The following is a 55,890-nucleotide window of genomic DNA, read 5'->3' as shown; positions in this document are numbered from 1 at the left end:
CGCAGGCGCATGCGGCCGGCACGCTGACCAAGGCGGAGCAGATCGCGGCGGGCAAGCAGCTGTTCACCGGCACCTGCTCGGTATGCCACCAGGCGAACGGCGGAGGCCTGGCGAACGTGTTCCCGCCGCTGGCCAAGTCGGACTACCTGGCGGCCGACCCGAAGCGGGCGATGACCATCGTGACGCACGGCCTGACCGGCAAGGTCACGGTGAACGGCCACGAGTACGACTCGGTGATGCCGCCGATGAGCCAGCTCAATGACGACGAGGTGGCGAACATCCTGACCTACGTGCTGAACAGCTGGGGCAACCCGGGCGGGCAGATCAGCAAGGAAGAAGTCGCCAAGGCCCGCGCCGAAGCGCCGGCAGCCGCGGCGCCCGCGCACTGATCGGGCTCGTCGCAATAGGCATCGTATGGAGGTAAAGACGTCCAAACGAGAAACTGCAAGAAGCAACGCCGGTCCTTGTGGCCGGCGTTGTCGTTTGCTTGCGGCGCACAGCCGCGGCGCGTTGTCACAGCGGCAGCCGGCATCGGTGGCGATTGACCGGAGTCAACTTGGGCGCGAGTGCACGCCCCGAGACTGCCGCCGACCACAAGGGAGCGATACCATGCACCATGCACGCAATCATCTTTCGGCCGCCTGCCTGCTCACGATCCTGGCCGCGCCGGCCTGGGCGGCCGGCGGGACCGGCAACGCCAGTGGGCCGGCCGCATCGGCCGAACCATCATGGCAACTGGAGTGGGATGCCCGCCTGCGCCACGAGCAGGTCGACGACGACGCGTTCGCGCGCGATGCCCGGGCCGACACCTTGCGCCTGCGCCTCGGCCTGCATGGCGAGTTCGGGCACGGCTGGAGCGGACTGGTCGAGGGCGCCGGTGTGGCCAGTGCCGGCGACCACTACAACAGCGGTGCCAATGGCCGTACTTCGTATCCGGCGGTGACCGATCCGCGCGGCGGCGAGTTCAACCAGTACTGGTTGCGCTGGCAGGGCGACCGGTTCGGTGCCACCGCCGGTCGTCAACGGCTGCTGCTGGACAACGAGCGCTGGGTCGGCAACGTGGGCTGGCGCCAGCACGAACAGACCTTCGATGCGGTCGAGTTGCGCTGGCAGCCGCTGGCGGCGTTGACGGTGCGCTACGACTGGCTTGACCGCGTGCACCGGGTAGCCGGCCGCGATGCGCTGAACCCGCTTGCGCGCGAGCGCAAGTTGAACACCCATCTGCTCAATCTGGCGTGGGCTCGGGACGCACAGCAGTGGACGGGTTATGCCTACCTGCACGAGGACCGCGACGTGGCCAGCGCCTCCAGTGCCACCTACGGCGTCCGCTGGAGAGGCAAGGCGTTGCGCCAAGGCAACGGCCTCGGCTGGACGCTGGAGGGGGCGCGTCAATATGACTACGCCAACAACCCGCAGCGCTTCGCGCACAGCTATTGGCTGCTGGAACCGAGCTGGACCCAGTCCGGGATCACCGCGAAGCTGGGCTGGGAACATCTGGGCGGCAACGGCCGGCATGCGCTGCAGACGCCGCTGGCCACGCTGCACGCGTTCAACGGCTGGGACGACCAGTTCGGCGTGACTCCGGCCGGCGGTCTGGAGGATCGCTACGTCGGCGTCGGCGGCAACTTCGGTCGTCATGGCACGGCCAGCAAGCTGGGCTGGGCGGTGGCATACCACGACTACCGCGCCGACCGCGGCGGTCGCTACGGCAGCGAGTGGAATGCCTCGCTGGCGTTTCCGCTGGCGCGGGGCCTCAGCGGCCTGCTGAAGGTAGCGGACTATCGCGCCGACGGGTTCGGCCGCGACAGCGCCAAGCTTTGGCTGCAACTGGAGTGGCGCGGCCAGCAGACACTGGCCGGCGCACGTTGAACGAAGTCGCACTGCGCATGGGCGTGTTGATCCAGGTCAGCGCGCCCGCAACGTCACTGGATTGAGATGATGCCATGCAAGCGAAGCCTTCCCTACCACGCCGCGCCGACGACGCGGTGCTGCCCGAACTCGACCTGCGCTGGCTGCCCTCGCCGGAGCCGATGCTGCGTGCGCTGGCCGCCGCCGATGCCTTGCTGCCGGGCCAGGCAGTGCAGGTGCTTACCCCGCTGCTGCCGACGCCGTTGCTCGACGCACTGGAATCGCGCGGCCTGCGGGCGACGGCGTTTGCCTTGCCGACCGGCGGAGCGCGCGTGCTGATCCGTTGCCCGGACGGTGATGACGCAGCTTCGGCTTGAACAGGCGCCGGCGCCTTCACTGCCGCGGCGCTTCCTGCTCGGCGCGCCATGCTGGGGCATGCTGGCCGGCGTGCTGCTGATCGTCGATGGCGACGCGGCGTTGCGCATGCGCTGGAGTCCGGCCACGCTGGCGCTGGTGCATGTGTTCACGCTCGGCGTGCTCGGCAACGCGATGCTCGGCAGCGTGCTGCAGTTCCTGCCCGCCGCCGCCGGCGTACGGGTGCGCGGCAGCGCGACGCTGGGGCCGTGGCTGCATGGGCTGTTCAATTTCGGTGTGCTGCTGCTGGTGGCGGGCCTGCACCAGGGCTGGCACGTCGCCTTGATCGTCGCGGCGGTGCTGCTGCCGCTGGCCTTCGTGCTGCTGGCGGCGATGACCGTGCCCGGCCTGCTGGCGGCAGCCGGGCAGCGCCTGCTGCGCGCGGGCTTCGGCGTGGCGATCGGTTTTGCCGTGCTCACCGCACTGCTCGGCGGCCTGCTGGCGCTGGGGCTGGCCGGCGACCTGGACTTGCCGCTGGCGGCGCTCGCCGATGTGCATGCGGGCTGGGGCGTGCTGGGCTGGGTGGTCGTGCTGATGGCCACCGTGGCGCGGGTGGTGATGCCGATGTTCCAGGGTACCGGCACGCTGCGCGAACCGGTGCAGGCGGCGTGGCTGGGCAGCGCGGTGCTTGCGCTGTTCGGCGCTGCCGGCTGGCGTCTGGCCGGTGGCGCTGGTGCCTGGCTGCTCGGCACGGTGCTGCTGCTGGGGCTGCTGTTCGCCGTTGCCGGCCTGTGGCTGCAATGGCGGGCGCCGCGGCCGCGCCGCGGGCCGCTGCTGTGGAGCTGGCGCGCGGGACTGGCGATGCTGGCGCTGGCCGCGTTGGCGCTGCCCGCGGACGTGCGCGGTGGTATGCTGGCCGGCGCGCTGGGGCTGGGCGTCGCGCTGCCGCTGCTGGTCAGCGGCATGATGCTGGAGATCGTGCCCTTCATCGGCTGGATCGAGCTGCATCGGCGCATCGGCCGCGGCGTGCAGCTGCCTGGCGTGCAGCGGCTGCTGCCGGTGCACGAGAAGAACCGCGTGCTGCTGGCGCAGCTGCCGCTGCTGTTGTTGCCGATGGCTGCGTGCTGGCCGTCGACGTGGCTGGCGCGTGTCGCCGGGTTGGCGCTGGTGCTGGCGTGGGGCTGCGCGTGGTGGACGCTGCGCGGCGTGCGCCGGCGCGCGAATCATTTCCTGTCGACCGTGGAGCCTCGCCCATGAGTGCCAAGTTGCCACTCGTCTATTCCTGTTCCGGTTGCTCCAGCGCGGCGCAGATGGCCAATCACCTGGCGCTGCGACTCGATCGCGCCGGCATTGCCGAGATGTCCTGCATCGCTGGCGTCGGCGGCGGCGTCACCGGGCTGGTGCGCACGGCGCGGAGCGGGCGGTGCATCCTGGCGCTGGACGGCTGCGTGCTGAAGTGCGTTTCGGCCTGCCTCGCCAACGCGGGCGTGGTGGCCGACACCCACGTGGTGCTCTCCGAGCATGGCGTGAAGAAACGCCAGCACGCCGATTTCGATCCGCACGAGGCGCAGCGGCTGTACGCCGCCGAGGTGCTGCCGGCGGCGCAGGCGCTCGCCGTCGTCGGGCAGAGTGGTTGACATGGGTCAAGGCGTGCGCCTGCCCACGCCGGCCATGATGCCGCCCAGCATGCGTGGCCCAACTTCCAACATGATGCTTCCGCCGCACCGCATGCGGTCGGCGGTGTAACCTCTGCGGCAGCGCGTCGTACCCGCCTGCCACGTCGCCACCGCCTGAGCCGTTCGTTTTCATCCTTCGAAAAGCAATCAGCATGAGTGCCTCCGCAACCCTGCCCGTGCCAGTCTGGCGCGACGAGCTCGAACACGAATACGCCGCGCTGGCCGAGCGCCTAGAACCGCTGGTGCCGTGCCTGGAGATTCCGCTGCACCTGCCGTGGATCGACGCGATCAACAAGCTGAAGAAGCAACGCGGCGCGGTGATCATGGCGCACAGCTACCAGTCGCCGGAGATCTTCCACGGCGTGGCCGACGTGACCGGCGACTCGCTGGGCCTGGCGCAGGCGGCAGCCAAGTGCGAGGCCGATCTGATCGTGCTGTGCGGCGTGCACTTCATGGCCGAGACGGCGAAGATCCTGGCGCCGCACAAGACCGTGCTGATTCCCGATCTCGAAGCCGGCTGCTCGCTGGCTTCTTCGATCACCGCCGCCGACGTGCGTGCGCTGCGCGCGCAGCACCCCGGCACGCCGGTGGTCAGTTACGCCAACACCTCGGCCGCGGTGAAGGCGGAATCCGATGCGATCTGCACCTCGGCCAACGCGGTGCAGGTGGTGGAGGCGATGGGCACGCCGAAGGTGATCTTCCTGCCCGACGAGTTCCTCGGCAAACACGTGGCGAAACAGACCCAGGTGGAGATCATCCTGTGGCACGGCCGCTGCGAGGTGCACGAGCGCTTCACCGCGCAGGAAGTGCGGCATGTGCGCGAGCAGTTCGGCACCAGGGTGGTGGCGCATCCCGAATGCTCGCCCGAAGTGCTGGCCGAGGCCGATTTCGTCGGCTCCACCACCGCCATGGGCAAGTGGCTGGCGCGCGAGAAGCCGGCCCGGGTGGCGATGATCACCGAGTGCTCGATGGCCGACAACCTCAAGTCGCAGTTCCCGCAGACCGAGTTCATCAAGCCGTGCAACCTGTGTCCGCATATGCAGCGGATCACCCTGCAGAACATCTACGCCTGCCTGCGCGACCTGCGGCATGCGATCGAGATCCCCGCCGAGGTCAGCGTGCGAGCGCGCGCAGCGCTGGAACGCATGCTGGCGATCGGACGGCGCGAAAGCGTATGAGGCACGCACAGCTGCCGATCGTGGTGGTGGGTGGCGGTGCGGCCGGGTTGGCCACGGCGCTGGCCATGGCGCCGGCGCCGGTGCGGCTGCTGTGCCGCGCCCACGATGGCCGCGGCAGCGCCAGCGCGCTGGCCCAGGGCGGCATCGCTGCGGCGCTCGATCCGCGCGACAGCGCGGCCGCGCATGCCGCCGACACGCTGGTCGCCGGTGCGCAGCACAACGATGTGGCGATGGTGCAGTGGCTGGCGGCCGGGGCGCCGGCGGCGATCGCGTGGCTGCAGGCGCAGGGCGTGGTGTTCGATCGCGATGCACAGGGCTGCCTGCAGTTGGGTCGCGAAGGGGGCCATAGCACGGCGCGCATCGTGCACGCCGGCGGCGATGCCAGCGGCGCCGCGTTGGTCTACGCCTTGCGCGCCAGGGTGCAGGAGGCCGCGCACGTGCAGTGGCGCGGCGGCGTCGATGTCGATGGCCTGCTGCTGCGTGAGGGGCGCGTGGCGGGCGTGCGCACCCGCGACGAGCGCGGTCGCCGTGAGCGGATCGAGGCGTCGGTCGTGGTGCTGGCTACCGGCGGCATCGGCGCCTTGTATGCGCGCACCAGCAATCCACCGGGTGCCGATGGCGCCGGCCTCGCGCTGGGCCTGGCGGCGGGGGCCGCGGCCCGCGACCTGGAGTTCGTGCAATTCCATCCCACCGCGCTCGACGTGCCGGGCCATTGCCTGCCGCTGATCACCGAGGCGCTGCGCGGTGCCGGTGCCCGCCTGCATGATGGCGGCGGTCACGCGCTGATGGCGGGGGTGCATCCGCTCGGCGACCTGGCGCCGCGCGATGTGGTGTCGCGGCGCGTGGCCGCGGAGCAGGCCGCGGGTGGGCGGGTCTGGCTCGACGCCACCGGTGTGGACGGCGACTGGGCGCGGCGTTTTCCCACCGTATTGGCGGCATGCCTTGCGCACGGCTTCGACCCCCGCCGCGATGCGCTGCCGGTGACGCCGGCGGCGCATTTCCACATGGGCGGGCTGGCCACCGATGCGGACGGCCGCACCAGCGTGCCGGGGCTGTACGCGGTGGGCGAGGTGGCCTGCAACGGCGTGCACGGCGCCAACCGCCTGGCCAGCAATTCGCTGCTCGAAGGCGTGCTGGGCGGCCGCCGGCTGGGTGAGCTGCTGGCGAATGCCCCGGTGCCGGAGCCAGGCCGCGGCCGGCTGCGCGTGGTCGAGCGCGGCGAAAGCCTGCCGCCCGCCCAGCTCACGGCGTTGCACGCGCTGCTGTGGCAGGCGGCCGGTCCGGTGCGCGAGGCCCGCGCCCTGCGCGATGCATGGCGGGCCTGCGCGGCGCTGGCCGAGGCCGGCTGGCAGGCCCGGCTGGCCAAGGCGCTGCTGCGTGCGATGCGCCTGCGTCGGCATTCGCTGGGCGCGCATTGGCGGGAGGATCGCGGCTGTCCGCGCTGAGCTCGTTTCAATGCGTGCGCGTACGGCGCAGGCAGGGTTGACCCGCGTCAAGACAGGAGCGCGCCCAGCTGTCACACTGGGCGTTCCTCACCCCGCGAGTTATTCATGACACGTCCTTCCTCCTTCGACTACGAACAGCTGCGTGCCTGTGGTCGCGGCGAGCTGTTCGGCGACGACAATGCCCGTCTGCCTTCGCCGCCGATGCTGATGTTCGATCGCATCACGCAGATTTCCGAGGAAGGTGGTGCCTACGGCAAGGGTTTGATCCACGCCGAGATGGACATCCATCCGAAGCTATGGTTTTTCGACTGCCACTTCATCGGCGATCCGGTGATGCCCGGTTGCCTGGGCCTGGATGCGATGTGGCAGCTCAGCGGTTTCTTCCTGCCGTGGCTGGGCGAACCCGGTCGCGGCCGCGCGCTCGGCGTGGGCAACGTGAAGTTCTCCGGCCAGGTGATGCCGACGGCGAAGCTGGTGCGCTACGAGATCGATATCCGCCGCGTGATGCGCGGCAAGCTGCGGCTGGTGATTGCCGACGGCAAGACCTTCGTCGACGATCGCCTGATCTATGAAGCCAGCGACATGCGCGTCGGCCTGTTCCAGACCACCGAGGGTTTTTGAGATGCGTCGTGTCGTAGTGACGGGCATGGGCATCGTGTCGTGCCTGGGCAATCTTCCGGCCACGGTGGTGCGCGCGCTGCGCGACGGCCGCAGCGGCATCCAGGCGATTCCGGAGTACATCGAGCGCGGCCTGCGCAGCCATGTGGCCGGTGTGCCGCAGATCGACCTGGACGCCGCGATCGATCGCAAGCTGAAGCGTTTCATGGGTGATGCCGCCGCCTACGCCTACGTGGCGATGCGTTCGGCGATCGCCGATGCGGGACTGGCTATCGAGCACATCCGCCATCCGCGCAGCGGCGTGATCGCCGGCTCCGGCGGTGGTTCGGCGCGGTGGCAGATCGAGACCGGCGACATTCTGCGCGAGAAGGGCGTGCGCAAGATCGGCCCGTACATGGTGCCGCGCACGATGTGCTCCACCGTGTCCGCTACGCTGGCCACCGCGTTCGGCATCCTCGGCCTGAGCTATTCGATCTCCGCCGCCTGCGCCACCTCGGCGCACTGCATTGGTGCGGCCGCGGACCTGATCCGCCACGGCGCGCAGGACGTGATGTTCGCCGGCGGCGGCGAGGAAGTGCATTGGGGCATGACCGCGCAGTTCGACGCCATGGGCGCGCTGTCCAGCCACTACAACGCCGCCCCGGCGACCGCGTCGCGCCCGTACGACACCGGCCGCGACGGCTTCGTCATCGCCGGTGGCGGCGGCATGCTGGTGCTGGAGGAATACGAGCACGCGAAGGCGCGCGGCGCGCACATCCATGCCGAGCTGGTCGGCTACGGCGTCACCTCCGACGGCGCCGACATGGTGGCGCCCTCGGGCGAAGGCGCGGTGCGCTGCATGCGCATGGCGATGGCCAGCGTCAACGCCCCGGTCGACTATCTCAACACCCACGGCACCTCCACGCCGCTGGGCGACATCGTCGAACTGCAGGCGTTGCGCGAGACGTTCGGCGAGGCGGTACCGCCGCTGTCGTCGACCAAGGCGCTGACTGGCCATTCGCTCGGCGCGGCCAGCGTGCACGAGGCGATCTACAGCCTGCTGATGCTCAACGAGGGCTTCATGGCTGGCTCGGCCAACATCGACGAACTCGACCCGCGCGCCGAAGGCTTCCCGATCCTGCGTGAAAGCCGCCCGGCGCAACTGACCACGGTGATGTCCAACAGCTTCGGCTTCGGCGGCACCAACGCCAGCCTGGTGTTCGCCAAGGTGTGACGGCACGCATCCCGGCCATCCGCATGTCACCGACCCGCAGTGGTGCCATCGCCCGGACGCAGAGCTGGCGCGAGGAGCTGGCCAACAGCCTCAGCCACGGGCTGGGCCTGCTGCTGGCCATCGCCGGCCTGCCGGTGCTGGTGCTGCGCGCCGACCACCTCGACAGCGGCTACGCGATGGCCGGTGCGCTCAGTTTCGGCGGCAGCGCGGTGCTGCTGTACCTGGCCTCGACGCTGTACCACGCGATGGCGCATCCGAAGGCCAAGGCGATCCTGCGCGCGCTCGACCACGCGGCGATCTACCTGCTGATCGCCGGAACCTATACGCCGATCACGCTGGGCGTGCTGCGCGGGGGCTGGGGCTGGGGGCTGTTTGGCCTGGTCTGGGGCCTGGCCCTGGCCGGCATGCTGTTCAAGGCGCTGGGCGGGATGCGCTTCCCGCGCGTGTCCACCGCGTTGTACCTGGCCATGGGCTGGGTGGGCGTGATCGCGATCCACCCGCTGTGGGTGCGCATGGAAACCGGCGGGCTGGCCTGGCTGGCCGCCGGCGGGCTGGCCTACAGCCTGGGCGTGGTGTTCTTCGTGCTGGACGAGAAGCTGCGCTACAGCCATTTCATCTGGCACCTGTTCGTGCTGGCCGGCACCACCTGCCACTTCTTCGCCGTACTGCTCTACGCGTTCTGATCGACTTGCCGCAGGTCAAGGAAGCTTCCGCCTGCGTGGCCTAGGCTGCATGGCCGAAGATCCGTGGAGTAGTAGCCCCGTGCCCGACGACGCCCGCAGCCCGCGCGCCCTGGCGACGCGCCTGTTGTCCCTGCTTGACCTGACCAGCCTGGGCGAGAACGACACGCCGGCGCGGATCGAGGCACTGTGCGCGGCCGCGCTGGCCGCGCCGGTGTTGCCGGCGGCGCTGTGCGTCTACCCGGAGCACGTGGCCGGCGCACGGCGCCAGCTGCAGGGCAGCGCGATCAAGCTGGCGACGGTGGTGAATTTCCCCGACGGCGGCGGCGACCCGGCCCGGGTCGAGCGCGAAACGCAGCGGGCGCTGGCGGCCGGTGCCGATGAGATCGACCTGGTCCTGCCCTACCGCGCGCTGCTGGCTGGCGATGCGGCTACCGCTGGCGCCGTGGTGCGTGCCGGTCGTGCGGTCTGCAGCGACGGCGTCGTGCTCAAACTGATCATCGAGAGCGGCGAGCTGGGCAGCGCCGAACGCATTCGCCAGGCGTGTGCGATCGGGCTCGATGCCGGCGTGGATTTCCTCAAGACCTCCACCGGCAAGGTGCCGCTCAACGCGACTCCGGCAGCCGCGGCGGTGATGCTCGACGCGATCGCCGAAGCGGGCGGGCGCTGCGGCTTCAAGGCGGCCGGCGGCATCCGCACGCTGGCCGATGCGGCCGCCTATCTGGCGCTGGCCGAGGCGCGGCTCGGGCCGGGCTGGGCCGACCCGGCGCATTTCCGCATCGGCGCCAGCGCGCTGTTCGGCGAGCTGGTGGCGGCAACGTCGTGAACGCACAGCGTGCCGCCGGCCTGATCCGCTGCAAGCGCGACGGCGGCGAACTCGACGCCGGCCAACTGCGCGCGGTGGCGCAGGGCATCGGCAGCGGCGCCTGGAGCGAGGCTCAGGTTGCGGCGTTCGCGATGGCGGTGGCGTGGCGCGGCATGAGCATTCCGGAGTGTCGTCAGTTCACCCTGGCGCTGCGCGATTCCGGCCAGTGTCTGCACTGGGACGATCTGCCCGGGCCGACGCTGGACAAGCACTCCACCGGCGGTGTCGGCGACGGCGTGAGCCTGCTGCTGGCGCCGCTGCTGGCGGCCTGCGGCGGCTACGTGCCGATGATCTCCGGCCGCGGTCTGGGCCATACCGGAGGCACCCTCGACAAGCTGGAGAGCCTGGCCGGCTACGAGGTGCATCCGTCCAGCGCGCGCCTGCGCCAGGTGGTGGAGGAGGTCGGCTGCGCCATCGTCGGCCAGGGCGAGGGGCTGGTGCCGGCCGATGGCCGGCTGTACGCCGTGCGCGACGTCACCGCCACGGTGGACGTGGCCGACCTGATGGTTGCCTCCATCCTCTCCAAGAAGCTCGCCGGCGGCGCGCAGGCGCTGGTGCTGGACATCAAGACCGGCAATGGCGCCCAGCTGCCTGCGCTGGCCGATGCGCGCGCGCTGGCCGGGCGCATGTTGGCCGTCGCCGAAGGCAGCGGCCTCGAGCTGCGGGTGGTCTACAGCGACATGGGCCAGATGCTGGGCCGCGAGGCCGGCAACGCGCTGGAACTGCGTGCCGTGCTGGACCTGCTGTGCGGCCGCGGCGACAACCCGCGCCTGCTTGCGCTCACGCTCGAACTGGCGGCGGCGCTGCTTTGCATGGGTGGTCTTGCCGCTGACCACGGCGACGCGACGCGACAGCTGCGCCGCGCGCTCGATACCGGCGAGGCGGCCGAACGCTTCGCCCGCATGGTGGCGGCGCTGGGCGGCCCGGCGGATCTACTGCAACGGCCGGATGTCCATCTGGCCCGGGCGCCGATACAGCACGAGGTTCGCTCGCCCGGCACCGGCTACGTGGCGGCGGTGGACGTGCGCGCGCTGGGTCAGGCGGTGGTCGAGCTGGGCGGCGGCCGCAGCCGACCGGGCCAGGCGCTGGACCATGCGGTGGGCCTGGTCGAGGTACTCGGTTGTGGCAGCGCCGTCGAGGTCGGCCAGCCGCTGGCGATCATCCACGCCCGCCGCGCCGACGCCGCCGAGGCGGTGCAGCGCAAGGTGGCCCGCGCTTTCCGCATTACCACCGAGCCGCCGCCGAGCCGGCCGCTGTGGCAGTGGCACCTGCCGGCAGAACAATGCGCATGACCCGCGTGATCTGGCTGGTGTGCGATTCGCTGGGGCTCGGCGCCGCGCCGGATGCCGCCGCCTATGGCGACCTCGGCGCCGACACCTTCGGCCACATTGCCGCCGCGTGTGCCGCGGCGGCCCGCGGCCCGCTGCGCCTGCCGCAGTTCAGCCGGCTCGGCCTGCCGCAGGCGCATGCCGCGATCCACGGCCAGGCGGCGCCCGGCTTCGCCGGGCTGGCGGCGCCCGAAGGCCTGTGGGGGCATGCGGTGGAACGCGCCCGCGGCAAGGACACGCCGTCGGGCCACTGGGAAAGCGCCGGCGTGGTGCTGACGCAGCCGTTCGGGCTGTTCGAGCAGGCCGAGCAGTCGTTTCCGCCGGCCCTGCTGCAGGCCCTGGTGGAGCAGGGTGGGCTGCCCGGCGTGCTCGGCAACTGCCATGCCTCCGGCACCGAGATCGTCCAGCGCCTTGGCGCCGAGCACGTGCGCAGCGGCCGTCCGATCGTCTACACCTCGGCCGATTCGGTATTCCAGATCGCCGCCCACGAGCAGGCGTTCGGCCTGGACCGGCTGTACCGCCTGTGCGAGCTGGCGCGCACGCTGCTCGATGACTACCACATCGGGCGGGTGATCGCGCGGCCGTTCACCGGCGACGCCGCCACCGGCTTCAGCCGCACCGTGCATCGGCGCGACTATGCCCTGCCGCCGCCCGCGCCGACGCTGTTCGACGCGCTGCAGGCGGCCGGCGGCGAGGTGATCGCGATCGGCAAGATCGACGACATCTTCGCCCACCGCGGCGTGTCGCGGGTGGTGCATGCGTACGGTCACGATGCCTTGTTCGACGCCACGCTGGCGGCGCTGGCGCAGGCCGGCCCGCACAGCCTGATCGCGACCAACTTCGTGGACTTCGACATGCTGTACGGCCATCGGCGCGACGTGTTCGGCTATGCCGCGGCACTGGAAGCACTGGACGCGCGGCTGGCGGAGTTGCTGCCGGCGCTGCAGCCGGGCGACCTGCTGGTGATCAGCGCCGACCACGGCTGCGATCCGGTCTGGCCGGGCAGCGACCATACCCGCGAATGCATCCCGGTGCTGGCGTTCGGGCCGGGGCTGGCGCCGCGCGCGTTGGGCCGGCGCGACAGCTTTGCCGACATCGGCCAGAGCATGGCCAGCCACCTCGGCCTGCCGCCGCTGGCGACCGGGCGCAGCTTTTCTCCCGCATGACGAGCCTCGCATGAGCACGCCCCACCTCGACGCCAGGCCCGGCGATATCGCCGACACCGTATTGCTGCCGGGCGACCCATTGCGCGCAAGACACATCGCGCACGAGTTCCTCGACCAGGTGGTCGAAGTCAACACGCGCCGCAACATGCTCGGCTACACCGGCCACTACCGCGGCCTGCGCGTGTCGGTGCTGGGCAGCGGCATGGGCATCCCGTCCTGCGCGATCTACGCCACCGAACTGGCGCGGGTGTTCGGCGTACGCCGGATCGTGCGCGTGGGCACCTGCGGCGGGGTGGGCGACGTCGCGCTCGGCGACCTGCTGCTGGCGCAGGCGGCATCGACCGACTCGAACTTCAACCGGTTGCAATTCGGCGGCCACGACCTGGCCGCGTGCGCCGATTTCGGCCTGATGCGCGCGGCCGTCGACACCGCCGCCGCGCAGCGCGTCGCCCTGCGCGTCGCCGGCGTGTTCAGCACCGACTGCTTCTACGGCGGCGACCCGCAGCTGCTCGCGCGGCTGCTGGCGCACCGCATCCGCGGGGTCGAGATGGAATCGGCCGGGCTCTACGGCGTGGCCATGCGCGAAGGCTTCCAGGCACTGTCCATGCTGACCGTCAGCGACCACCTGGAACATGACGCGCACATGCCGCCGACGCAGCGCGAACAGGGTCTGGCGCGGATGGCCGCGCTGGTGCTGGACAGCCTGCTGCCGGCGGCGGGTTGAGTTTCAGCCGGCGCGCCGGCCCGCTCAGTCCGGGCGAGCGCCGGACGAACACAGCGCCTCGATCTGCGGGTAGCCGGTGAACGTCGCGTGGGCCGAGCATGCCGGGCAACCCGGGTTGCGCTGCAGCCGCGCCTTGTGGAACTGCATGCCCAGCGCGTCGAAGCTGAGCAACTGGCCGACCAGTGGATCGCCCAGGCCCAGGATCAGCTTGAGCGCCTCGGTCGCCTGCAGCAGGCCGACGATGCCGGGCAGCACGCCAAGCACCCCCGCTTCGCTGCAATTGGGCGCATCGGCCGCGGACGGCGGCAGCGGGAACAGGCAGCGGTAGCACGGTGAATCGTCGCGGCGCGGATCGAACACGCCGAGCTGCCCGCTGAAACGCTCCACCGCGCCGTAGATCATCGGCATCTTCAGGCGCAGCGAGGCGGCGGCCAGCAGGTAGCGGGTGGGAAAGTTGTCGGTGCCGTCGAGCATCAGGTCGTGGCCGGCCAGCAGCCGCTCCACGTTGCCGGCATCCAGCCGCTCGGCCCGCGTCTCGACGTGGATGCGCGGGTTCAGCGCCTGCAGCGTCATCCGCGCCGACGCGGTCTTGGCCATGCCTACGCGCGCGTCGGCGTGGACGACTTGCCGGTGCAGGTTCGAGCGTTCCACCGTGTCGTGGTCGATCAGGGTGAGCTGGCCGACGCCGGCGGCGGCGAGGTACAGCGCCGCCGGCGAGCCCAGCCCTCCGGCGCCCACGATCGCCACCCTCGCCGCGCCCAGCCGGGCCTGCCCTTGCTCGCCGACCTGCGCCAGCTGCAACTGGCGCGCATAGCGCTCGGCAGCGTCCGGGTCGAGCGTGCCGGCCGCGATGGGCAGGCCTTCGGCCTTCCAGCGCGCGAACCCGCCGGCGACCGAGCTCACCTGGCGGTAGCCGAGCCGCTGCAGCGATTCGGCGGCGAGCAGTGAGCGTTGCCCGGAGGCGCACAGCAGCAGCAGGGGACGTTCGCGATCCTGCTGCAGGTCCTCGATGCGCAGCTCGAGGTGACCGCGCGACAGGCCCAGCGCATGGGCGGGCAGGCCGCCGGCACGCTCGGCGTCTTCGCGCACGTCGATCAGCAGGGCGCCGAGCGCCTGTTGCGCCAGCGCCTGGGCCGGGGAAATTTCCGGTATGCGCCGGCGCAGCTGCTCCAGCCAGGAGTCGCGGTTGGTCGGGACGCTCATGGCGGAAGTCTGTGCGCGGGAAAAAGGGTATGCAAGCCGGCGCCCGTAGCGTGGTGGAGCCGTGGCCCGGCTCAGCAGAACTGCAGCACGTTGCCTTCGCGATCGAAGGCGGCAAACTCGGCCACGCGTCCGTTGTTGATTGCGTTGACCATGAAGCGCAGCGGCTGCGCGGCTTCGTCGGTGCCCGGGGCCACGCCGGCGCGGCCGGACAGGCTGGCGACGCACACGATGTCCCACGGCAGGCCGGTGGTCGCTGACTCCTCCACCAGCGCGGCGAAGCTGGCGACTTCCTCCGGCGCCTTGTCCACGCACAGGCTGGGCGACAGGTTGCCGCCTTCCCCCCGCGCCGCGCGTTCGCGCTGCGTATCGGTAGCCGCCTCCGGCAATTCGACGCGCGCGAAGACGAACAGCAACCGTTGCGGCTCAGGCTGCCGGCGGCTCGCGTCAAGCAGATCCTGGAAGCTGGTCAGCGCCATGATGGTCGTGCATCCCCGGGAGGAACCCCGAAATTAGCATGCGGGGCGCGTGCCGGCGCGGTGATCGTGACAACGTGCCGCACGCCGGTTTGACTCCAGTCAATCGCGCCCGCGTGCCGACACGCTAACGTGACTTGTGCGTAAACTGATGTCGATGCGACACCCGCCTGTGGCAGCGGACACGTCGGCCGTCCGCGATGCGGCCGAAGGGTCGGCGGATCGGCAAGTTCGCTAATCGAAGTGGAGCGGCAGTGCAGACCCTGGTTGACCATCATGGACGCTCATTTCCCTATCTGCGCCTGTCGTTGACCGAGGCGTGCAATTACCGCTGCACGTATTGCCTGCCCGACGGCTACCAGGCGAACGGCCGGCCCGTCTTCCTCATCCTTGAGGAAATCCGGCGGCTGGTGCGCGGGTTTGCCGCGCTGGGCATGAGCAAGATCCGCCTGACCGGCGGCGAACCCAGCCTGCGCAAGGACCTGCCGGCGATCATCGCCGCCGTGGCCGCGGTGCCCGGCATCCGCCGGATTGCGCTGACCACCAACGGCTGCCGCCTGCCGCGGCTGGTGCGCGGCTGGCGCGAGGCGGGGCTGACCGCGCTCAACGTCAGCCTCGACAGCCTCGACGCCGCACGTTATCTGGACATCACCGGGCATGACCGTTTTGCCGAGGTCACCGCGGGCATCGAGCAGGCGCTGGCGCTGGGCTTCGAGGCAGTGAAGATCAACGCAGTACTGCTGCGCGGGCGCAACGACGACGAGCTTCCCGCCTGGCTGGACTACCTGCGCGGGCGCGATGTCGCGCTGCGCTTCATCGAGCTGATGCGCACCGGCGAGAACCGCGAGTTCTTCGAGCGCCACCACCTGCGCGCCGAGGGCCTGCAGCGACAGTTGCTGGCCGACGGCTGGGTGTTGCGGCCGCGCACGGCGGACGCCGGGCCGGCGCTCGAATACGCGCATCCGGACTATCGCGGCCGCATCGGCGTGATCGCGCCGTATGCCCGCGACTTCTGCGCCGGCTGCAATCGCCTGCGGGTCACCGCGCGCGGCGACCTGCGGCTGTGCCTGTTCGGCAATTTCGGCATCTCGCTGCGGCCGCTGCTGCAGTCGGACGACGACCACCACGCGCTGGTGGCGCACATCGCCACCCAGCTCGGCCTGAAGGCCGCCGGCCACGGCCTGCACCAGGGGCTGACCGGCATCACGCCGCACCTGGCCTCGATCGGAGGATGACCTTGCCCGCTACCGAACACGTCGCCGCCTTCCACATGGCGGACATCCGCGACAAGCGCCCGACCCGCCGCCGTGCCGTGGCCGTGGGCGAGTTGCAGGCCGGCCCGGTGGCGTGGCCGCTGATCGTCGAGCGCCGCCTGCCCAAGGGCGATGCGCTGGTGATGGCGGAGGTGGCCGGGCTGCAGGGCGCCAAGCAGGCTTCGGCGCTGATGCCGCTGTGCCATCCGCTGCCGCTGGAGCTGGTGCGCGTGCACTGCGAGCCGGTGGCCGAGCGGCTGGCGATCCGGGTTTATTGCGAGGTAGCGACCGAGGCCCGCACCGGGGTGGAGATGGAGGCGCTGGCCGGCGTCAACGCCGCGCTGCTGACGCTGTACGACCTGAGCAAGCCGGTCGAACCGGCGCTGGCGATCGGCGGCATCCGGCTGCTGTTCAAGGAAGGCGGCAAGAGCGGCCTGTGGCGGCACCCGGAAGGCATGAGCGAGGCGGAGCAGGCGCACTACCGCCCGCGCGACATCGCACGTCTGCAGGGCGTGTCGTGTGCCGTGGTCACGCTCAGCGACCGGGCGCACGAGGGCCGCTACGAGGACCGCTCCGGCCCGTTGCTGGTGGAGGGCCTGCGTCAGCTGGGCGCGCAGGTGGATCACGTCGACGTGCTGCCCGATGGCGTGCAGCCGCTGGCCGCGCACCTGCGCGCGCTGGCGGCGGCGCAGGTACGCCTGTGCCTGTGCACCGGCGGCACCGGGCTGGGTCCGCGTGACCTCACGCCCGAGGCACTGGCGCAGGTGGCCGATCGCCGGGTCAGCGGGCTGGCCGAGATGCTGCGCAGCGAAAGCGCGCGGCATACGCCACAGGCATGGCTGAGCCGGGCCGAAGCGGTGCAGCTGGGGCGCATGCTGGTGCTGGCGATGCCGGGCAGCCCGCGGGCGGCAGGCCAGGGCCTGGCGATCGTGGGGCCGCTGCTGGCCCATGCGCTGGCCATGATGGATGGCGAGGCACACCCGTGATCGGTTACCACGATGCGCTGGCGCTCATCCTCGAGCGGACACGCCGGCTGCCGGAGCGCCGGTGTCCGCTGGAGCAGGCGCTGGGTCGGCTGCTGGCCCGGTCGGTGAGCAGCCCCGCCGAGTTGCCGCCGTTCGACAATGCCGCGATGGACGGCTTCGCCCTGCATGCCGGCGATGCCCGGCTGCCGGCCGGCAGCGAGCATGTCGTGATGGGCGCGCAGGCGGCGGGCGACGCCCTGGCGCAGGCCGCCGGCGGCGCCTGGGAAATCATGACCGGCGCGCGCATGCCCGCGGGGATGGACACGGTGGTGCCGGTGGAGCAGGTCGAGATCGTCGAGCACGATGGCGACGGCCGGCCGCGGCGCATCCGGCTGGGTATCGACGTCGAGGCTGGCCGGCACGTGCGTCGCTGCGGCGAGGACGTGCCGCTGGGCGCCGAGCTGATGCCGGCGGGCGAACTGTTGCAGGCGCAACACCTGGCGCTGCTGGCCGCGCTGGGCGTCGCCGAGGTGCCGGTCGTGCGGCGCCCGCGCGTGGCCATCATCTGCACCGGCCGGGAACTGGTGGACGACCCCGGCCAGCCGCTGCAGAGCGGACAGATCCGCAACAGCAACGGCCCGTTCCTGGCTGCGCGCCTCGCCGCCGCCGGCGCGCAGGTGGTGTATCGGCAGACGGTGCAGGATGACCCGGCGGCCTTCGTGCGCGCGCTGGGCGAGGCGCTGCATGCCGGGGCAACGGTGGTGCTCAGTACCGGCGCGGTGTCGATGGGACGCCATGATTTCGTGCCTGAGGCGCTGCGCGAGCTTGGTGCGCAGATCCATTTCCACAAGCTGCGGATCCGCCCGGGCAAGCCTTTGCTGTTCGCCAGCCTGCCGGATGGCGCGTTGTTCTTCGGGCTGCCGGGCAACCCGGTGTCCAGCGCGGTGGGCCTGCGTTTCTTCGTCGAGCCGGCCTTGCGCGGCATGCTCGGCCTGCCGCCGGAGCGCCCGCTGCGGCTGCCGCTGCAGCAGCGCTTCGAGCAGCGCGTGCCGTTGCGCTGCTTCCTCAAGGGCAAGCTGGCGCTGGCGGCCGACGGGCGCCTGCAGGCCGTGCTGCTGGACGGGCAGGAGTCGTTCCGGATCCGCCCGTTGCTCGACACCGGCGCCTGGGTGGTGCTGGCCGAGGATGCGCAGGTTCGCGAGCCGGGCAGCATGGTCGAGGTTTATGCGCTGGGGCACTTGCAGCCGCTGGCGATCGGGGGCGAAGCATGAAGGTCGAAGTCAGCCTGTTTGGTGCGTTCCGCGATTACGAGCCAGGCGCGGCGGTGACGCTGGAAGTGCCCGCGGGTGCGTGCGTGGCCGACCTGCGCAGTGCGCTGGCGGCGCATGGCCGCGCGCATTGGCCTGGGTTCCGGGAAGGCCTGCTGTTGCGCTCGGCTTTCGCCAGCCAGACCTGTGTGCTGGGCGAGCAGGAGCCCTTGCCCGAGAGCGGACCGGTGGTGGTGCTGCCGCCGGTCGGAGGAGGTTGAGATGAGCGACTTCCGTTGCATGATCGTGGACGTCGAACACCGGCGCATCGATCCGGCCGCCGCGCTGGAGTTCGTTGCCGACCCGGCCTTCGGCGGGTTCGCCATGTTCGTCGGTCGGGTGCGCGAGCAGAACCAGGGGCGGGCGGTCACCGGCGTCAGCTACGACGTGTTCGAGCAACTGGCGCTGGTGGGCTTCGACGACATCATGCGACGTGCGCAAGAGCAGTTCGGGCCACGCCTGAAGATCTATCTGGCCCATGCCCGCGGGCGGCTCGGCATCGGCGACGTCGCGGTGGTGGTGGCGGTGGGCACACCGCATCGCGACGAGGCGTTCCGCGCCTGCCGCCAGGTCATCGAGGCGGTCAAGCACGGCAGCCCGATCTGGAAACAGGAGCACTACGTGGACGGCAGCAGCGAGTGGAGCGAAGGCTGTTCGCTGTGCGAGTCACACGAACAAGATAGCCGGCCGGAGTCGCGACATGACGGTCACGCGCACAGTTGAGCCGGCGCCCGCGTTCGGCGGCGTGGTGCTTGCCGGCGGCCAGTCCTCGCGCATGGGTACCGACAAGGCCGCCCTGCCGTGGCGCGGTCGCCCGCTGCTGCAGCACATGCGCGGCTTGCTGGAGCAGGCCGGCGCGCAACGCGTGCTGACCTGCGGCCCCGATCCCGAGGTGCAGGGCCTGCCCGACCGGCAGCCCGGCCTGGGCCCCGTCGGCGGCCTGCTGACCCTGGCGCAGGCCCAGTCGGACGGCATCTATCTGATACTGCCGGTGGACATGCCGCGACTGACGAGCGGGTTGCTGCGGCGACTGCTCGGCGCACTGGCGGAGGCCGAAGAAATATCCTGCGCGATGTTCGCCGGGCATGTGCTGCCGCTGTGCCTGCGCTTGGACGAAACGACGCGCGCGGCGATCGCGGCTGTCGCCGGCCAGGTGCCGCGCATGCGTTCGCTGCGCGCCCTGCATGCCCAGCTGCAGGGTGCGGAACTGGCCGTCGACGACGACGAGCGCCGCTGCCTGGTCAATTGCAACACGCCCGAACAGTGGCAGGAGGTGCAGCCGTGAAGTTGCAGATCGATGGCCAGCAATGGCGCCTGCGGATCGACGAAGACGAACTCGCGCGCCTGCGCGACGGCCGGGCGCTGGACAGCATGAGCCACCTTCCCGACGGCGCCGCATTCGGCTTTTCGCTGGCGCTGCTGCCCGTGGCGCAGGCCGGGCTGCAGCGGCGCGGCGACAGCTGGTCGTTCGCCCTGCCGGTCGAGCGCGTGGAGGCGTACGTGCAGCAATTGCCGTGCAAAAAGGGGCTGGAATTCGCGTTGCCGGCCAGCGCCGCGGTCGAGTGGCGGCTGCTGTTCGAGGTGGATGTGCGCGACAGCGTGAGCCGCCGCGGCGCGCCGCCGCGCCCGCGCTGAGGAAGCCGCTGCGGCAGGGCGTCGCAGCGTGACCGCGCCGGCGGCATGCGGCGGGGGGGGATGCCGTGCTCACGACACCAGCGCAGGTGTGGCAACCGTTGCGGCGGAACTTGCGGACAGGTTGCGCCGACCGAGTCGAATCCGTACCAATCTGGTCATGATTCCGTGCTCTTGATCGGTGTCAATTTTGTGGTGGCATCACTCGCCTAGGCTCCGTCCATCGGGCTGACGGAAGTGATGCGCAAGCGCTGCTGACACGACGACGCCACAGACTGCCAAGAGGGCTTTGCATGAGTTACTTCCTTGACCGGCTGCAGTTCTTCAAGCGCAGCTCAGAGACGTTTTCGGCGGGCCATGGCACCACCCGCACGGACAATCGGGATTGGGAAAACGGCTATCGCGCCCGCTGGCAGCACGACAAGATCGTGCGCTCCACCCACGGCGTGAACTGCACCGGCTCGTGCAGCTGGAAGATCTACGTCAAGAACGGCCTGGTGACCTGGGAAACCCAGCAGACCGACTACCCGCGCACGCGGCCGGACCTGCCCAACCACGAGCCGCGCGGCTGCCCGCGCGGGGCCAGCTATTCCTGGTACCTGTACAGCGCCAACCGGCTGAAGTACCCGCTGGTGCGCGGCGCGCTGCTGCGCCTGTGGCGCGAGGCGCGCAAGACGATGGCGCCGGTCGAGGCATGGGCCAGCATCGTCGGCGACCCGGCCAAGGCGAAGTCGTACAAGAGCAAGCGCGGCATGGGCGGCTTCGTGCGCGTGCGCTGGGACGAAGCCAACGAGATCATCGCCGCGTCCAACCTGCACACGGTGAAGCAGCACGGCCCCGATCGCGTGATCGGCTTCTCGCCGATCCCGGCGATGTCGATGATCTCCTACGCGTCGGGCGCGCGCTACCTGTCGCTGCTGGGCGGCACCTGCCTGTCGTTCTATGACTGGTACTGCGACCTGCCGCCGTCCTCGCCGCAGGTGTGGGGCGAGCAGACCGACGTACCCGAATCGGCCGACTGGTACAACAGCCGCTACATCATCGCGTGGGGTTCCAACGTGCCGCAGACGCGCACGCCCGATGCGCACTTCTTCACCGAGGCCCGCTACAACGGCACCAAGACGGTGGCGATCACGCCCGACTACGCCGAAGTCGCCAAGCTCACCGACCACTGGCTGCACCCCAAGCAGGGCACCGATGCGGCGCTGGCGTTCGCCTTCGGCCACGTGATCCTGAAGGAGTTCCACGTCGACCACCCGACGGAGTACTTCATCGACTACTGCCGCCAGTACACCGACATGCCGCTGCTGGTGCGGCTGGAGCGGCGTGCCGACGGCCGCCTGGTGGCGGAGCGTTTCCTGCGCGCCAGCGACCTCGGCGGGCTGGGCGAATCGAACAACCCCGAGTGGAAGACGCTGGCGCTGGACGAGCACAGCGGCGAGATCACCGTGCCCAACGGTTCGGTCGGCTTCCGCTGGGGCGAGCAGGGCAAGTGGAATATCGAGGAAAAGGATAGCCAGGGCCGGGCGACCCGCCTGCGGCTGTCGCTAAAGGACGCCAACGACGGCATCGAGGCGGTCAGCTTCCCGTACTTCGGCGGCATCGAGCACGACCGCTGGACCGCCTCGAAGTTCGAGGACATCCTCGAGCGCAACGTGCCGGTGCGCCGCCTGCAGCTGGCCGACGGCAAGCAGTGGGAGGTTGCCACCGTCTACGACCTGCTGCTGGCGCACTACGGCGTCGACCGCGGCTTCGGCGGCGCCAACGTGGCGTCCGGCTACGACGACAACGTGCCGGGCACGCCGGCGTGGCAGGAGAAGATCACCGGCGTGCCGCGCGCCGAGGTGGTGGAGATCGCCCGCGAATTCGCCGGCACCGCGGCCAAGACCCGCGGCCGCAGCATGATCATCGTCGGCGCCGGCATGAACCACTGGTTCCACAACGACATGAACTACCGCGGCCTGATCAACATGCTGATGATGTGCGGCTGCATCGGCCAGACCGGCGGCGGCTGGGCGCACTACGTGGGGCAGGAAAAACTGCGCCCGCAGACCGGCTGGCAACCGCTGGCGTTCGGCCTGGACTGGAGTCGCCCGCCGCGGCAGATGAACGGCACCTCGTTCTTCTACTTCATGTCCGACCAGTGGCGCTACGAAAAGCTGGAGATGAAGGAAATCCTGTCGCCGCTGGCCGACCCGGCCCGCTTCACCGGCAGCCAGGCCGACCTCAACCTGCAGGCGATCCGCATGGGCTGGCTGCCCAGCGCGCCGCAGCTGGACCGCAACCCGCTGGAGATCGTCAAGGCCGCCGAACAGGCCGGCCGTTCGCCAGCCGAATACGTGGTCGAGCAGCTGCGGCAGGGCAAGCTGGACTTCGCCTACGCCGATCCCGATGCGCCGCAGAATTTTCCGCGCGTGCTGTTCATCTGGCGCTCGAACCTGCTCGGCTCCTCCGGCAAGGGCCATGAGTACATGCTGCGGCACCTGCTGGGCACGCGGCATGGCCTGCAGGGCAAGGACCTGGGCGAGCGCGGCGCGGTCAAGCCCGAGGAAGTGGCGTGGCGCGACGAGGCGCCGGAAGGCAAGCTCGACCTGCTGGTGACGCTGGATTTCCGCATGTGCACCACCGCGCTGTACTCGGACATCGTGCTGCCGACGGCGACCTGGTACGAGAAGAACGATCTCAACACCTCCGACATGCACCCATTCATCCACCCGCTGTCCAAGGCGGTGGACCCGGCGTGGGAATCGCGCAGCGACTGGGACATCTTCAAGGGCGTCGCCCGCTCGGTCAGCGACATGGCGCCCGGCGTGCTGGGGGTGGAAAAGGACCTGGTGCTGGTACCGACCCTGCACGACACGCCCGGCGAGCTGGCCATGCCGTTCGGCGTCACCGACTGGAAGAAAGGCCAGTGCGAGCCGATTCCCGGCAAGACCATGCCGTCGATCGCCGTGGTCGAGCGCGACTACCCCAACCTGTACAAGAAGTTCACTTCGCTCGGGCCGCTGCTGGACAAGCTCGGCAACGGCGGCAAGGGCATGCAGTGGGATACGCGCGACGAGGTCGATTTCCTCGGCAAGCTCAACCACGCGGTGACCGAGCCGGGCGTCAGCCACGGACGGCCGCGCATCGACACCGCGATCGACGCCTGCGAGGTGGTGCTGCATCTGGCGCCGGAGACCAACGGCCACGTCGCGGTCAAGGCCTGGGAGTCGCTGGGCAGGTTCACCGGTCGCGAGCACACCCATCTGGCGCGCGGCAAGGAACACGAGGCGATCCGCTTCCGCGACATCCAGGCGCAGCCGCGCAAGATCATCTCCTCGCCGATCTGGTCGGGCCTGGAGGACGATCACGTCAGCTACAACGCCTGCTACACCAACGTGCACGAGCTGATCCCGTGGCGCACCATCAGCGGCCGCCAGCAGTTCTACCAGGACCACGAGTGGATGATCGCCTTCGGCGAGGGCTTCATGAGCTACCGCCCGCCGGTCGACACCAAGACCATCGAGCCGCTGCACAACAAACGCGGCAACGGTCACCGCGAGATCGTGCTGAACTGGATCACCCCGCACCAGAAGTGGGGCATCCACAGCACCTACAGCGACAACCTGCTGATGCAGACCCTGTCGCGCGGCGGTCCGATCGTGTGGATCAGCGAGGACGATGCGCGCGAGGCCGGCATCGAGGATAACGACTGGATCGAGCTGTTCAACATCAACGGCGCGATCGCCGCACGTGCGGTGGTCAGCCAGCGCGTGATGCCGGGCATGGCGATGATGTACCACGCACAGGAACGCATCATCAACATGCCCGGTTCGGAAATCACCGGCACCCGCGGCGGCATCCACAACTCGGTCACCCGCGTGGTGCTCAAGCCGACCCACATGATCGGCGGCTACGCGCAACTGGCCTGGGGCTTCAACTACTACGGCACCTGCGGCACCAACCGCGACGAGTTCGTGATCGTGCGCAAGATGGACAAGGTCGACTGGCTGGACGGCGAACCGGGTTCCGTCCCCCCCAGGCCGGCGGATGCCAAGGAGGTGGCGTGATGAAAGTCCGTGCCCAGATCGCGATGGTGCTCAACCTCGACAAGTGCATCGGCTGCCACACCTGCTCGATCACCTGCAAGAACGTGTGGACCAGTCGCGAAGGCGTCGAGTACGCCTGGTTCAACAACGTCGAAACCAAGCCCGGCATCGGCTACCCGAAGGAGTGGGAGAACCAGGACAAGTGGAACGGCGGCTGGGTGCGCACCGGTGCCGGCAAGCTGGTGCCGCGCGCCGGCGGCCGCTGGCGCATGCTGTCGAAGATCTTCGCCAACCCCGACCTGCCGCAGATCGACGACTACTACGAGCCGTTCACTTTCGACTACCAGCACCTGCACCAGGCGCCGGAAGGCTCTCATCAGCCCACCGCGCGCCCGCGCTCGCTGATCAGCGGCGAGCGCATGCAGAAAATCGAATGGGGGCCGAACTGGGAGGAAATCCTCGGCACCGAATTCGCCAAGCGCGCCAAGGACCGCAACTTCGACAACGTGCAGAAGGAGATCTACAGCGCGTTCGAGAAGACCTTCATGATGTACCTGCCGCGCCTGTGCGAGCACTGCCTCAACCCGGCCTGCGTGTCGGCGTGTCCCTCCGGCGCGATCTACAAGCGCGAGGAAGACGGCATCGTGCTGATCGACCAGGACAAGTGCCGCGGCTGGCGCATGTGCGTGTCGGCCTGCCCGTACAAGAAGATCTACTACAACTGGAAGAGCGGCAAGTCGGAAAAGTGCACCTTCTGCTACCCGCGCATCGAGATGGGCGAGCCGACCGTGTGCTCGGAGACCTGCGTCGGGCGCATCCGCTACCTCGGCGTGATGCTGTACGACGCCGACCGCATCCAGGAAGCCGCCTCGGTGCCGGCCGAGAAGGACCTGTACCAGGCGCATCTGGGCATCTTCCTCGACCCGTTCGATCCGGCGGTGATCGAGGCCGCACGCAAGGAAGGCATCCCCGACAACTGGCTGGAGGCGGCCAAGGGCTCGCCGGTCTACAAGCTGGCGATCGACTGGAAGCTGGCGTTGCCGCTGCACCCGGAATACCGCACCTTGCCGATGGTGTGGTACGTGCCGCCGCTGTCGCCGATCCAGTCCGCCGCCGAGCGCGGTCGCGTGGGCATGAACGGCGAGCTGCCGGATGTCGCCTCGCTGCGTATTCCGCTGCGTTATCTCGCCAACCTGCTGTCGGCCGGCGACGAGGCGCCGGTGGTGCGCGCGCTGGAGCGGATGATGGCGATGCGCGCGTGGCGCCGCGCGCGCAACGTCGACGGCATCGAGGATCTGGCCGTACTGAAGCAGGCCGGTCTGAGCGTGGCGCAGGCCGAGGACATGTACCGCTACCTCGCCATCGCCAACTACGAGGACCGCTTCGTCATTCCAACCGGGCATCGCGAATACGCCAACGACGCGTTCGGCGAACGCGGCGGCTGCGGCTTCACCTTCGGCAACGGCTGCAGCGGCAACAGCCCGGCCGATCTGTTCGGCGAGCGCAAGATCACCACCTTCACGGTGCAGCCGGTGCGCAAGGAAAAAGACGGAGTCGCCCCATGAGCCTGCTGAAACTGATCGGCGTGCTGCTGGACTACCCCGACGACGCGTTGTGGCAGCACGGCGACGAACTGCTCGCCGCCGCCGCCGACCCGGCGCTGCCGGCGGCGCGGCGGAAGGCATTGACGGGTTTCGTGCAGGGTTTGCTCGACACCGACCCGCTGACCGCGCAGGACGCCTGGCTGCAGACCTTCGACCGTGGCCGCTCGATGAGCCTGCTGCTGTTCGAGCACATCCACGGCGAATCGCGCGACCGCGGCCAGGCGATGGTTGACCTGATCGAGGCCTACCGCAAGCAGGGCTTCGAGCTGGCGGCGAAGGAACTGCCCGATTACCTGCCGCTGCTGCTGGAATTCCTGGCACAGCGCCCGCCGGCCGAGGTGCACGACTGGCTCGGCCACATCAGCCACATCGTCGGCATGCTCGCGGCGCGCGCCGGCGAGCGCGGCAGCCCCAGCCAGGTGCTGTTCGAGCTGCTGCTGGAACTGGCCGACGGCAAGCCCGACCTGGCGCTGCTGCGCCAACGCGCCAGCGAGGAGCCGCGCGACGACACCGCCGAGGCGATGGATCGGTTGTGGGAGGAGGAAGCGGTCCGTTTCGGCGCCGATGCGCCTGACGACAGCTGCCGGCCGAGCACGCGCCGGCCTTCGCCATCCACTGCCGCCCCGCAGGTGCAGCCATGAACTATCTCGACCAATTCGCCTTCCAGCTGTACCCGTACATCGCCATGGCGGTGTTCTTCATCGGCAGCTGGGCGCGCTTCGATCGCGCCATGTACACCTGGCGCACCGGCTCCAGCCAGCTGCTGTCCGGTCGCGGCATGCGCCTGGGCAGCAACCTGTTCCACGTCGGCATCCTGATCGTGCTCGGCGGTCATCTGGTCGGCCTGCTGACGCCGCATGCGGTCTACGAGCTGGTGATCACCGCGCCGCAGAAGCAGCTGCTGGCGATAGTGGTCGGCGGCGTGTTCGGCGTGATCTGCCTGGCGGGCCTGCTGATCCTGCTGGTGCGCCGGCTGTTCAACCCGCGGGTGCGTGCCACCGGCACCACCGGCGACACCGTGATCCTGGTGTTGCTGTTGCTGCAGCTGCTGCTCGGCCTGTACACCATCGTGATTTCCAGCCACCACATGGACGGCAGCGTGATGATTGCCCTGGCCGAGTGGGCGCAGCACATCGTCACCTTCCGCTGGGGCGCGGCAAGTTACGTGATCGGCGTGAACTGGATCTACAAGGCGCACATCTTCCTCGGCATGACGCTGTTCCTGGTGGCGCCGTTCACGCGGCTGGTGCACGTGTGGAGCATCCCCATCAGCTACCTGTGGCGGCCCTACCAGGTGGTGCGCCGGCGCCAGGCGACGTTGCGCTACGGATCGAGGGACTGAGCATGACGCTGGGCAAAGCCGATGCGCGAGGCATCCCGCTGACCATCATCGATTCGGCCAAGCCGGTGACGCAGGAGGCGCACGAGCATCGGCACGACAGCAAGGGCGAGGGCCCGCGCACGCTGGGCCAGCCGGCGCCGTGCTACCTGTTCGTGGACGAGCAGGCGATCAGTGAAGCCGAGATCGCGCAGGAGATGCAGCACCATCGTGCGCCGACCCCGGCGCAGTCCCGCGCCGCTGCAGCCCGCGCGCTGGTGGTACGCGAGCTGCTGCGTCGCGAAGTACAGCGGCTCGGCCTGGCTGGACAGGTGCCGGCCGATAGCCAGGAAACCGTAGAGGAGGCCGGCATCCGCGTGTTGCTGGAACGCGAAATCGAGGATCGCGTGCCTGCGGAAGAGGCTTGCCGGCGCTACTACGAGCAGAACCGCCAGCTGTTCCGCGCGCCCGACCTGGTCCGTGTGCGGCACGTCCTGCTGGGTGCGGCGGCCGACGATGTCACTGGCCGCATCCGCGCCCGTGCCGAGGCCGAGCGCCTGATCGCCGAGCTGAAGATCAACCCTGTGCTGTTTGCCGATTTCGCGATGCGCCATTCCGACTGTCCGTCGAAGACGCAGGGCGGTGAACTCGGCTGGTTGCAGCGGGGCCAGGCCACGCCCGAATTCGATCGTCAGGTGTTCCGTCTGCGCGAAGGCCTGGCGGCATTTCCGGTCGAATCGCGCTGGGGCTACCACGTAGTCAGCGTCGATGGCATCCAGCCCGGCGCCGAGCAGGCGTTCGACGCGGTTCGGGAGCGGATTTCCGACTATCTGGAATTGCAGGTGCGTCAACGCGAGCTGCAGCTCTACCTGCTCGGCTTGCAGGAGCGTTACCCGGTGCGCGGTCTGGATGCGATCGAGGCACTGGCCAGCGCCTGATGTGCCGGCCGCACGTTTCCGCGACAACGACAGCCGGTCTTCCCGTGGACCGGCCTTCAACACCTCACATCTACCGGATTCACCAGCATGCATGAGTCGAGCATCGTGTCTCGTGGCGAGCAGCAGCGTGCCCTGTGGCTAAGCACCTTCGCCTTCACCGTGTGTTTTGCGGTGTGGACGATATTCTCCATCATCGGCATCCAGATCAAGCAGCAACTCGGCCTCAATGAAACCCAGTTCGGCCTGCTGATCGCCACGCCCATCCTTACCGGATCGCTGATCCGCCTGCTGCTCGGCATCTGGGCCGACCAGTACGGCGGCCATCGCGTGTTCGCCGCGGTGATGCTGTGTGCGGCCGTGGCCACCTGGATGCTTGGTTACGCGCACACCTACCCGCAGTTTCTGGTCGCCGCGTTGTTCGTCGGCATTGCCGGCGGCGCATTCTCGGTCGGGGTGGCCTACGTGTCGAAGTGGTTCCCGGCGAGCCGGCAGGGCACGGCGCTGGGTATCTTCGGCGCGGGCAACGTCGGCGCCGCGGTCACCAAGCTGCTGGCACCGATGGTGATGGTTGCTGCGGGCTGGATCATGGTCAGCAAGATCTGGGCGATCGCTCTGGCACTGACCGCCGTGCTGTTCTACCTGTTCAGTCGGGAGGACCCTTCATTGGCGCAGCGGCGCAAGTCAGGTACCAAGCCGATGTCGTTCCGCGAACAGATGATGCCGCTGCGCAACCTGCAGGTGTGGCGTTTTTCGCTCTACTACTTCTTCGTCTTCGGCGGTTTCGTGGCGCTGGCCTTGTGGCTGCCGCACTTCCTCACCGGTGTCTACAAGCTGGACGTGAGGACCGCCGGCATTCTTGCTGCCTTCTATTCGATTCCGGCCAGCCTGTTCCGCATCGTTGGCGGGGTGCTGTCCGACCGCATCGGCGCGCGCAGGGTGATGTACTGGACCTTCGGCGTCTCCGCCATCTGCACCTTCCTGCTCGCCTATCCGGACACCCAATATGTCGTGAAGGGCATCAGGAGCGACATCACCCTGCACCTGGCGACCGGCGTGGTGCCGTTCACGGTGCTGGTGTTCGTGCTGGGTTTCTTCATGTCGCTGGGCAAGGCGGCGGTGTACAAGCACATCCCAGTCTATTACCCCCAGCATGTAGGTTCGGTGGGCGGCGTGGTCGGCATGATCGGCGGACTGGGCGGTTTTGTCCTGCCGATCGCGTTCGGCGTATTGAACGACGTCGTCGGCGTGTGGACCAGCTGCTTCATGCTGTTGTTTGTCCTGGCGGCCGCTTCGCTGGCGTGGATGCACTTCGCGATTCGGCGCATGGAACGTCGGCACTTCCCGCAGATCGGCCGCGAGACGGATCTGCCGGAGGTCATGGATGCTATGGCTGTGCCGCGGGACCGCTGAGCGCGTGGCGGCTACGGGCGGAGTGCGGCACGCGCAGGCTGCGCGCAACACCGGCAAGCGCGGCGAACCGCGCCTGCCGGCTCGCTGCCTGCGATCAGGGATTCTTCACGTACGCGTTCTTGCGCAGGTAGAACCACCAGTTGAGCAACAGGCACAGGGCATAGAACGCCGCGAAACCGTACATCGCCATCTCGGGTGTCCCGAGTTTGATCTGCTCCCCGATCACCACCGGCGCGGCAAACGCACCGTAGGCGGCGACGGCTGAAGTCCAGCCCAGCACCGGACCGGCCTGCTGGCGGTCGAAGATCGCACCGATGGTGCGGAAGGTCGAGCCGTTGCCTACGCCGGTGGCGGCGAACAGCAGGACGAACAGCGCGAGGAAGGTGAAGAAGTAGTCCTCGGGCGTCGCCGAGTGGTAGGCCTTCATCATCACGTAGCCGGCCGCCACCGAGGCGACGACCATCACCACGGAGACCCACTGGGTGACGATCGAGCCGCCGATCTTGTCCGAGATCCAGCCGCCGATCGGGCGCGTCAATGCGCCGACGAAGGGGCCGATCCAAGCGTAGGCGAGCACCGGCAACCCATTCGGATTCGGCTGCGTGTGCGCCATCACGCCGTTCGCGTCGGGCACGTGGATGACGTCGAAGATCACCTTCATCGACAGCGGCAGCGCCATCGAGAAACCGATGAACGAGCCGAAGGTGACGATGTAGAGGATCGTCATCGCCCAGGTGTGCCGGTTGCGGAAAATCTCGAACTGCCTGGTCACGCCCTCCTTCATCGGGCCGAAGGCGGCGAGCTTCATCACCGCCAGCATCAGGATGATGTCAAGCGGGATCGCGGCCCAGACGTTGAGCACGCCCAGGCCGGTCGGCGCCGGCAGGTACAGCCAGAGCATGAAAATCGACGGCACGAAGGCGAGCGTGTACAGGTAGGTGATCTTCGCGAACGCGACGAGCGAGTTGCCGGTGGCGGGCGAGATCGTCTTCAGGTTGTTCATGCCGAACCAGCACAGGATCGACAGCGGCACCAGCGACAGCGCCCAGGCGAAGCCCGAGTTCTGTATCCAGGTCGGCGTGCCGGCCGGGATCTTGCCGAAGATCCAGCCGCTTTCCTTGAGCAGGGTCTCGGGGCCGCCGCCGAGGGCGCCGAAGATGCTCACCGTCATGACCAGCGGAATGACGATCTGCATCGTCGTCACGCCGAAGTTGCCGAGTCCCGCGTTGAGGCCGAGCGCCGTGCCCTGCAGCCGCTTGGGGAAAAAGCCGGTGATGTTGGACATCGATGATGCGAAATTGCCGCCACCGACGCCGCACCACAACGCCATCAGCTGGAAGGCCCACAGCGGCCAGTCCTTGTGCTGCAGCACGATGCCGGTGCCGATGGCCGGCGCCAGCAGCATCGCCGTGGTCAGGAAGATCGTGTTGCGCCCGCCCGCGAGGCGGATCAGGAACGATGCCGGGATGCGCATCGTGGCGCCGGCGATGCCGGCGATCGCGGTCAGCGTGAAGAGCTCGGCTTGCGTGAACGGAAAACCGAGGTTGAGCATCTGCACCGTGATGATGCCCCACATGCCCCAGATCGCGAAGCCGCATAGCAGGGCGGGGATCGAGATCCACAAGTTGCGGTAGGCGATCCGCTTGCCGGTCGTCTGCCAGAACGCGGGGTCCTCCGGGCGCCAGTCGTCGATGTCCGCGCCGCTTGAGTGCGTGGCTGGCGCAGCGCCAGGGCCTGATTTCGTGTTCATGGTGGTCCTCGGGTCGTCTCGTGGGAATCAGCCGGCGAGGCTGAGCGTGGTGGCTTGCTGCTTGTGTCTGACGTGGATCGTGGAGTCGGTGTGGCGCGTCATCGGGCAAACTGGACGAAGCGGTCACGTCGACGGCGCGCGCGAACCGAACGCGAGGCGCCACAGGTTGCGCACGACGCCGATGAACGCGCCGAGCCAGGCGACCAGCGCGATCGCGAAAAACAGCTTCGGCAGGAAGCCGAGGAAACCGAAGCCCATCGCCTTGGTCATTTCCAGCGTGCTGGTGGCGTACATGCCCAGCGGGAAGACCGCGCCCCAGTACAGCGGGTCGTAGCGCAGCGGAAAACGCTTGTAGACATGGCGCCACACGCCGAGCACCAGCAGCATCGGGATCCACCAGGTGCCGGTGGCCCAGTAGAACACCGTGAAACCCTTGATGAAGGGTTGCAGCGACAACAGGTAGGGCGCATCCACCACATTGATGCTGAGCAGCGAACCGGCCAGGGTGGAAATGGCCATCGCGCCCATGTTGATCCAGTACGGCGGCGACAGATCGGCCGGCGAGAACTCGAAGAACGTGTAGCGGTAGAAGATCAGCGACATCATCCAGATGTACAGCATGCCGCCCCACAGCCACATCGACAGCGCGAAGAAATTCAGCTCCAGCTTGTACGGCTGCGCCGTGTGCGCGGCGAGCAGGGCGCTCAGCACCGCGATCGACTGGGTTGCCACCACCGCCAGCAGCCAGCCGCCGCTGATGCCACGGTCCAGCGTGGGTTTGCCTTCCTTGACGGTGAAGGCGGTGAACACCGTGTAGGTCAGCGCCAGCCACAGCACGATCGCCACGCCCCACAGCAGCAGGCCGCCGCGGACACTGCCGGCCAGCAGCAGGAACTGGGAGCCCAGGATGCTCGATGCGGCCACCATGGTGAAAAAACCCGGCCCGCTCAGGTGGTCGGTCAGGTCGCCCAGGAATCGTTTCGGATAGCGCGCCAGGCGCAAGACGTAGAGCAGCCAGAGCAGTGCATAGACGCCGACGTTGATGGCGAACAGGCCCCAGGCCAGCTTCGGCAAGCCCAGGCGCCAGGCACCGATCGAGACGATGCCGGTGGCCATGACCATGCCGAAGTAGGCTGGCGAGAGTCCTGCCAGGGCGGAAGAGGGGACGCGCGATGCCTGCTGCATGTGGCGTTTCTCGATGGTCGCCGGCGAAGCCGGAATAGACGGCGGGGGATCACGGTCCGGTATCCGTGGTCGGTAACGGGTGGACGCGAATCGCGGCACGGGTCGGCTTCTCGACGGCATGCGTGCGTCCGTGTCTGCGGAAAGATTAGGACGGCTGGGCCGGGCGCAAATTGACTGCAGTCAACCCGCCCGGCGAAGGCCGCCGGCACGGTCGGGCCGGCTTCGGCGCCGGGCCATGCCGCGGCGCGTTTCAGACCAGCAGTGCCACCGACTTGATCTGCACCCACACGGCCAGGCCCTCGCGCAACTGCAGGCGCAGCGCCGACTGGTGCGAGACACGCGCCAGCAAGGGGAGGCCACCGGCCAGCAGCTGCAACTGGAGCTGCCCGTTGGACAGCGGCGACAGCGATTGCAGCACCGCCGGCACGATGTTCAGCACGCTGGTGTCGGTGTGCGCGCTCAACGCGACGCTGACGTCGCGCGCCTGCACGCGCAGGCGCACGCGGGTACCGGCGGGGTGGGCGGGGCCGTGGGCGTGCAGCGTGCCGGCGGGTGTACCCAGCCGCAGCAGGCCGTGCCCGTCGTGGCCGAGTACGCTGGCCTCGATCACGGTCGCGGCGTCGTCGCGCAGTGCCAGCGGCAGGTCGCCGCGGTTCAATACTTCCAGCGCCGGGCCGGCGATGCGCACCCTGCCGGCTTCGAGCAGCACCAGATGGTCGGCCAGGCGGGCGGCTTCTTCCACCGCATGGGTGACGTACAGCAGGGGGATGCGCGTCTCGCGCCGGATCGCTTCCAGGTACGGCAGGATTTCGCCGCGCCGCTCGGCGTCGAGTGCGCTCAGCGGTTCGTCCAGCAGCAGCCAGCGCGGTTGGCACACCAGCGCGCGGCCGAGCGCCACGCGCTGCTGCTCGCCACCGGACAGTGTGGCCGGCGGCCGCGCCAGCAGCGGCCCCAGCGCCAGCTTGTCGATCCACTCCTGCATGACGCCCGTTGGCGCGCCGGCGCGCCGCCAGCCGTAGCGCAAGTTGTCGTGCACCGACAGGTGCGGCAGCAGCGCCGCGTGTTGGAACACCACGCCCACCCGGCGCCGGTGCGGCGGCAGACGCACGTGTGCGTCCTGCCAGGTCTCCGCGCCGACGCGCAGCAGCCCGCGGGTGTGCGGCTCGAGGCCGGCGATGGCGCGCAGCAGGGTGCTCTTGCCGCTGCCGGAGGGGCCGAACACCACGGCGACGCCCTGCGCGGGCAGCGACAGCGCCACGTCCAGCGCGAAATTCGTGCGCCGCAGCTGCAGGCGCAGCTCGATGCCCGGAACCGGCTCAGTCATGCACTGAGCGCCGTTCGCCGGCCCAGCCACTGCATCACCAACAGCATGCCGAAGGAGAACGCCAGCAACCCGGCGGCCAGTCGGTGGGCGTCGGTGTACGCCATGGCTTCGACCTGGTCGTACAGCAGTACCGACAGCACCCGCGTCTGGCCGTCGATGTTGCCGCCCACCATCAGCACCACGCCGAACTCGCCCACCGTATGGGCGAAGCCGAACAGCGTGGCGGTGACCAGCGCCGGTTTCGACAGCGGCAGCACCACGCTGACGAAGCGGTCGAACGGGGACGCGCGCAGCGTGGCGGCGGCCTCCAGCACGCTCGCGTCGATCGCGGCGAAGCCGGACTGCAGCGGGTGCACCACGAACGGCAGCGAATACAGCACCGAGGCAAGCAGCAGTCCGGGGAAAGTGAACGCCAGCGTGCCCAGTCCCAGTGCCGTGGTGAGCTGGCCGAGCGGTCCGTCCGGCCCCATGCCCAGCAACAGGTAGAAGCCCAGCACGGTAGGCGGCAGCACCATCGGCAGGGCAACCAGCGCCCCAACCGGCATGCGCCAGCGCGAACGGGTGCGCGCCAGCCACCAGGCCAGCGGCATGCCCAGCAACAGCAGGATCAGCGCGGTCATCCCGGCGAGCTTGAGGGTGACCAAGATGGCGGCCAGCAGCGTCGTCATGGCCGTCGTTGCGATACCGGTGCCGGCTCAGTCATACCCGTGGGCCGCGATGGTGCGTCGCGCGGTATCGTCGTGCAGATATGCCAGGAAGCCGATCGCCGCCGGGTTGTCGCGGCCGTGGTCGAGCAACACCGCGCTCTGGACGATCGGCCGGTGCCAGTCGGCGGGCACCAGCCAGGCCGAACCGCCGACCTGCCGTTGCGCCTCCAGCACCAGCGAGCGCGGCAACAGCCCCGCCTCGGCATTGCCGCTCAGCACGAACTGGGTGGCCTGGCCCACGTTTTCGCCGAGCACCAGCCGCGGCTGCAGCGCGTCCCAGCGGCCGACGTGCTGCAGCACCTGGCGCGCGGCGGCGCCGTAGGGTGCCAGCGCGGGGTTGGCGATCGCGAACTTGCGGAAGTCGTGCTGGCGCAGCACCTGTTCGCCGTCGGCGGCCAGCGTGGCGTCGCGGCTCCACAACACCAGCCGGCCGGTGGCGTAGTCGTACAGCGATGAACGCACCGCCAGCCCTTCGTCGACCAGGCGTTGCGGCGTGCTGTCGTCCGCCGCCAGCAGCACGTCGAACGGCGCGCCATGGTGGATCTGCGCATACAGCTTGCCGGTCGAGGCCACACTGATATCGATGCGGTTGCCGCTGCGGCGCGTGTATTGTTCCGCCAGCAGGTGCGCCACCTCGGCGAAATTGGCCGCCACGGCGATCCGTGCCTGGGCCACCGGCGGCGTGCCCGCGACGGTATGGCCCGCGGGCCACGTTGCCAGGCCGGCGATGGCCAGCATGACCGGCGCCACGCGACGAACCAGCCTGCGGATGATGTCGAACTGCAAGGTCTGCTCCTCCAGGTGAGTCGCGCCGGCATGCCCCGTCGATTCCGGCGCGCAGGTGGCTATCGGCATGGATGGGGTCAATTTATACACAACGCCGCGTCGCATGGGTTGACGCCGGACAACTTGCCGCCGTCGACGGTGGTGCCGGACGGGGCGTTCTTGCGGCGCGCCCACGCGGCCCGGGTGATCGTTTGTCGCAGGCGCGTGCGGCATGGGGCCGGATTGACGTGAGTCAGTCGCAGCAATGCCGCGGTGAGCTAGCCTTTCCCTCCGCGGCAGCCGTGCCGCTTGCCGGAGTCTTCCGCATGAAATCGGTCAAAGCTGTTCTAGCGCTGGCGTGTGGCCTGGGCCTGGGCCTGGGCCTGGCGGCGCAGGCGTCCCCCCAGCACAACCATGAAAGCCATGCTGCGCCCGCCGCCACATCCGCCGCGGCGGCGCCGGCACAGCGCTGGGCGCCGGACGCGTCGTTGAGCCAGGGCATGCGCCGCGCGTATGCGGCGGTAGACGAACTGCGCCACTACGAGATGGGCCACATGAGCGCGCCGATGGCGGTGGATCGTGCCACCGAGGTCGAGCAGGCGGTGACCTACATGTTCGCCAACTGCAAGCTGGCCCCCGAGCCCGATGCCGCGCTGCACGGCATCCTGGTGCCGCTGGCGAGCGCGGCGCTGACGCTGAAGGCCGACCCGAAAAAGGTTTCGGCAGTAGCCGATATGCGCGCGGCGATCGCGCACTACCCGCAATACTTCAACGACCCCGGCTGGGACAAGCCGGCTCCGGCCACACATGAGATGCACGATGAACCCTGAGCGGACTCCGGGGCGTGACTGACTGGATCCAGGCCTGGCAATGCATCGGCTGCGGCAAGATCGAAGCGCCGCAGCCGTGCATCGGCGTGTGCCGTGACCGCAAGATCCTGATGGTCGGCAAGGACGCGCACGAACGCGCACTGACGGAAATCACGGCGCTGCACGCACAGCTTGCGCAGGCCCGCACGATGCTGCAGCGCTTTGTTCTGGCCACGCCGCACGAAGGTCAATGGGAGCGCTCGTGGCTGGCCCTGCAGGCCGAGCTGCGCGAAGCGCTGGCGGTGCTGGCGACGCTGCCGGAATCGTCCAGGCACGAGTGAGGCGGCGCGCAGAGACTGCGTGGGCCGCGGAAGCTCATGCGGGTGGCGCGGGGATGGCCAGGCTGTCGCCGTCCGCGTCGGCCAGCAGTTGCTGGTGCACCCGCTCGAGTTCCGCCAGCAGCAACGCGCGCGCCTCGGCGGCGAACGGGTTCTCGCGCTGGATCGCGGCGAACAGGTGGCCGGCGTCGCCGCGCACCGCGGCCAGCATGTGCTGCATGCCCTGGAACGAGGGCGGCGCCAGCGCCAGGCCGTCGTCCACGCCGATGTCGAGCAGCCCCTTGGCGACGAAGAACGCCAGCGCATGGGTCATCGCCATGGCGCGGTCGTGGGCTTCCGGATCCTGCTCGATGACTTCGCAGTCAAGTGTGCGGAACAGTGCGCCGGCGCGTGCGGCGGCATGTGGGTGGCCCGCGGCGGGGCTGATCACCACGCGCCGCGGGCGTTCGTCGCGGGCCAGGCTGAGCGGGCCGAACAGCGGATGCGTGCCGACGTGTGGAATGGCCGCGCCGAGCAGTTCGTCCATCGTCGTGCAGGGGTGCATCTTGACGCTGCCGACGTCGAGCACGGTCTGCCCGGCATGCAACAACGGACGCAGTGCGAGCAGGGCCGCGCGCATGTGCGGTACCGGCATCGCCAGCACGACCCACGCTGCGCCGTCGACCGCGGCCGGCATCGACGCGGCGGCCAGCGCGGCGGGGACATCCGCGTGCGGATCCCACACGCGCACGCGATGGCCTGCCTGCAACAGCAGGTCGACGAAGGCCTGGCCGAAGCGGCCGTGGCCGAGCACGGCAAACGTCGTGGCGGGTGGCGCGGGTTCGCGCGGCTTGACGGCACTCATGCCGTGATCGGCGAGCGGCCGCTGGCCAGGCTGGTGCGCAGCGCGGCCGTCCACGGCGCGAGGTCGATGTCGTGGGCGGCCAGCCAGTCGGGATCGAACAGCGTCTGCGCATAACGTTCGCCGCGATCGCACAGCAGGCTGACGATGCTGCCACGCTCACCGCGGGCGCGCATCGAGGCAGCCAGTTGCAGGCAGGCGACCAGGTTGGTGCCGGACGAGCCGCCGTAGCGGTGGCCGATGAGTTCCTCCAGCAGCCAGGCAGCGGCGATCGAGGCGGCGTCGGGTATCTCGATCACCCGGTCGACCACGTCGAAGATGAAGCCCGGTTCGACCCGCGGCCGGCCGATGCCTTCGATCAGGGTGGGCTGGCTGGCGACCGCTTGCGTGTCGCGGCTGCGCCAGCCGTGCACGTAGCCGCTGCCGCTCGGCTCGGCCACGCACAGTTGCGTATGCAGCCGGCGGTAGCGCAGGTAACGGCCGATGGTGGCCGAGGTGCCGCCGGTGCCGGCGCCGCAGACGATCCAGGCCGGTTCGGGCTCGGCTTCCAGCACGAGCTGGCCGATGATCGACTCGGCGATGTTGTTGTTGCCGCGCCAGTCGGTGGCGCGCTCGGCCAGGCCGAACTGGTCGAGATGGCAGGCACCCTGGGCGGCGTGTTTGGCGGCACGCGCGTGCACCTGCGCGGGATCGTCGACCAGGTCGCACTCGCCGCCCAGCGCCTGCACGTCGCGGATCTTGCCCGGCGCGGTGCAGGCCGGCATCACCGCGATGAACGGCAGGCCGAGCAGGCGCGCGAACCACGCCTCGGCGATCGCCGTGCTGCCGGAGGACGCGTCCACCACGGTCTGTCCGCCGCGCAGCCAGCCGTTGCACAGCACGTACAGGAACAGCGAGCGGGCCAGGCGGTGCTTCAGGCTGCCGCTGGGGTGGGCGGCCTCGTCCTTGAAGTAGAAGTCGATGCCGTGGAAGCCGGGGAAGTTCAGCTTGAGCAGGTGGGTGTCGGCCGAGCGTGCCGCCTCCTGGGCCAGCTTGGCCAGCGCGGTGTGCACCCAGCGCAGGTCGGTCTCGCGTTGTGGGTTGACCAGTCGCAGGACGCTGTCCATCGGGGGCTCCGTAATCATGGGGAGGACTCTACGCCGTCACGCAGGGCGTGCACGCGCCGGGCGAGGAAATCGAAGTAGCGGTCGATGTAGCTGATGCCGTTCTCGTGGTCGATCAGGTACGGGTTCATCAACGTGTGGCGCAGGATCAGCAGGCGGTCCTCGTCCGGGTCGAGGCTGGCCGGGTCCAGGCCCAGCGCGGCGAAGATGCGCGAGGTCTGTGCCGGACCCAGCATGTCCGGGCGCAGGCTGGTCACCGAGCCGAAAAACTCCTTCGTTTGCAGCGGCTGGCGCGGGTCGCAGCGCAGCTCGTCATACAACACGCGCACGAAGGTGTTCGCCGCGGCCACCGAGGTGTTGCCGCAGGGGTTGAGTGCGAGGCAGACCAGGTTGCTGTCCGGCGCGAACGGCACCAGCGCATGGACGTCGTCGGCCAGCTCCAGCGCGAAGCGCTGCGCACGTGCGTGGAAGGTCTCCGCCGCGCGCACGGTGGCGCGCGGCAGGGCGCCGAAGTGGGCGTGGTCCAGCGGCAATACCTTGTGCGTCACGTACACCGCGGCTGCCGCCGCGCCGGATTTCGAGCCTTCCGGAATGAACTGGCCCAGGCTGCGGTAGCGCGCCAGGTAACCGGCGGGCGTGGTGGCGTGGAACACGTAGTCGGCGCGCTCGGCCAGCAGTGCCATCGCGCGGTGGTCGCGGCAGATGAAGGCGCCGCTGCCGTAGGGCAGGTAGCCAAGCTTGTGCGGGTCGACGGTGGCCGAGTCGGTGTCGCCCAGCGCGGCGAACGCCGCATGCACTGCCGGGGTGGGGAATTGCACGTAGTCGGCGGCCACCTCCTCGCGCGTGCGCAGCGAGCCGTCCTCGTGGCGGAACAGCGTGGCCAGGTAGCCGCCCCAGGCGGCGTCCACGTGTACGGCGAAATCCAGGCCGCGCGCGCGCGAGGCCTGCCGCGCGGCGAGCACGGCGTCAATCGGGTCGATGGTGCCGTACTCGGTGCCGCCGAGCACGGCCACGCACATCAGTACGGGCTGGCGCTCGCGCGCGCAGCGCTCCAGCGTGGCGCGCAGGGCGGCGGGGTCCAGCCGCATGCCGTCGGTGGGCAGCAGCTCCAGCTGGTCGCGGCCGAGGCCGAGCAGCTTCAGCCCCTTGCTCCACGAGTAGTGCGCGGTGACCGGCGCCAGCACCAGCGGCACGCGCAGTTGCGGGTGCGCGGCGAAGAAGCCGGCCAGGCCGCGCTGCTCGATGCGTTCGCGCTCCACCCGCTGCAGCCAGTGCGTGCGTTGCGCCGGCGCCTGCGCGGCCAGCCAGAGCTGCCAGGCTTGCAGCAGTGCGATGGCGTCGGCGGGGGCGAGGTTGAAGGCGGCCCAGTCGTCTGCCGGCAGCGCCAGCTCCGGCACGCCGGCAGCGCGCAGCGCCACCGGAAACGCCTTCAGCGCCAGCGCCAGGCGCAGCGCCTGGTAGTTGGCCAGGGTGCCGCCGGAGGTGAGGTGGCCGAACGCGCAGGCCTCCTGGGCCGGGTCGTGCGGATAGCCGAGCATGCGCGCCAGCTGCAGGCCGGCCTGCACTTCCATGTCGACGGTGACCGGCGCGGCATCCTCGCTGACGTTGTTCGGGTTGTAGGGCAGGGTCAGCATCTGCGCCGCCAGCCCCGGCAGCAGCAGGTCCGAGGCCATGTGGCCGATGTAGCGCGGGCTGTGGAATGGCACCGATTTCTTCAGCGCGGCAGAGAGCTGGTGCAGCTCGCGGCGCATGCGCGACTCGAAGGCGAGGTAGTCCGGGTGGTGCGCGGCGGCGGTGGCGATCGCCGGCGGATCCTCCGGGTGGAAGTTGCGCCGCCAGTAGACGTGGTCGCGCAGGAACTCCACCAGCAGTTTTTCCAGCAGCGTGTCGTTTTCGCCGTAGGGGCCGAGGAAGCAGGCGTCCAGCGTGTGGTCGCGCGGCTCGACGTGGTCGAACGGTTGCGCGGCGCTCATGCCAGCCATCCGTGCAGCCAGCCCAGCGGGTGATGCATACGGGCCACGCCCAGCATGTAGACGTAGGTGGCCAGTGCCGCCATGAAGAAGCCCAGCCGCGCGCGTGGCGTGGGTGCCCGCTTCAGCGCCAGCGTGGCGAGCACCACGTAGGCCACCAGCAGCACCAGCTTGGTGGTCAACCAGCCGTTGGCGAACAGCGCGCGGGGCAGGATGCTCAGCAGCATCAGCGCAGCGGTGAGCAAGGTGGTGTCGATGGCGTAGCTGAGCCAGCGCACCGGCTCCCATTGCGCGGCGCCGGCATGGCCGACCTGCACCAGCAAGCCGCGCAGGGCGAACAACGACCCGCTGGCCAGCACGCAGGCGATGTGCACCCATTTGATCTGCAGATAGAACTCGAGCATGCGGGTTCAGAAATTTGGGATTCGGGAAAGCATCAGGGCGCGCCGTGCGGCGCGCCCTGACGTACGTCATGTACGCGAGGAATTACGCTCTCTCGGGGACGCCTTGCGACAAGGGCGCGCCGGCCGTCCGCCGTTTGGGCCGCAGCCACAGCGCGGCGACGAACACCGCGATCAGCAGGGCGCCGACGGCGAACAGGGTGTCGCCCGGCACGCGCATCCACACCAGCATGTGGATCAGTGGGCGGTCCATGAACTCGGCCGAGCGGGCGAACCAGTAGCCGTGTTCCAGCACCGCCTTCAGCTGCAGGATGCCCAGCGGCAGCAGGGTCAGCACGGCCATCATCGACAGGCCGATATTGAGCAGCCAGAACGAACCGCGCAGCCAGCCTTCGCGCCATTCGGCCTGCGGCTTGATGCCGCGCAGGCAGAACAGCATCAGACCCAGGCCGAGCATGCCGTACACGCCGAACAGCGCGGTGTGGCCATGCGTGGCGGTGAGGTTCAGGCCCTGCATGTAGTACAGCGCGAGCGGGGTGTTGACCAGGAAGCCAAGCAGGCCCGCGCCGACCAGGTTCCAGAAGCTCACTGCCACGAAGAACATGATCGGCCAGCGGTAGCGCGCCATCCACGGTGCGGCGTGCTGCTTCTTCCAGGTGTCGTGGGCTTCCAGCCCGATCAGCGCCAGCGGCACCACTTCCAGCGCCGAGAAGCTGGCGCCCAGCGCGATCACCGCGGTGGTGGTGCCGCTGAAGTACAGGTGGTGCAGCGTGCCGAGCACGCCGCCGGCCATGAACACGATGGTGGCGAACAGCACGTTGGTGGTGGCCGTGGTCACCCGCAGCAGGCCCAGGCGAACGAACAGATAGCTGATCACCGCGGTGGCAAACACCTCGAAGAAGCCTTCCACCCACAGGTGCACCACCCACCAGCGCCAGTACTCGACCATCGCGATGTGGGTGTGCTCGCCCCACATCAGGCCGGCGCCGTAGAGCAGGCCGATCGCCACGGTGGAGAGGAACAGCAGGCCCACGATCGAGGCGCCTTCCTTGTTGCGGTCCATCGCCGGCCACAGCGCGCGGCCGACCAGGAACAGCCACAACATCAGGCCGATGAACAGGAAGATCTGCCAGAAGCGGCCGAGGTCGGTGTATTCCCAGCCCTGGTGGCCGAACCAGAAGTTGTACTGCAGGCCCATCTTGTCCATCACCGCGAACCACTGGCCGGCGAACGAGCCGACCACGATCACCAGCAGGCACACCCACAGGAAGTTCACCCCGAGCCGCTGGAACTTCGGCTCATGGCCGGAGATCAGCGGCGCGATGTACAGCCCGGTGGCCAGCCACGCGGTGGCGATCCACAGCACCGCCAGCTCGGTGTGCCAGGTGCGGGTGAGGCTGTACGGCAGGTAGTTGGCCAGTGCGAAGCCGTAGGCCTGCTGGCCCTCCACCTGGTAGTGCGCGGTGGTGGCGCCCAGCAGGATCTGCGCCAGGAACAAACCCAGCACGGTCCAGAAATACTTGCCGGTGGCCTTCATCGAAGGCGTGGCCTTGAACTCGGTCAGCGGATCGTGGGCCGGAACGGTCGGCAGCGGTTCGTGGCTGACCTGGCGGGCGTGATGCCAGCCGAGCAGGCCAATGCCGAAGATCATGAACAGGATGCTGAAGACTGACCACAGGAAGCTGGTCGAGGTCGGCGTGTTGCCGGCCAGCGGTTCGTACGGCCAGTTCTGCGTGTAGCTCATCGCCTCGTTCGGGCGTTGCGTGGCGGCAGCCCAGCTGGTCCACCAGAAGAATGCGGTGACTTCGCGCCGATGCTCCATCTCGGCCACGGTGTTCTCGCGCATGGCATAGCCTTCGCGCAGCTTGTGCGTGGCCGGGTCGTTGCCGAACAGGCTCATGTAGTGCGCCGCGACGGCTTCCATCGCGTGCGCGCGCAGCGCCGAGACGGTGATGGTGTTGCTGGCCGCGTCCCAGGTGTTGGTGCGCAGTTCTTCCTGCACCCGCGCCTTCAGCGGTGCCTGTTGCTGCGCCGTCAGCGAGTCGTACGGACCCAGACCGGCGTCACGGGAAAGCAGCTCAAGCATCGCCATGCTTTCGCGGTGCAGCCAGTCGGCGCTCCAGTCCGGCGCCAGCAGCGCGCCGTGACCCCAGATGGATCCCAATTGCTGGCCGCCGATGCTCTGCCACACCTGGCGGCCTTCCTCCACGTCGGCCTTGGTGTACAGCGTCTGGCCGTCGCCGGTGACGACCGCCGTGGGCAGCGGCGGCGCCTGCTGGTGGACCACGCTGCCGACCCACAGCAGCACGGCGAAGGAGGCTACCAGCAAGGCAGCGAGGCCAAGCCAGAGTTTTCGGGTGGTACTCATTGCGCATCTCCCTGAAAGGTGCGCGCATGCTCGGCGAGGCGGGCTCCGTTGCTCTTGATGCAGATCAGACGGCTCAGGCGGCGCGCTGCGCAAATTGTCGCAGCGGCGCGCCGGTGGCATGGCATGATCGGCGCAACGCGCAACGCTGACGGAACCGCAGGCATGAACGATCGAAGCCGGCCGCCGGGAAGCAGCCGATTCCCGTTGCTGCTGCTGGCGGTTTTCCTGGCCGTGGCGGTGGCACTGGGCATCGCGCCGCGCTACCGCCAGGACTGGTTGATGGAGAACGTGCTGGTGCTGCTGGCACTGCTGGCGCTGGTGCCGGGGTTTCGCCGGCTGCGCTTTTCCGATGCCAGCTATGCGGCGTTGTTCGTGTTCCTGCTGCTGCACGAGGTCGGCGCGCACTACACCTATTCGGAAGTGCCGTGGGACCAGTGGTTCTCCACGCTGTTTGGTTTCTCGCTGGATGCGGCGCTGGGCCTGTCGCGCAACCATTTCGATCGCGCCGTCCATTTCGCCTACGGCCTGCTGGTGACGCCGGCGGTGGTGGAGCTGGTGGCCGCGCGCACGAGGTCGCCCGGTATCTGGCGCTGGCTGGTGCCGGTCGGCCTGATGACCGCCAGCTCGGCCCTGTACGGGTTGTTCGAATGGGCCGCCGCGGTGCGCTTCGGCGGCGATCTCGGCGTGGCCTATCTCGGCACGCAGGGCGATCCGTGGGACGCGCAGCAGGACATGCTGCTCGCCCTGCTCGGCAGCCTTGCCGCGGTCGCGGTGCTGGCCGCCACGGCCCGGCGTCGCCGTCGCCATGCCGCGCGCCGCCATCGCGCCCGCGCTGGGTGGATCGTCCCTAGGAGCGTGGGCGGCAGAAACACAAGCGGCTGCGGCTGCGCCGTTTTGGCCACCTTCCGCGCCGATTTTTGGCCCATAGAACCACCATGGGCCGGCAAACCGTCACGCAAGCTGGCTCAAAACGGCTTTGCCTCGCCTGCTTGGTTTCTACCGCCCACGTTCCTAGTGCTGCATCAGCACCGGGATGGTGGCTTCTTCCAGCACGCGCCGGGTGGCGCCGCCGAACACGCGCTCACGCATGCGCGAGCGGCCGTAGGCGCCCATCACCAGCAGGTCGGCGTCGATGTTGCCGACTTCCTTCAGCAGGATCTCGCCGGCCATCGGGGAAGAGGCGCGCACGTAGCTGGGCCTGGCCATGATGCCGTGGCGCAGCAGGTAGACGAACGGGTCGAAGCGCGGGCGCCCCTGGTCGCCGTCGCGCACGTCGCCGTCGACCAGGGTGACTTGCCGCGCCACCTTGAGGAACGGCAGCGCGGAGTGGATCGCGCGGATCGCCTCGAGGCTGCCGTTGCAGCCGATCACGATGCGCTCGAAGCGCAGCTCGCCCGCCCAGTGCGGCGGCAGCACCAGACAGGGCGTGCGGCAATCGAGGATCGCTTCGCCGAGGATGTCGAACAGGCTGGATGCCTGCACCATGTCGCGCTCGATCACCGCCAGGTCGTGCCGCGCGCCGAGCCAGCGCAAGGTGGGCGTGATGCCGGCGCGGGCCACCACCCAGTCGGCGTTGCGCACGCCGGCATGGCGCGCGAACGAGCCGAACGCAGCGTGCTCGTCGGCCAGCTCGGCCCGCGGTTCGAGCAGCAGGCCGAGCACGGTGGGTTCGCCGCTGGTTTCGTTGCCGGCGAGTTTGCGCAGCGCGGGGTCGACGTAGCAGCCGGTCAGGTTGCCTTCCCAGCGCGCCGCGATGGCAACGCCGGCAACGGCGGCGGGACTCCACGGGGCGGTGTCGGTCACCAGCGCGAGGATGTCGCCCGGTCGCGTTACGCGCGGCATGGTTTCGGTGGTCATGGTGGGCGGTCCGGCTTCGGCGGCGTTCAGAGCTCGAGGGAGTGGATGACCTGGGTGGCGTCCTGCGGATCGAGCCGGCACTGGAAGCCCAGGAAAGCGGCCAGCTCGCGCATCGATTCGTTGGCGGCGTCGTCGATCGAGAACATGCGGCGGAATCCGTTCTTGCGCGCGATCTCGATCAGCCGCCGCATCAGCAGCACGCCCAGACCGCGGTGGCGCCAGTCGTCGGCCACGGTCACCGCGCATTCGCACTGCTTGTCGTCGCCGCTGGCGCTGTAGCGGCTGACGCCGACCAGGCGCAACTCGCCGTCATCGTGGGCGAGCGCGACGAAGGCCATGCGGTCGCGGTAATCCACGTCCATCAGTCGGTCGAGCAGGGCCGGGCTGGCTTCCTTCACCTGGCCGAGGAAGCGGAAACGGCAGGCCTGTTCCGACAGGCGGTCGATGAACTCCGCTTCGCGCTGGCGATCCTCAGCGCGCAGCGGGCGCACCAGCACCGGGCTGCCGTCGTTCAGGGTCTCGATCCAGTGGCTGCCCTCGATGGCACCGAACGACGCGGCGAAGGCGGGGGTGGGTTCGGTACGGCGGACATGCGACATGGTCTGCTCCCGCGGCGGATGAATCGTGGCTGGTGCCCATGCCGGAGCGGGCGGCGATCGCGGCATGGCGGTTTGCGTGATCGAGTTCTACGCCGGCCCGCGACGGCCCGAGTTGATTTCAGTCAATCGCCAGAACGCAGGTGCGCGCCGCGTGCCTGCGGGCGAACCGCCGCGCGCGGCATCGGTCGGCGCGGCGCCGGGTCGTGCAGGTCCGCGACGGTTCGACTTGCGGTTTTCTCAGCCGGCGCCGTGCCGTTTCGTCGACGTCGTGCCGCTGTGGCAGAGGCCGGTGAGCAGGTCGGAGCGAAGTATGCGCACCGCCTTGCGGTTGACTTCGAGCACGCCCATTTCCTCCAGCCGCGAGAACAGCCGGCTGACCGTCTCGACCGCCAGGCCGAGATAGTTGGCGATGTCGTAGCGCGACATCGGCAGGGAGAGTGCGATGCCGTCGCGCTGCAGCCGCTGGTAGCGGTCGGCCAGACTCTTCAGGAAGATCGCCAGCTGCTCCTGCGCCTGCTGCCGGCCCATCATCACCAGGTGGCGGTGTTCTTCGATCGCCTCGCGGCTGATCACCCGCATCAGCTGGCGCTGCAGCGCCGGCACCTCGCTGACGACCTGCTGCAGCCGGCCGTATGGCAGCTCGCAGATGCTGCTGCGTTCCAACGCCTCGGCCTGGCTGACGTGCCGGTTCAGCGCCAGCGCGTCGAAACCGACAATTTCGCCGGGCAGGTGGAAACCGAGGATCTGCACGTCGCCGCTCTCGTCCTGCACGAAAGTCTTGAGCGAGCCGGAGCGCACCACGTAGAGCGCCTCGAACGGGTCGCCGTCGTGGTACAGTGCGCCACCGCGGTCCAGCGTGCGCTTGTCGCGCACCGTGGTGTCCAGCCGGTCCAGATCGGTGCGGTCGATGCCGGCGGGCAGGCAAAGCTCGCCCAGTGCACAGGAGGAGCAACTGCGCCGCAGCTGGTTCAGGTCGAATATGCTGGCTTCGGAAACCATCAACGCCCTCGCAAAGCTGGGGGAAAGGCGCCTGTGAACCGGCTTGCGCCTGGGCAGGCTTGAACGTTAGCACGGTGACATGCGAATTCCGCGTATTTGACTGCGGTCAAATGGCGCACGTGCGCGCTGTCGTAGGCTGTCGGCGCGCCCCGGGGCTGCGTGCCGGCGGGGTGGCGTCGCCCGCCTCCACCCGCAGAGGTCGCCATGAACTGGAAGAACACTTCGGAGCGTTACGGCGCGCTGATGATCGGCATGCACTGGCTGACGCTGCTGCTGCTGGTTGCCGTGTATGCCTGCATCGAGCTGCGCGAGTCCTACCCGCGCGGAAGCGAGCTGCGCGAGGGGCTGAAGAGCTGGCACTTCATGCTGGGCCTCGGCGTGTTCGTGCTGGTCTTCGTGCGCCTGGTGATCCGCCTCGTGTCCGGGGCCAGGCCGGTGGTGCGGCCGGTGCTGCCGGTGTGGCAGGAGCGCCTGGCCGCGCTGATGCACCTGGCGCTGTACGCCTTCCTGATCCTGATGCCGCTGCTCGGCTGGCTGGTGCTCAGCGCAGAGGGCAAGCCGATTCCGTTCTTCGGCATGCAATGGCCGGCGCTGGTGGGGCCGGACAAGGCCTTCGCCGACTCGCTGGAGGAGCTCCACGAGACCATCGGCACGGTGGGCTATTACCTGGTCGGCCTCCACGCGGCGGCTGCGCTGGCGCACCACTACGTGAGCCGGGACAACACCTTGCTGCGCATGCTGCCGCGACGTGGCCGGCCGGCGTCGTGAGAGGTGGTGAATTTCTCGACTTCTCGGGCCAGCCATGGAACAGTCATGCAGGCGACTGTTTCATGTGAGCGAGTCCGGGCGTGTAGCGGACTCGCGATCGAAGAAAACCACAGGAAGTGATTCTCCTCACAAGCTGTGAAACCGTGCGTCGATGCCGCCGGCATCAGCAGCATCCGCAGGGGGAGCGGTACACGGCGAACGCGGGGGTGTCGGCGGCCCGTGGAGCGACTCCGCATCGCGACAGCTTCGAGGGTGCCACATGCGCAATCTCAAGCGTGCATTCTGGGGGCTCTCGCTTTCCTGGTCCTGCTGTGGCTCGTTGCCGAGCCCACCGTTTTCCGGTCGAGCACTTTTTTCGGCCTGCGCGACGCCATGGTGCAACTGACGGGCTTCGTCGCGATCGGGTGCATGAGCCTGGCGATGGTCCCGGCGCTCCGGCCGCGATGGCCCGAGGCGTGGCTGGGCGGCCTCGACAAGATGTACTGCATGCACAAATGGCTCGGCATCTCCGTGCTGGTCGTCGCCATCATCCACGGGCTGTGGGCGCAAGGGCCGAAATGGGCAGTGGGTTGGGGCTGGCTGGAGCCCCCGGACCATGGCGCGCAGGGTGCGCCGGAGAACCCGATGGCATCCTTGCTGGCGAGCCAGCGCGGCGCCGCGGAGAGCGTGGGCGAATGGGTTTTCTACGCCGTCGTCGTGCTGATCGCGCTGGCCCTGATCCGGCGTTTTCCGTACCACTTGTTCTACAAGACGCACCGCCTGCTTGCCGTGGGCTATCTCGCTCTGGTTTTCCATGCGGTCGTGCTGATGGAGTTCCACCACTGGGCGACGCCGATCGGCTGGCTGGCCGCGGTGTTGCTCGCCTGCGGCAGCTGGGCGGCCATCGTGGTGCTGCTGCGCCGGGTGGGCGCGCGCTCGCAGGTGGCGGGAAGAATCACCGCCCTGCATCTTTTCGCCGGGGTGGATTCGCTCGAGATCGAAACCGAGGTGCAGGGGTGGCCTGGCCACAAGTCAGGGCAGTTCGCCTTCCTCACCGCGGGCGCCGCGGATGGCGCGCATCCCTACACCATCGCGTCCGGTTGGCGGCAAGAGACCTCCAGGATCACCTTCGTGGTCAAGGATCTGGGCGACCACACGCACCGCCTGCACGAGAAGCTTCGCGTCGTCGAGCAGGCGGTGAGGGTCGAGGGGCCCTATGGGTGCTTCACGTTCGATGACGGCTGCGCCCGCCAGATCTGGATCGGCGGCGGCATCGGCATCACGCCTTTCATCGGGCGCATGAAGCACATGGCCTGGCAGAAGGAAGATCGGGATTGGCCCGAAGGCCAGAAGATCGATCTCTTCCACAGCACCGCGGACGTCGATGACGAAGCGCTCGACCGGCTGGCGGGCGACGCCCGCTCCGCCGACGTGCGGCTGCACGTGCTGATCGACGCACGCGACGACCGCCTGACGGGCGAACGCATACGGGCTGTCGTGCCCGAATGGCGCGAGGCGAGTATCTGGTTCTGCGGGCCGGCGGGCTTTGGCGAGGCATTGAAGCATGACCTGGCCAGGCACGGGTTTCCGGTGGAGCGGCGTTTCCACCAGGAGCTCTTCGCGATGCGCTAGGTCGCGCCTGTCGGCGTGCCGGGGCCGGTATCGATGCGGTGGCGCCGGCGGCGTGAGACTGAATTCGATGAACGAGTACCAGCAAAAAGGCCGCCGGGGTTTCCCCCGACGGCCTTTCCTGTTGCTTCACCTCACGGTATTCAGGGACCCGCCTGCGCTCAGGCTTGTGCGGGCAGCACTCTCAACAGTGACGGTGTGCTCGCCGCGCTCGCGCGTGCCTCCATCGAGGCGAGGAAGCGCCATACGAACAGCAGGGTCACCAGCATCAGCCCCGGGTAGCCAATACCCGCCAGCAGATAAGGCAGGGTCGGGTCGCCAGCCACGCGCACGCGCGGCAGGTTGAAGCTGAGCAGGCCGAGCGTGATGATCGTGCCGAACACCCACATCATCAGCAACCAGATGCCGGCTTCGAAGCCGCTCAGCGGGCGACTCCAGCGGGTGGCCGGGTGGACGTCCGCCGGACCGCCGTGCGCATCCATGCCCGCCGGTACGGCCAGGCGACGACCCAGGGTGATCAGGTCGTAGGCCACTACCAGCGCACCTATGGCGAAGACGACGCCGAACAGCGGCAGCAGCAGCTTGAACACGCCCATGGCACGCGCGACGTCGCCGCCGAACCAGTCCAGCCCGAGGATGCGGTAGACGTAGATCTGCACGGTGCCGCCCACGTTGAAGGCGAACGCCATGCCAAGCATGCCCGTCAGCACCAGCCAGAAGCCGAGCTTGCCCAGGCGCTGGTCGTAGTTGGTGACCTTGCGCATGATCGGCACCGCGAAGTAAGCGGCTGCGATACCCAGCATGCCGAAGGTGCCGAACAGGGCCAGGTGCCCATGCCCCGGCGTAACCCAGGTGCCGTGCGACCACACGTTGGTCAGCGCGAAGGTCATGCTGAAGCCCAGGATGCCCGCACCGATCTGCTCCAGCACCACCGAGCCCAGGATGAAGTAGAACGCGGGCGCATTCTCCAGCGGGCGCTTGTTGACGTGCGCGTCGAGGTAGATGTGCCAGAAGCAGAACACCAGCGGCAGCGGCTCCAGCGCGCTGAACACCGAACCCCAGAACTGCCAGAACGCCGGCGTGCCGATCCAGAAATAGTGGTGCGCGTTGCCAATCAGCCCGGACAGCCACACCAGCGCCACGCCCCAGAACACGGCGAAGCCCACCGATTTGACGTCGACCTTGAACATCAGCACCAGCAGGAAGCCGACCAGGGTGATGTGGATGACTTCCCACACGCCCTCGACCCAGTAGTGCACCACGAACCAGCGGAAGTACTCCTGCAGGTCCAGCCGTGCCACGTAGAACAGGCCGAACACCCACACCGCCATCAGCGCGCTGACACCGAGGCCGAGGCCCCAGTGGATCTCGTTCCACTGGCGCACCGGCGGGAACGTGCGCAGCACCACGTAGGCGAGGATCGCGAAGCCGACCAGCACCAGTATGCCGGCGATGCGACCCGCCTCCAGGTACTCAAGCCCCTGCTGCAGCCACGGCTGCCCATGCCACCAGCCGGCAATGCCGACCTGGGCCAGGCGCAGGGTGAAGAAGTTCCATACGACGATCACGATCAAGGCATAGAACAGCAGCTTGATCAGCCACGGCGCGACCATCTCGCGTTTGGCCAGCAGCGGTCCGACGAACAGGATCGCGCCGATGAAGCCGCACAGGATCCACAGGATGCCGAGGTTGAGGTGCTCGGCGCGGGCGACGTTGAAGTTCATCACCCCCGCCAGCACGGTCGGGTCGGTCTGTTGCACCGACAGCAGCAGGCCGTAGCCGACCTGGATGACGAACAGCACCAGCATCAGCATGAAGAAACGCATGCTCAGCCGTTGGGTCTGGAATTCGATCTGCATCACTGCTTCTCCAGGGAGTGGAGGTAGGTCACGATGGCGTTGACTTCATCGTCCTTGAGCAAGGTGCCATAGGCGGGCATCACGCTGGCCGGGTAACCTGCCACGATCTTCGCGTTGGGCTGGAGGATCGATTCGCGCAGGTAGGCGTCGTCGGCGGTGACTGTGCTGCCGTCGGCAAGGCTGACCTTCGAGTTGTACAGGCCACCCCAGCCGGGTCCGACCAGCTTCTTGTCGTCGGCGGCGTGACAGGCCACGCAGCCGTTGTCCTTGACCAGTTGCGCGCCGTGCGCCACGGGATCGGCGGCGGCTGCCGGTGCCGCCGCCGTCGGGGCCGGAGCCGCCTGGGCGGTGGCGACGATGCCGTGCGCAAGCTGCACGCGGTGGTCGAACCCGTCCACTTCCACTTTCGGCGGCCAGCCTTCGGTATTCATCGCCGAGGTGTACTTCAGGTAGGCGATCAGCTGGCCGATCTCGTCCTTGGTCAGCGGCAGGTTCGGCATCATCGTGGTGCCGCCGCCGCGCCGTTCGATGCGCTCGGCGGCGCCCGGGAACTTCTTCAGATAGGCATCGATCGAGTCGGTGCCGGTGTCGGCCGACTGGTTCGGGTCCTGCAACTGCGCGCGTACCGCCGCCGTCGTCGGCCAGCCGCCGGCCGACGGCAGGAATGCCGCCAGCCAGGCGGGCCCGGCGTGCTTGTATTCCTCGGTGAGATCCGGCCCCAGGTAGGCGCCGTTGCCGACCATGGTGTGGCAGCCCATGCAGTTGTAGGCCTGGAACACGCGCTTGCCGTCGGCCGCCTGATAGTGGCCGAAGGAAACCGTGTCCGGGGTTACCTGATTGCGCGACTTCATGAAGGAGAAGATCGACAACACGATGAAGATCAGGGCCAGGATGGCCAACACCAGAAATGCACCCCGGCGCCGGGGCGTCTCGCAACTGCTACCGCCGATTCCGCAGCTCATGAGAGTTTGTCCTTGACGGTGGTGGCGGCCTGCTCCTGGGTGTCGTGCAGGAACAGGATGCGCAGGCTGCCGATGAAGACGTAGAACACGTACACCGCCAGCACGAAGCCGGTGATGAAGTAAATCCACCATGCAAGATGCGATTCGGGCCAATACTCGAAGTTGCGCCAGAATGGCCAGGACAGCAGGGTTGCTGCCACGCAGGCCAGCACCGAAAGCGTCAGATCCGTGATCCGTTGCGTCATGCGATTTCCCCCCAGTGGGTTCGAGCCTCGTCGGATAGCACAGGAATCACCGAAACCCTCCCCGAGGGATTCGCGTGCAAGGCGAGTGAATACTAGGTGTGGCATTTGCGCACAGGCCTGACCCAGGTCAAGCGGACGCGCGATTTCGACGCACCATCGTCGTGCGGGTGTGGCTAATCCTTTGCGTCGTCGCCGAGCTGGAAAATCCGTCGGCGCACGCGCTGTTCCTCGGCCGGGCTGATGAGCCCCTCGTCCAGCAGTTCCTGCAGCACCTGCAGCTGGCGCAGCCGGCGCTGCAGCATGGTTGGCGCCGGGGCCGGCGGCAAGCGGTCCGTCGATACTGCCGCTGGCGCCGGGCGCGCCGGCGTGGGCCCAAGGGCGCATCGGGAACAGGCGGGCAGGCATGTCAGAACGCGGTGTCGAAGCCGAACAGGATGTAGTTCTCGCGGCTCAAGTGGCCGGTGAAGTAGGGACCGGTCGGTTTGGTCTTGTTCTTGAAGTCGAGGTTGACCTCGACGATGCCCTTGACGTTGCGCATGAAGTAGTGGGACGCGGTCAGGCTCAGGCTGTTGATGGCGATGCCTTCGTAGATGGTGTTGGTGCGCGCGAAGTCGCCGGCGCCGGCGTAGTTGTACGGCGCCGAGAAGGCCAGCGCTCGTTGGGAATCCAGTCGAGGCCGGTGAAGCCGCCGTTCCAGCGATAGTCGCGCGTCGGGTCGGCGTGCAGGAAACCGCGCCAGTCGTTCCACAGGTATTGCGCGTACCAGTGCGCGTCGGCGCCGACGTCGCCGGACGCGTCGAGGCCGGCGACGCGCTTGTCGGTATTGCGCCGGCTCTTGTCCATGCCGGCCGGGCCGGCGGCGCCGCGTTGCTTGCCGCGGGCGCCGAAAAGCCCCACGGCCACCGGGCCGATGTCGGTGGCGACATGGGCAAAGGTGGTCTTGGAGTTGTCGTTGTCGAACATCCGGTCCGGGCGCGAGTAGCCGGTGCCGTTGATCTTGAAGTTGTCGGTGATGCCGTTGCCGTTGGTGAAGCCCAGGGTGAGGCCGAACGGTCCGACGTCGCGGTCGAACTGCACGCCGCGGTCGTAGGTGATGCCGGCCATGCAGTACACCATGTAGTCCTGGAACGGCAGGCGGATCTCGCGCGGGAACATCGCGTCGGACAGCGAGAACTGGCCGAGCATCATGCCGCTGCCGAAGAGGTTGGCATGGCGAAACCAGGCATCCTCCACCACGATCTCGCCGTTGCCGCCCTTCTCGGCCATGATCGCGTAGAAGTAATAGCTAATGTCCTTGCTCAGCGGCGCGCTGGACAGCAGTTTGAGCAGGTACGGCGACTGGAAATCTGTCGTCGCGGACTGACGGGCGCCGCTGACCGGATCGATCGCCTTGCCCTGGCGGGCCTGCACGTAAGCCTGGGCGCGGATGGCAAGCGGCACGTGATCGGGCAGCGCGAGCCGGTCGTCGCCGAGCTGGTCGGCGGTTTCCATCCAGTTCGGCAGGCGCATGTTGTTCTTGATGAACAGCTCGCCGAACTTGGTGAGGCGCGGGAAGGCGGAGTGGCAGGCGGCGCAGCTGAGGTTGTAGCGGCGCGCGAACTCGGGCATCGCCGACGCGCTTTGCGTCGGCAGCAGCGCCAGCCAGGCGCCCAGCAGCAGCAACGGCGCGCTGCGCAGGATCGCGCGGAGCAGGTGCCGGCGGCCGGTGTGGTGATGGGACGGTGACGCCGACCTCCCGGCATGGGCGTTACGCACGGGAAGGGGCGGGGAGATGGTCCGTTGCATGGTGAGTCGCTCCCAAAGCTCTGTTGGGGCTGCCGCCTTCGCCTCTGGTCGAATCCACTGTCGCGGCGGATCCAGTCTATGGGCGCCCGGGCTCGCGCGTTTGACCTCGGTGAATTGCGAGGCATGGCGCCGGCCGGCGGATCGCACCGCGACCGCCGTGCCGGCGGCGCGGTCTGCCCGCCGCATCCGGCGGCGTACATCGGCGCGCCAACGGGCATCAGTCGATCTTGATCGGCTCGTGCAACCCGGGCAGTTGGACGGCGACGCTGCGCGCTTCCAGCGCCTCCTGCATCACCCGCATGCCGCGCTCGTACTCGCCGTGCACCAGGAACACCTGGCGCCGCGGCGCGTCGCCCAGCCAGGCCAGCAGCGATGGCTGGTCGGCGTGGGCGGAGAAGCCGTTGATGGTCCATACCTGCGCGCGCACCGGGATTTCCTCGTTGAACACGCGCACGCTGGCGGCGCCATCGATGATCCGCCGCGCCAGCGTGCCTTCCGCGGCGTAGCCGACGAACACCACGCTGCTGCGTTCGCGCCACAGGTTGTGCTTGAGGTGGTGGCGCACGCGGCCGCCGTTGCACATGCCCGAGCCGGCCAGGATGACCGCGCCGCCGTCGATGTTGTTGATCGCCATCGACTCGGCCGTCTCGCGGGTGAAGTGCAGGCCGGGCATGGCGAACGGGTCGCCGTGCCGCAGTTCGTCCAGAAATCGCTCGTCGAAGCTTTCCGGATGGCGGCGGAAGATCTCGGTGGCGGAAATCGCCATCGGCGAATCGAGGAACACCCGCACGTGCTGCGGGATCGCGCCATCGAGGATGCCGCGATGCAGGTAGTAGAGGATTTCCTGGGTACGCTCCAGCGCGAAGGTGGGGATCACCACGTTGCCGCGGCGATTTACCGTTTCGCGGATCGCCTGGTACATCTCGTCGACCGAATCGGGCACCGAGCGGTGCGGACGGTCGCCGTAGGTGCTTTCCATCACCACGTAGTCGGCCGGCGGCGCGGGCGTCGGGTCGCGCAGCAGCGGGCGGCCCGGGTTGCCCAGGTCGCCGGAGAACAGCATGCGGCGACGCTGCTTGCCGTCATCCAGCTCGAGCAGGACGGAAGCCGAGCCGAGGATGTGGCCGGCGTCGAGGAAGCGTGCGCTGATGCCCTCGACGACTTGCACGGTCTCGTCGTAGCCGATGTCGGCGCCGAAGAAGTCCAGCGCGTGCAGCGCGTCGTCCAGCGTGTACAGCGGTAGCGCCACCGCCTCGCTGCGGCGGTTGTTGCGTTGCGCGCGGCGCGCATCCTCTTCCTGCAGGCCGGCGGCGTCCAGCATCACCACCCGCGCCAGCTCGCGGGTGGCGGCGGTGGTCAGGATGCGGCCACGAAAACCCTGACGCACCAGCAGCGGGATCCTGCCGCAGTGATCGAGGTGGGCATGGGTGAGCAGCAGCACGTCGATGCCGGCCGGATCGAAGCCGAACGGCTCGGCGTTGGCGCGCTCGACCTCGTCGCTGCCTTGGAACATGCCGCAGTCGACCAGCACGCGGCGGTCGTTGCAGGTGATCAGGTGGCAGGAGCCGGTGACCTGTTTCGCGGCGCCGTGGCAGCTGTAGATGATCATGCGTTCCTCGATGGTGCGGGTGGTGGCCGTGCGCCCGGCCGGCGGCAGACCCTGGCAGGGTACCCCGGCCGCCGGGTTGATCGTCGTCAATTCTGGGCTCCCGCCGACTGTGCCGTGGTGTGTCTCGTGCCGACGTACTGCCATGCAAAGGTAGCGACAGGCTTCCCCGGCACGCGTGGCGTCGCCGTGAGCACAGTGGTTTTCCATCACGATTCGGGCGTTGTGCAGGGGTTCTTGCGCTTCTCGCGAGTCGCCGCGCTGCTCATCTTCGCGGTGGCGCTGATCGCGCTGGCCAGGTGGTGGAACTGGCCGCTGCTGACCACGGCGTGGCCGGACCAGGCTGCGATGACGGCGAGCGCGGCGATCGGCTTCGTATTGTCCGACATCTCGCCGCTGGCCGGCGGAGGCGCCGATGCGCGGTGGTTGCGCCTCGGCCGTGGGCTGTAGCTGGCGGCACGCCTGCTCGATGCGTTTCGCGGCTTCGCGTGGCCCGCCGCCGCCGGCGAAGGCGCCGAGGATCCGATCCGGCGCTCGGACGCCGCGCTGCACGAAGCCAGGCACGCAGGGCGCGACCGGGCGGCGCTTGTGCTGCCGGGGGCAGCCCGCCCGGCAGCCTGATGCGTACCGCCGCGGGTTCTTAAGACCCGCGTAAGCCGCCCCGGTTGCAATGCCGTCCAAGGCAATCCTGCCGATACCGGAGACGCAACATGAAACGCACCGTCATTGCACCGCTGTTCCTCGCCGCCGCCGCGCTGTCGGCGTCTGCCTTCGCCGCCCCGCAATGCACCAATGCGCCGCGTGCGCAATGG

The 55,890-nt window shown here is 68.9% G+C and carries 55 protein-coding genes and 1 pseudogene (2 of these 56 only partly in view); 34 read left to right on the top strand and 22 right to left on the bottom strand.

Annotated features, from left to right (window positions below):
- From nirK to deoD, 14 genes are all read left to right on the top strand, one after another.
- On the top strand, positions 1-389 hold the end of the coding sequence (gene nirK / locus LRK53_RS14735) for a copper-containing nitrite reductase (protein WP_235642355.1). Its footprint begins 1,135 nt before the window's first position; the window shows 389 of its 1,524 coding nt (coding positions 1,136-1,524); the start codon falls outside the window, past its left edge; its stop codon occupies positions 387-389.
- A 220-nt stretch (positions 390-609) separates the two neighbouring features.
- Positions 610-1,869 (top strand): alginate export family protein, encoded by a 1,260-nt coding sequence (locus LRK53_RS14730; RefSeq protein ID WP_027491891.1) that lies wholly within the window; start codon positions 610-612, stop codon positions 1,867-1,869.
- Between the two features lie 74 nt (positions 1,870-1,943).
- Entirely contained in the window at positions 1,944-2,225 is a 282-nt protein-coding gene (locus tag LRK53_RS14725; RefSeq protein WP_027491892.1) for a DUF2249 domain-containing protein, read from the top strand.
- On the top strand, positions 2,206-3,459 hold the full coding sequence (locus LRK53_RS14720; protein WP_027491893.1) for a hypothetical protein: 1,254 nt from the start codon (positions 2,206-2,208) through the stop codon (positions 3,457-3,459). Before LRK53_RS14725 ends, LRK53_RS14720 begins: the two co-directional genes overlap by 20 nt.
- On the top strand, positions 3,456-3,839 hold the full coding sequence (locus tag LRK53_RS14715) for a putative zinc-binding protein (RefSeq protein ID WP_027491894.1): 384 nt from the start codon (positions 3,456-3,458) through the stop codon (positions 3,837-3,839). Before LRK53_RS14720 ends, LRK53_RS14715 begins: the two co-directional genes overlap by 4 nt.
- A 191-nt stretch (positions 3,840-4,030) precedes the next feature.
- Positions 4,031-5,056 (top strand): quinolinate synthase NadA, encoded by a 1,026-nt coding sequence (gene nadA, locus LRK53_RS14710; RefSeq protein ID WP_027491895.1) that lies wholly within the window; start codon positions 4,031-4,033, stop codon positions 5,054-5,056.
- Positions 5,053-6,501 (top strand): L-aspartate oxidase, encoded by a 1,449-nt coding sequence (locus LRK53_RS14705; RefSeq protein WP_235642354.1) that lies wholly within the window; start codon positions 5,053-5,055, stop codon positions 6,499-6,501. Before nadA ends, LRK53_RS14705 begins: the two co-directional genes overlap by 4 nt.
- Before the next feature lie 105 nt (positions 6,502-6,606).
- Positions 6,607-7,122: a 3-hydroxyacyl-[acyl-carrier-protein] dehydratase FabA gene (gene fabA / locus LRK53_RS14700; RefSeq protein ID WP_008439404.1), complete on the top strand. Its 516-nt coding sequence runs from the start codon at positions 6,607-6,609 to the stop codon at positions 7,120-7,122.
- Between the two features lies 1 nt (position 7,123).
- Complete coding sequence (gene fabB, locus LRK53_RS14695; protein ID WP_027491896.1) at positions 7,124-8,332, top strand: beta-ketoacyl-ACP synthase I; 1,209 nt, start codon at positions 7,124-7,126, stop codon at positions 8,330-8,332.
- Between the two features lie 23 nt (positions 8,333-8,355).
- Positions 8,356-9,015 (top strand): PAQR family membrane homeostasis protein TrhA, encoded by a 660-nt coding sequence (trhA, locus tag LRK53_RS14690; RefSeq protein ID WP_027491897.1) that lies wholly within the window; start codon positions 8,356-8,358, stop codon positions 9,013-9,015.
- A gap of 79 nt (positions 9,016-9,094) precedes the next feature.
- Complete coding sequence (gene deoC / locus LRK53_RS14685) at positions 9,095-9,838, top strand: deoxyribose-phosphate aldolase (RefSeq protein WP_027491898.1); 744 nt, start codon at positions 9,095-9,097, stop codon at positions 9,836-9,838.
- On the top strand, positions 9,835-11,169 hold the full coding sequence (locus tag LRK53_RS14680; protein ID WP_027491899.1) for a thymidine phosphorylase: 1,335 nt from the start codon (positions 9,835-9,837) through the stop codon (positions 11,167-11,169). Before deoC ends, LRK53_RS14680 begins: the two co-directional genes overlap by 4 nt.
- Positions 11,166-12,371 carry a phosphopentomutase gene (locus LRK53_RS14675; protein ID WP_027491900.1) on the top strand — a complete coding sequence of 402 codons (1,206 nt, stop codon included), beginning with the start codon at positions 11,166-11,168 and terminating at the stop codon, positions 12,369-12,371. Before LRK53_RS14680 ends, LRK53_RS14675 begins: the two co-directional genes overlap by 4 nt.
- A 10-nt stretch (positions 12,372-12,381) precedes the next feature.
- Positions 12,382-13,095 (top strand): purine-nucleoside phosphorylase, encoded by a 714-nt coding sequence (deoD, locus tag LRK53_RS14670; RefSeq protein WP_027491901.1) that lies wholly within the window; start codon positions 12,382-12,384, stop codon positions 13,093-13,095.
- Positions 13,096-13,119: 24 nt separating this feature from the next.
- Here deoD and moeB read toward each other — a convergent pair whose 3' ends face one another.
- Positions 13,120-14,298, bottom strand: a complete 1,179-nt coding sequence (gene moeB, locus LRK53_RS14665; protein WP_027491902.1) for a molybdopterin-synthase adenylyltransferase MoeB — start codon at positions 14,296-14,298, stop codon at positions 13,120-13,122.
- Between the two features lie 71 nt (positions 14,299-14,369).
- Positions 14,370-14,774 carry a YbhB/YbcL family Raf kinase inhibitor-like protein gene (locus tag LRK53_RS14660; protein WP_027491903.1) on the bottom strand — a complete coding sequence of 135 codons (405 nt, stop codon included), beginning with the start codon at positions 14,772-14,774 and terminating at the stop codon, positions 14,370-14,372.
- A 251-nt stretch (positions 14,775-15,025) separates the two neighbouring features.
- Here LRK53_RS14660 and moaA point away from each other — a divergent pair, with 251 nt between their 5' ends.
- The 13 genes from moaA (at position 15,026) to LRK53_RS14595 (ending at position 29,229) form a co-directional block, all read left to right on the top strand.
- Positions 15,026-16,006, top strand: a complete 981-nt coding sequence (gene moaA / locus LRK53_RS14655; RefSeq protein ID WP_027491904.1) for a GTP 3',8-cyclase MoaA — start codon at positions 15,026-15,028, stop codon at positions 16,004-16,006.
- Complete coding sequence (gene moaCB, locus LRK53_RS14650) at positions 16,003-17,010, top strand: bifunctional molybdenum cofactor biosynthesis protein MoaC/MoaB (RefSeq protein ID WP_027491905.1); 1,008 nt, start codon at positions 16,003-16,005, stop codon at positions 17,008-17,010. The genes moaA and moaCB overlap by 4 nt, the downstream gene beginning before the upstream one ends.
- Positions 17,007-18,260 (top strand): molybdopterin molybdotransferase MoeA, encoded by a 1,254-nt coding sequence (locus LRK53_RS14645; RefSeq protein ID WP_027491906.1) that lies wholly within the window; start codon positions 17,007-17,009, stop codon positions 18,258-18,260. Before moaCB ends, LRK53_RS14645 begins: the two co-directional genes overlap by 4 nt.
- Positions 18,257-18,517 carry a MoaD/ThiS family protein gene (locus LRK53_RS14640; RefSeq protein ID WP_027491907.1) on the top strand — a complete coding sequence of 87 codons (261 nt, stop codon included), beginning with the start codon at positions 18,257-18,259 and terminating at the stop codon, positions 18,515-18,517. Before LRK53_RS14645 ends, LRK53_RS14640 begins: the two co-directional genes overlap by 4 nt.
- Before the next feature lies 1 nt (position 18,518).
- Positions 18,519-19,019, top strand: a complete 501-nt coding sequence (locus LRK53_RS14635) for a molybdenum cofactor biosynthesis protein MoaE (RefSeq protein ID WP_027491908.1) — start codon at positions 18,519-18,521, stop codon at positions 19,017-19,019.
- A complete protein-coding gene (gene mobA / locus LRK53_RS14630; protein WP_051257502.1) occupies positions 18,997-19,581 on the top strand; it encodes a molybdenum cofactor guanylyltransferase in 585 nt (194 codons plus the stop codon). The genes LRK53_RS14635 and mobA overlap by 23 nt, the downstream gene beginning before the upstream one ends.
- The gene (locus LRK53_RS14625; RefSeq protein ID WP_027491910.1) at positions 19,578-19,931 is read left to right on the top strand and encodes a hypothetical protein; all 354 of its coding nucleotides are present in this window, start codon (positions 19,578-19,580) and stop codon (positions 19,929-19,931) included. Before mobA ends, LRK53_RS14625 begins: the two co-directional genes overlap by 4 nt.
- A gap of 290 nt (positions 19,932-20,221) precedes the next feature.
- Positions 20,222-23,980, top strand: a complete 3,759-nt coding sequence (locus LRK53_RS14620) for a nitrate reductase subunit alpha (protein ID WP_027491911.1) — start codon at positions 20,222-20,224, stop codon at positions 23,978-23,980.
- Positions 23,980-25,524, top strand: a complete 1,545-nt coding sequence (narH, locus tag LRK53_RS14615) for a nitrate reductase subunit beta (protein ID WP_027491912.1) — start codon at positions 23,980-23,982, stop codon at positions 25,522-25,524. The genes LRK53_RS14620 and narH overlap by 1 nt, the downstream gene beginning before the upstream one ends.
- The gene (gene narJ / locus LRK53_RS14610; protein ID WP_027491913.1) at positions 25,521-26,204 is read left to right on the top strand and encodes a nitrate reductase molybdenum cofactor assembly chaperone; all 684 of its coding nucleotides are present in this window, start codon (positions 25,521-25,523) and stop codon (positions 26,202-26,204) included. Before narH ends, narJ begins: the two co-directional genes overlap by 4 nt.
- Entirely contained in the window at positions 26,201-26,905 is a 705-nt protein-coding gene (gene narI, locus LRK53_RS14605) for a respiratory nitrate reductase subunit gamma (protein ID WP_027491914.1), read from the top strand. Before narJ ends, narI begins: the two co-directional genes overlap by 4 nt.
- A 2-nt stretch (positions 26,906-26,907) precedes the next feature.
- On the top strand, positions 26,908-27,819 hold the full coding sequence (locus LRK53_RS14600; protein ID WP_027491915.1) for a peptidylprolyl isomerase: 912 nt from the start codon (positions 26,908-26,910) through the stop codon (positions 27,817-27,819).
- An 87-nt stretch (positions 27,820-27,906) separates the two neighbouring features.
- Complete coding sequence (locus LRK53_RS14595) at positions 27,907-29,229, top strand: MFS transporter (protein ID WP_027491916.1); 1,323 nt, start codon at positions 27,907-27,909, stop codon at positions 29,227-29,229.
- Between the two features lie 94 nt (positions 29,230-29,323).
- Here LRK53_RS14595 and LRK53_RS14590 read toward each other — a convergent pair whose 3' ends face one another.
- The 5 genes from LRK53_RS14590 to modA all read right to left on the bottom strand — a co-directional run bounded on the left by LRK53_RS14590 (position 29,324) and on the right by modA (position 35,050).
- Positions 29,324-30,979, bottom strand: a complete 1,656-nt coding sequence (locus tag LRK53_RS14590; protein ID WP_027491917.1) for an MFS transporter — start codon at positions 30,977-30,979, stop codon at positions 29,324-29,326.
- Between the two features lie 123 nt (positions 30,980-31,102).
- The gene (locus LRK53_RS14585; RefSeq protein ID WP_027491918.1) at positions 31,103-32,164 is read right to left on the bottom strand and encodes a tellurite resistance/C4-dicarboxylate transporter family protein; all 1,062 of its coding nucleotides are present in this window, start codon (positions 32,162-32,164) and stop codon (positions 31,103-31,105) included.
- 250 nt (positions 32,165-32,414) lie between these two features.
- Entirely contained in the window at positions 32,415-33,488 is a 1,074-nt protein-coding gene (gene modC, locus LRK53_RS14580; RefSeq protein WP_235642353.1) for a molybdenum ABC transporter ATP-binding protein, read from the bottom strand.
- On the bottom strand, positions 33,485-34,156 hold the full coding sequence (gene modB, locus LRK53_RS14575; protein ID WP_027491919.1) for a molybdate ABC transporter permease subunit: 672 nt from the start codon (positions 34,154-34,156) through the stop codon (positions 33,485-33,487). Before modB ends, modC begins: the two co-directional genes overlap by 4 nt.
- A gap of 27 nt (positions 34,157-34,183) precedes the next feature.
- Positions 34,184-35,050, bottom strand: a complete 867-nt coding sequence (modA, locus tag LRK53_RS14570; protein WP_235642352.1) for a molybdate ABC transporter substrate-binding protein — start codon at positions 35,048-35,050, stop codon at positions 34,184-34,186.
- A 236-nt stretch (positions 35,051-35,286) separates the two neighbouring features.
- Here modA and LRK53_RS14565 point away from each other — a divergent pair, with 236 nt between their 5' ends.
- Both LRK53_RS14565 and LRK53_RS14560 read left to right on the top strand, forming a co-directional pair.
- Positions 35,287-35,790 carry a hypothetical protein gene (locus LRK53_RS14565; protein ID WP_027491921.1) on the top strand — a complete coding sequence of 168 codons (504 nt, stop codon included), beginning with the start codon at positions 35,287-35,289 and terminating at the stop codon, positions 35,788-35,790.
- A gap of 14 nt (positions 35,791-35,804) precedes the next feature.
- Positions 35,805-36,110, top strand: coding sequence for a hypothetical protein (locus LRK53_RS14560; protein WP_037089136.1), 306 nt, complete (start codon positions 35,805-35,807; stop codon positions 36,108-36,110).
- Positions 36,111-36,144: 34 nt separating this feature from the next.
- On the opposite strand, the gene LRK53_RS14555 is transcribed toward LRK53_RS14560, so the two are convergent.
- The 5 genes from LRK53_RS14555 to LRK53_RS14535 form a co-directional block, all read right to left on the bottom strand.
- On the bottom strand, positions 36,145-36,951 hold the full coding sequence (locus tag LRK53_RS14555; protein ID WP_037089164.1) for a prephenate dehydrogenase/arogenate dehydrogenase family protein: 807 nt from the start codon (positions 36,949-36,951) through the stop codon (positions 36,145-36,147).
- Positions 36,948-38,054 carry a PLP-dependent cysteine synthase family protein gene (locus LRK53_RS14550; protein ID WP_235642351.1) on the bottom strand — a complete coding sequence of 369 codons (1,107 nt, stop codon included), beginning with the start codon at positions 38,052-38,054 and terminating at the stop codon, positions 36,948-36,950. Before LRK53_RS14550 ends, LRK53_RS14555 begins: the two co-directional genes overlap by 4 nt.
- A 14-nt stretch (positions 38,055-38,068) precedes the next feature.
- Positions 38,069-40,024: a pyridoxal phosphate-dependent decarboxylase family protein gene (locus tag LRK53_RS14545; protein WP_027491923.1), complete on the bottom strand. Its 1,956-nt coding sequence runs from the start codon at positions 40,022-40,024 to the stop codon at positions 38,069-38,071.
- Entirely contained in the window at positions 40,021-40,425 is a 405-nt protein-coding gene (locus tag LRK53_RS14540) for a SirB2 family protein (protein WP_027491924.1), read from the bottom strand. The genes LRK53_RS14545 and LRK53_RS14540 overlap by 4 nt, the downstream gene beginning before the upstream one ends.
- Positions 40,426-40,507: 82 nt before the next feature.
- Positions 40,508-42,790 carry a nitric-oxide reductase large subunit gene (locus LRK53_RS14535; RefSeq protein ID WP_235642350.1) on the bottom strand — a complete coding sequence of 761 codons (2,283 nt, stop codon included), beginning with the start codon at positions 42,788-42,790 and terminating at the stop codon, positions 40,508-40,510.
- A gap of 57 nt (positions 42,791-42,847) precedes the next feature.
- Between LRK53_RS14535 and LRK53_RS19325 the strand changes: the two are divergent.
- Positions 42,848-43,519, top strand: a pseudogene (locus LRK53_RS19325) (DUF2238 domain-containing protein); the annotation flags it as partial.
- A gap of 282 nt (positions 43,520-43,801) precedes the next feature.
- Here LRK53_RS19325 and LRK53_RS14525 read toward each other — a convergent pair.
- From LRK53_RS14525 to LRK53_RS14515, 3 genes are all read right to left on the bottom strand, one after another.
- Positions 43,802-44,647, bottom strand: coding sequence for a universal stress protein (locus LRK53_RS14525; RefSeq protein ID WP_037089146.1), 846 nt, complete (start codon positions 44,645-44,647; stop codon positions 43,802-43,804).
- Positions 44,648-44,673: 26 nt separating this feature from the next.
- Positions 44,674-45,246: a GNAT family N-acetyltransferase gene (locus tag LRK53_RS14520; RefSeq protein ID WP_027491926.1), complete on the bottom strand. Its 573-nt coding sequence runs from the start codon at positions 45,244-45,246 to the stop codon at positions 44,674-44,676.
- A gap of 237 nt (positions 45,247-45,483) precedes the next feature.
- Positions 45,484-46,245: a cyclic nucleotide-binding domain-containing protein gene (locus LRK53_RS14515; RefSeq protein WP_235642349.1), complete on the bottom strand. Its 762-nt coding sequence runs from the start codon at positions 46,243-46,245 to the stop codon at positions 45,484-45,486.
- 204 nt (positions 46,246-46,449) lie between these two features.
- On the opposite strand from LRK53_RS14515, the gene LRK53_RS14510 reads away from it, so the two are divergent.
- Together LRK53_RS14510 and LRK53_RS14505 are read left to right on the top strand one after the other, a co-directional pair.
- A complete protein-coding gene (locus tag LRK53_RS14510) occupies positions 46,450-47,013 on the top strand; it encodes a cytochrome b (protein ID WP_235642348.1) in 564 nt (187 codons plus the stop codon).
- A gap of 219 nt (positions 47,014-47,232) precedes the next feature.
- Positions 47,233-48,624, top strand: a complete 1,392-nt coding sequence (locus LRK53_RS14505; protein ID WP_235642347.1) for a ferredoxin reductase family protein — start codon at positions 47,233-47,235, stop codon at positions 48,622-48,624.
- A gap of 158 nt (positions 48,625-48,782) precedes the next feature.
- Here LRK53_RS14505 and LRK53_RS14500 read toward each other — a convergent pair whose 3' ends face one another.
- From LRK53_RS14500 to LRK53_RS14480, 7 genes are all read right to left on the bottom strand, one after another.
- Positions 48,783-50,480 (bottom strand): cbb3-type cytochrome c oxidase subunit I, encoded by a 1,698-nt coding sequence (locus tag LRK53_RS14500; protein WP_027491928.1) that lies wholly within the window; start codon positions 50,478-50,480, stop codon positions 48,783-48,785.
- The gene (locus LRK53_RS14495; RefSeq protein WP_235642346.1) at positions 50,480-51,382 is read right to left on the bottom strand and encodes a c-type cytochrome; all 903 of its coding nucleotides are present in this window, start codon (positions 51,380-51,382) and stop codon (positions 50,480-50,482) included. Before LRK53_RS14495 ends, LRK53_RS14500 begins: the two co-directional genes overlap by 1 nt.
- Before the next feature lie 56 nt (positions 51,383-51,438).
- Positions 51,439-51,687 (bottom strand): hypothetical protein, encoded by a 249-nt coding sequence (locus LRK53_RS14490; protein ID WP_027491930.1) that lies wholly within the window; start codon positions 51,685-51,687, stop codon positions 51,439-51,441.
- 173 nt (positions 51,688-51,860) lie between these two features.
- A complete protein-coding gene (locus tag LRK53_RS19255; protein WP_255324830.1) occupies positions 51,861-51,989 on the bottom strand; it encodes a hypothetical protein in 129 nt (42 codons plus the stop codon).
- A gap of 104 nt (positions 51,990-52,093) precedes the next feature.
- Entirely contained in the window at positions 52,094-52,225 is a 132-nt protein-coding gene (locus tag LRK53_RS19250; RefSeq protein WP_255324831.1) for a hypothetical protein, read from the bottom strand.
- A 23-nt stretch (positions 52,226-52,248) separates the two neighbouring features.
- On the bottom strand, positions 52,249-53,472 hold the full coding sequence (locus LRK53_RS14485) for a hypothetical protein (RefSeq protein WP_221174178.1): 1,224 nt from the start codon (positions 53,470-53,472) through the stop codon (positions 52,249-52,251).
- A gap of 217 nt (positions 53,473-53,689) precedes the next feature.
- Positions 53,690-55,171, bottom strand: a complete 1,482-nt coding sequence (locus LRK53_RS14480; RefSeq protein ID WP_235642345.1) for an MBL fold metallo-hydrolase — start codon at positions 55,169-55,171, stop codon at positions 53,690-53,692.
- A 144-nt stretch (positions 55,172-55,315) separates the two neighbouring features.
- On the opposite strand from LRK53_RS14480, the gene LRK53_RS14475 reads away from it, so the two are divergent.
- Together LRK53_RS14475 and LRK53_RS14470 are read left to right on the top strand one after the other, a co-directional pair.
- On the top strand, positions 55,316-55,528 hold the full coding sequence (locus LRK53_RS14475) for a hypothetical protein (RefSeq protein WP_027491933.1): 213 nt from the start codon (positions 55,316-55,318) through the stop codon (positions 55,526-55,528).
- A gap of 260 nt (positions 55,529-55,788) precedes the next feature.
- Positions 55,789-55,890: the 5' portion of a PepSY domain-containing protein gene (locus LRK53_RS14470; RefSeq protein ID WP_027491934.1), read on the top strand. 171 nt of this gene lie beyond the right edge of the window; only the first 102 of its 273 coding nucleotides appear in the window; its start codon is at positions 55,789-55,791; the stop codon falls past the right edge of the window.

The sequence above is a fragment of the Rhodanobacter thiooxydans genome (genome assembly GCF_021545845.1).
GTDB lineage: Bacteria > Pseudomonadota > Gammaproteobacteria > Xanthomonadales > Rhodanobacteraceae > Rhodanobacter.
Note: the sequence above shows the minus strand (reverse complement) of the source record. Positions and strands in the feature narration are given on the sequence as shown.

What these genes read in the sequence shown, in the direction of transcription:
- LRK53_RS14730 (WP_027491891.1), top strand. Translation starts at nt 610, where the DNA reads ATGCACCATGCACGCAATCATCTTTCGGCCGCCTGCCTGCTCACGATC.
- LRK53_RS14725 (WP_027491892.1), top strand. Translation starts at nt 1,944, where the DNA reads ATGCAAGCGAAGCCTTCCCTACCACGCCGCGCCGACGACGCGGTGCTG.
- LRK53_RS14720 (WP_027491893.1), top strand. Translation starts at nt 2,206, where the DNA reads ATGACGCAGCTTCGGCTTGAACAGGCGCCGGCGCCTTCACTGCCGCGG.
- LRK53_RS14715 (WP_027491894.1), top strand. Translation starts at nt 3,456, where the DNA reads ATGAGTGCCAAGTTGCCACTCGTCTATTCCTGTTCCGGTTGCTCCAGC.
- nadA (WP_027491895.1), top strand. Translation starts at nt 4,031, where the DNA reads ATGAGTGCCTCCGCAACCCTGCCCGTGCCAGTCTGGCGCGACGAGCTC.
- LRK53_RS14705 (WP_235642354.1), top strand. Translation starts at nt 5,053, where the DNA reads ATGAGGCACGCACAGCTGCCGATCGTGGTGGTGGGTGGCGGTGCGGCC.
- fabA (WP_008439404.1), top strand. Translation starts at nt 6,607, where the DNA reads ATGACACGTCCTTCCTCCTTCGACTACGAACAGCTGCGTGCCTGTGGT.
- fabB (WP_027491896.1), top strand. Translation starts at nt 7,124, where the DNA reads ATGCGTCGTGTCGTAGTGACGGGCATGGGCATCGTGTCGTGCCTGGGC.
- trhA (WP_027491897.1), top strand. Translation starts at nt 8,356, where the DNA reads ATGTCACCGACCCGCAGTGGTGCCATCGCCCGGACGCAGAGCTGGCGC.
- LRK53_RS14675 (WP_027491900.1), top strand. Translation starts at nt 11,166, where the DNA reads ATGACCCGCGTGATCTGGCTGGTGTGCGATTCGCTGGGGCTCGGCGCC.
- deoD (WP_027491901.1), top strand. Translation starts at nt 12,382, where the DNA reads ATGAGCACGCCCCACCTCGACGCCAGGCCCGGCGATATCGCCGACACC.
- moeB (WP_027491902.1), bottom strand. Translation starts at nt 14,298, where the DNA reads ATGAGCGTCCCGACCAACCGCGACTCCTGGCTGGAGCAGCTGCGCCGG.
- LRK53_RS14660 (WP_027491903.1), bottom strand. Translation starts at nt 14,774, where the DNA reads ATGGCGCTGACCAGCTTCCAGGATCTGCTTGACGCGAGCCGCCGGCAG.
- moaCB (WP_027491905.1), top strand. Translation starts at nt 16,003, where the DNA reads ATGACCTTGCCCGCTACCGAACACGTCGCCGCCTTCCACATGGCGGAC.
- LRK53_RS14640 (WP_027491907.1), top strand. Translation starts at nt 18,257, where the DNA reads ATGAAGGTCGAAGTCAGCCTGTTTGGTGCGTTCCGCGATTACGAGCCA.
- LRK53_RS14635 (WP_027491908.1), top strand. Translation starts at nt 18,519, where the DNA reads ATGAGCGACTTCCGTTGCATGATCGTGGACGTCGAACACCGGCGCATC.
- mobA (WP_051257502.1), top strand. Translation starts at nt 18,997, where the DNA reads ATGACGGTCACGCGCACAGTTGAGCCGGCGCCCGCGTTCGGCGGCGTG.
- LRK53_RS14620 (WP_027491911.1), top strand. Translation starts at nt 20,222, where the DNA reads ATGAGTTACTTCCTTGACCGGCTGCAGTTCTTCAAGCGCAGCTCAGAG.
- narH (WP_027491912.1), top strand. Translation starts at nt 23,980, where the DNA reads ATGAAAGTCCGTGCCCAGATCGCGATGGTGCTCAACCTCGACAAGTGC.
- narJ (WP_027491913.1), top strand. Translation starts at nt 25,521, where the DNA reads ATGAGCCTGCTGAAACTGATCGGCGTGCTGCTGGACTACCCCGACGAC.
- narI (WP_027491914.1), top strand. Translation starts at nt 26,201, where the DNA reads ATGAACTATCTCGACCAATTCGCCTTCCAGCTGTACCCGTACATCGCC.
- LRK53_RS14600 (WP_027491915.1), top strand. Translation starts at nt 26,908, where the DNA reads ATGACGCTGGGCAAAGCCGATGCGCGAGGCATCCCGCTGACCATCATC.
- LRK53_RS14595 (WP_027491916.1), top strand. Translation starts at nt 27,907, where the DNA reads ATGCATGAGTCGAGCATCGTGTCTCGTGGCGAGCAGCAGCGTGCCCTG.
- LRK53_RS14590 (WP_027491917.1), bottom strand. Translation starts at nt 30,979, where the DNA reads ATGAACACGAAATCAGGCCCTGGCGCTGCGCCAGCCACGCACTCAAGC.
- LRK53_RS14585 (WP_027491918.1), bottom strand. Translation starts at nt 32,164, where the DNA reads ATGCAGCAGGCATCGCGCGTCCCCTCTTCCGCCCTGGCAGGACTCTCG.
- modC (WP_235642353.1), bottom strand. Translation starts at nt 33,488, where the DNA reads ATGACTGAGCCGGTTCCGGGCATCGAGCTGCGCCTGCAGCTGCGGCGC.
- modB (WP_027491919.1), bottom strand. Translation starts at nt 34,156, where the DNA reads ATGACGACGCTGCTGGCCGCCATCTTGGTCACCCTCAAGCTCGCCGGG.
- modA (WP_235642352.1), bottom strand. Translation starts at nt 35,050, where the DNA reads ATGCCGATAGCCACCTGCGCGCCGGAATCGACGGGGCATGCCGGCGCG.
- LRK53_RS14565 (WP_027491921.1), top strand. Translation starts at nt 35,287, where the DNA reads ATGAAATCGGTCAAAGCTGTTCTAGCGCTGGCGTGTGGCCTGGGCCTG.
- LRK53_RS14555 (WP_037089164.1), bottom strand. Translation starts at nt 36,951, where the DNA reads ATGAGTGCCGTCAAGCCGCGCGAACCCGCGCCACCCGCCACGACGTTT.
- LRK53_RS14550 (WP_235642351.1), bottom strand. Translation starts at nt 38,054, where the DNA reads ATGGACAGCGTCCTGCGACTGGTCAACCCACAACGCGAGACCGACCTG.
- LRK53_RS14545 (WP_027491923.1), bottom strand. Translation starts at nt 40,024, where the DNA reads ATGAGCGCCGCGCAACCGTTCGACCACGTCGAGCCGCGCGACCACACG.
- LRK53_RS14540 (WP_027491924.1), bottom strand. Translation starts at nt 40,425, where the DNA reads ATGCTCGAGTTCTATCTGCAGATCAAATGGGTGCACATCGCCTGCGTG.
- LRK53_RS14535 (WP_235642350.1), bottom strand. Translation starts at nt 42,790, where the DNA reads ATGAGTACCACCCGAAAACTCTGGCTTGGCCTCGCTGCCTTGCTGGTA.
- LRK53_RS14525 (WP_037089146.1), bottom strand. Translation starts at nt 44,647, where the DNA reads ATGACCACCGAAACCATGCCGCGCGTAACGCGACCGGGCGACATCCTC.
- LRK53_RS14520 (WP_027491926.1), bottom strand. Translation starts at nt 45,246, where the DNA reads ATGTCGCATGTCCGCCGTACCGAACCCACCCCCGCCTTCGCCGCGTCG.
- LRK53_RS14515 (WP_235642349.1), bottom strand. Translation starts at nt 46,245, where the DNA reads ATGGTTTCCGAAGCCAGCATATTCGACCTGAACCAGCTGCGGCGCAGT.
- LRK53_RS14510 (WP_235642348.1), top strand. Translation starts at nt 46,450, where the DNA reads ATGAACTGGAAGAACACTTCGGAGCGTTACGGCGCGCTGATGATCGGC.
- LRK53_RS14500 (WP_027491928.1), bottom strand. Translation starts at nt 50,480, where the DNA reads ATGCAGATCGAATTCCAGACCCAACGGCTGAGCATGCGTTTCTTCATG.
- LRK53_RS14490 (WP_027491930.1), bottom strand. Translation starts at nt 51,687, where the DNA reads ATGACGCAACGGATCACGGATCTGACGCTTTCGGTGCTGGCCTGCGTG.
- LRK53_RS19255 (WP_255324830.1), bottom strand. Translation starts at nt 51,989, where the DNA reads ATGCTGCAGCGCCGGCTGCGCCAGCTGCAGGTGCTGCAGGAACTGCTG.
- LRK53_RS19250 (WP_255324831.1), bottom strand. Translation starts at nt 52,225, where the DNA reads ATGCGCAACGTCAAGGGCATCGTCGAGGTCAACCTCGACTTCAAGAAC.
- LRK53_RS14485 (WP_221174178.1), bottom strand. Translation starts at nt 53,472, where the DNA reads ATGCAACGGACCATCTCCCCGCCCCTTCCCGTGCGTAACGCCCATGCC.